We start from the raw sequence: 54417 nt of genomic DNA, 5'->3' as shown, positions 1-54417 counted from the left end.
GTATAGGCTTCTTCGGTTTCGTTGCGCGTCGCCGCATCCTGGACGATTGTCATCGAATTATCATAGGCTAGGACGTTATCCTTTAATTCTTCAAGCTGTTTCTTCTCTCTAGCATCGAATTGCCCTGTTTTTTCGACCTTCGTGACCGACGAACGAATCTGCGCCTGACGCGTATCGATCTCAGCTTGCAGTTCCGTGACCCGCGTATCGTCCTTCGTTAACATCATCTCGACTAAAAACGAATCGAGCGCGCGTGTATCGATCCGGATTTGAGCCACTTCCTGGATCGGTATTAAGTTTTTCTGATACATCGCTCGGGAAGCATTCGACATCTGATTTAAGAAATAAAGTCCTGCTCCCGCAATCAAAAGCATCGCAACGACGGCTGTTGCGATCAAAGCTTGTATCTTCCGTCTGACTGACATGTGTTTCATTCCATCCCCTCCCGTTTTTGTTATCGGTATAAGAATGAAAAAGTTGACTATTTTTTCAATATTCCCATACTTTAGATGTGCTTCAGTAAAGACTTGCCATACGACATTCTCCCTCGCGTTCGATATAATCAGCATACAGCAGTTGAAGAAAGGATGAATCGTATGCAACGTGTAGCCAATGAGATCACACAATTCCGCGGCAGTCATTATGAGTTCGGTCGCGAACAAGGGCGTTACGTCAAACGAAACCAGTTGCTCCATAACCGGGAGGACAACTGGAAGATCCGTGTTCCGCGCTTTCAAGTCGATCCGGTCGAGACGAAGGAGATGTTTCTCCTCTACGCCCCGCATATTTGGGACGAGTTACTCGGACTTCAGGACGAACTTGAACTATCATTGCCAGATACGTTACTGCATTTCGGGCATTACCGGGTCGAAGGACCGAAAAGCGGTTGTTCGATCATGACAGGTGATAATTTCCTCGTACGCAACTATGATTACCATCCGATGACATATGATGGTCGATTTTCCGTCTTTCAACCGAATGATGGCGGATCAGCAATCATCGGTCCGGCATCACGGGTAACAGGTCGGATGGACGGGATGAATGAACATGGGCTTGCAATGGGCTATAACTTCATCAATCGTCGTCGTCCGGGCGATGGGTTCGTCAGTTTCATGATCGGGCGGATCATCCTCGAGATGTGCACGTCGGTCGACGACGCGATCTCACTCGTCAAGGAGATTCCGCATCGCGGATCGTTCACGTATGTCGTCCACGATAAATCGGCGCGTTCGTTCGTCATCGAGGCGACGGCACGCGACGTCCAAGTGCGGGAATCGAACATGTGCACCAATCACTTCGATTTGCTACAGCACGAAAACCGCTATCACCTCGATGACTCGAAACGTCGAATGATGGAGTTAAAGACGCATCAACACATGATTCAAGATGCGGAGTCCGCTTTTCGACTACTCAACGATACCGATAAAGGTGTCTTCGCTGATTTATATGCGCAGTGGGCGGGAACGATCCATACGTCTGCCTACTTCCCGGAAGAGTTGAAGGTCTGGTTCGCGCTTGGTGGTGATCAGGAACCGGTCACGTTCGACTTTGCCGACTGGCTCGCTGGCAATGACTTCACAGCAAGCGAGATCACAGGTGAACTGGAGACAAACATTCAGTTCGCGAATACCTTACAAACATGGCGTTAAACAAAAAGGATTCCTCCTGCTTGCGCAAGAGGAATCTTTTTTAATGGCTGTCATCGAGACGTTTCGACATATAATAATCCGTTTTTTCATACCCAAGCGAGTCATACACATGAATCGCCCGTTCGTTATGCGCGAAGACATGTAAGGAGATTTTCTTGACGTTCATCCGTTTTAATATCACTTCTAGTGATCGGAGCGCTTTCTTGCCGTAGCCTTGGTTCTGCTTGTCGGACGTAATCTTGACGTCGAAGATGAAGGCGGAACGTCCGCGTGATTCTTCCGTCACATGGACCCAAACCATCCCGATGTCGCTATCTGTCTCATCACGAAACGTAAACAAATAATGATCCTTCGTTTTCAGACCTTCTGGCAACAGCGCCGCGAACTCTTCAGTCGCCTTCTCAAGCGACTCGTTCTCTGACCACGTACCAGCGCGACACTTATCTGCCGCATACTCCTCAATTGCGACCGGTAAGTAAGCGTCATACGTCGCTTGATTCATTGGCTCGATGCGCATGCTGCCACCTCCTGTGTTTTCGTCCAGTCCCGTCGTAACATCGCATAGACCTGGATGTCGTGGTAAGTCCCGTACAATTTCTCAGCGTCCCGTAAGACGCCTTCTTCCGTGAAACCGAGTCGTTCCGGGATTCGTCTGCTTCGGACGTTTCCGGTCGCACACTCGATGACGACACGGTTCAAGCCGAGCGTCTCGAAACAATAGTTCGTGATGAACCGGACGACGTCCGTCATGACGCCTTTTCGAAGGTCCTTTTCCCCTAAGTAATAGCCAATCGACGTTTGCCCGAGATGCCGATTAATCTCATGTAAACTAATCGTTCCGACGAGCTCGTCATGAAGATAAATGCCACATGTAAAGCCGTTGCCATCGGCGAATTGTTGCAGCCATGCTGGAATGACGATCTCCTGATATGTACTTGTCTCTGTTGCACCATCGACCCAACCGAGCCATTCGCGGAGATGTGCGCGATTGGCATCGACGAGGGCGAATAATCCTTCCGCATGGTGCCGTTCAAACAATTGAAGCGATACGTGATCGGATACTTGTAATCTGAACATGACCTCTCTCCTTTCTAGTACCTGTTGTTTGACATCACGTCGACGTTTCCCTGCTTGACGTCACGTTCCATTCCATTCGTCTCGAGCGGACAGCCATTCCAAGTGCCTCGTAAAAGGCGATCGCTTCTTGATTGGCGTCATCGACGCCGAGTTCGATTTTGTCACAGCCGATCGTTTCCGCATGTGCGTAAGCGGCTTGCATCAATCGTTTCCCGACGCCTTGTTTTTGATGCGTATCCGCAACGACGAGGCTGATGATGCGTAAGTAATGCTTATCGAAGACGAAGCCGCTCCCTTCGACGATGTCTTCCTTTAGGACGATCACACCGGCAAGCCCGTCTTGTTCCGCAACGAGTAATGCAAAATCCGGATTCTCGAGTTGCGACAGAAATAAGTCTTCCGGAACCGGCATCTCGTGCGGACGGTAATGATCGGGTCGTAAGGCGACGTGTTGATCGTGGATTTGCTGGAACAATGGAATCAATGCCTGAAAATCGTCAGGTCGAGCAGTGCGGATAGTCATCAGAAGTTCGCTCCCTTTCCGTTTTGTAGTATATTAACATATTATTCCAAAGTATAGGGGTACTTTTTATACAAAAAGGCACTCCGTTTACCGGAATGCCGTCTCTCACTTAAATTGCTTTTGTAAAGTCTCGCGCTGTCTCCGTTAACGTCGATGCCGCACTTTGAACGTCATGGAAGCGATCGACCGTTTCTGCGACGACCGTGACGCTTGCTTGTGCATCCGACGTTGCTTGCGTCATCGCACGGGCAATCCGCTGCAGTTCATCATTCATTCGCTGCGTCGTTTGCCGGACATCGACGACGGCTTGTTCGACGAGCTTTGAGAGATTTCGGACTTCCGTCGCGACGACATTGAATCCTTTGCCGTGTTCTCCGGCTCGCGCTGCCTCGATCGATGCATTCAGTGACAATAGATTCGTCTGTGACGCAATTGTTTTGATCGTCTCAGTCACTTGAGCGATGTCCTGTGCCTGGTGTTGCAGCCGTTCAATCGTCTGATGGTTATCACGGGTCGTCTCGGCCATCTGTTCGATCGTTCGCCGTAACGCTTCGCTTTCCTGCTCGCCATGCGTCGATCGTGTATTCAAATCACTAGCAATCGTGTCAAACGAAGTCGCGAACTTTTGAATCGTCTGCTGACGATCCGTAATATCGGAAGCAATCTTCAAGACACCGGTCACTTCCGTTCCATCGTAAATCGGCATATAGGTTGCTTCTAGCCAAATCGACTGACCATGCGCATCGATGCGTTCAATTTTATCTGCCGTACTGAAGCCACTAAACAGCTTCTGCCAAAATGCTTGGTAACTGTCACTCATTGCAAACTCCGTCGTGCAGAAGAGATGATGCTGCATCCCGATCATCTCTTCTCGTTTATATTTCATCGTCTTTGCGAATAAACCATTGACGTCGACGACACGACGTTGCCGGTCGAATCGAATCATCGCGACATTATCTCGCAGGGAGGCTAAAATATCTTGGGATCCTAGGTCGGTTGATAGTTGGGTAGTCATGATTATAAGCTCCTCTCGTCATCTACCTCCTGTTACAGGCTATCCAAGATATTACAAATCGGAATAGTATGAATTAAAGATATATGACTAAAATTTTTTATCTTCTTTTTATATATCCAGACAACGATAGGATGAAACGTTATTTCTCTAAATATTCTTATCCTACACCTCTTTTTTAAACTTGTCTTTTTCTTCCGACCTGCTATACTCAAATCAAAACTTATTAAACTATTTTAATAAGCGATTTAGATTGGAGGTCTTTGTTTGACTGAACTCATTTCACTTACACGTCATGCTTTTTTAGTCGACCACCTGGATACGATCCCTGCGATTCGTCACGTTTTGGATGTCAGTTTTCCGACTGCGAGCAAACAGATCGATCAGATGATCGCTGCACAGGAAATTGAAGAGACACCACTTGAATTGGTTCGCGGAGGGCGTCCGGCAAAACGGTATCGCTACCGCGCGGATCGCTTCCACGGACTCGCTCTATATCTCGAACGCACGTATCTGCAGTATCGCATACACGACGTCGGTGGACATCTGATCGCAACGGATCGCCTGAACTTCGATTCGTCGGATCATGGATCTGTTTTATCGAAAACACTGACAACATTACTCGACGATCATCCATCTATTCAAACGCTTGCGATTGGTGTCGCTGGTGCCGTTGATACAACCGGCACGATCCTATTCGCCCCAGATTATCCGGCGCTTGACGGTCGCCCCTTGCAACAAGAACTGACGGAACGGTTCGGGCGACCCGTCATCGTCGAAAATGACATGAATGCGGCGGTCCGGGCGCAAGCTTCTGATAACAATACGACCGTCTATATCTATCTCGGAACGAACGGACCGGGAGCCGGTCTCGCCGTTTCAGGTCGTGTCGTCCGAGGAGCGCATCACTTTGCTGGAGAGATCTCGTTCATTCCGTTTGACGAGAAACGAAATGTCGGTCAAGTTCTTGCGACAAGCTCGCCTCACTCTGATGACTGGTATGAGGCGTTAAGTCGGATCATCCTCTCGTTTAGCGTCACCTTGAACCCAGATGTCATCTTGTTTACAGCGTCAGATGTCTCGGATGACGGATTAGCACGGTTGACGGATCGATGCGCCAAGCGCTTTCCGCTCGACAAATTACCTCGGTTGCGGCAAGGCGACTGGGAAACCGATTATTTGGATGGTTTGATGCAACTGAGCATCCAATCATTCATTGAACAAATTCCGTTAGGAGGACTCACCCGATGACCCGTCTACTATTACCTTTAATTTATCTCGCTTTCATCAGTCTTGGTCTTCCGGACGCGTTACTCGGTACAGCGTGGCCCGTGATGCGGCTCGATCTCGACGCACCGCTCGACATGGCGGGATGGCTCTTCATGACGATTGCTGCCGGAACGATCGTCTCGAGTCTGTTTAGCGGTCGTTTGATCGAACGTTATTCAACAGGTCCAATCACGGCAGTTTCTGCCGGTTTGACGGCACTGGCGTTGATTGGTTTTTACGTTGCTCCGTCCTTGATTTGGCTCTTCGTTCTTGCGATCCCGCTCGGACTGGGTGCTGGAGTCGTTGACGCGGCGCTTAATCATTTCGTCGCCACCCATTATCAAGCGCATCACATGAACTGGCTCCATTGCTTCTGGGGCATCGGTGCGACGGCTGGTCCGCTCATCATGGCTGGCGTATTGCTCGATTCCGGCTGGCGTTTTGGTTACCTCGTCGTCGGTGCATTGCAACTCGTTTTGATGATCATCTTGATCGTCAGCTTACCGCTCTGGAAACGGGCTCCGAAACACGTGTCTGAACAGGTTCAGACCGTAAATACGTCGTCCGGAAAACCACGCGGATTGATTGCCGCACTCGCAGCGTTCTGTTTTTATTGTGGAGCCGAGGCGGTCGTCGGGCTGTGGGGCAGTAGTTATCTTGTCCAAGTCCGTTCCTTTTCCGTGACGTCAGCAGCGACGTGGATTTCCGTCTACTACGGAAGCATCACCGCGGGGCGTTTCATAAGTGGTTTTCTGTCGCTGCGCTGGTCGAATCGTCGTTTGATTCGTGTCGGTCAATGGACGGCATTCGTCGGAGCTACCTGTTTCATCCTCGCACCCGCTGCCTGGATGCCGCTTGGTTTCGTACTTGTCGGGCTTGGTCTCGCACCGATTTATCCGGCAATGCTCCATGAGACGCCGGTTCGCTTCGGGGAGGCTGCGGCGCAACGGCTGATGGGGGTACAAATGGCATTCGCCTATACCGGTAGTACCTTCATGCCGCCATTGTTCGGCTGGCTGGCGACGTCCTATTCCTTATCGTTGTTCCATTGGTTTACGATCAGTCTCATCTTCTTGATGCTGGTCGCTACGGAAGGGTTGAACCGGATGTTGTTCAGACAGCGATTGGCAAAAGCGTCTTGAAAAAAGGAGGAATGGAGATGAAGATTGAACATATCGCCCTCTGGGTGGCAGACCTTGACGGGATGCGTCAATTCTACGAAACACATTTTGATGCTACGGCAGGCGATCGGTATCATAATCCGACGAAAGGGTTCACATCGTATTTCCTGACGTTCTCGAGTGGTGCGCGCCTTGAGTTGATGCAACGGACGGATATCACGGAACGGACGATGAATGCGCTCGGGTATGTCCACTTCGCCTTTTCGCTCGGCAGCAAACAAGCGGTCGACGACTGGACGGCTCGGTTACAGGACGCAGGTGTACAACATCTTGACGGTCCCCGGACGACGGGTGACGGGTATTATGAAAGTACGATCACGGACCCGGAAGGTAATGTGATCGAGTTGACGATCTAATGATGAAACGAAACAATCCCTCATTCTGATTAGAGTGAGGGATTGTTTGTTGCTCGATGACTGCTCAATGGTTTCCTGCTTGTTGGTATGTTTCGTGACGAGCTGGTGTATGACACGCGTTCATTCAGGATATCTTTAGACTTATTTAAAAAACTCTTTCACTGTAAACATTTGTAATGATACGCTTAAAAAAACCAAATTATGACTATGTGTATTCATTTTACGAGGAGGTAGTTTATGCGAAGGCATTTGGGATGGATCTCAATCGGCATCGTGGTTTTCACTTTCCTTACTGTTAAGCTCTTACCGTTCAATGGTTTTTGGGGTACGAACTATATGTTAGCTGGACTATTGCTTGCGATAGTGTGCGCCATCATAAGTCTAAGAAATACGGGGAAAATCCTCGCGTTAACATTGCTCACTTCTCTATTAGTTCTTTTTATTTTTTCAGTGATCGGCTTCTTAGCACTAGCTTGAGCGTTTCGCAAACCGATGAAAACACGCTTGACGATTAACTAATATCATTATGATATTTCTTCTTAAACACGTCATACGTTACTGAATCACCGAACAGAAGAAAACAACCGCGATCATCGTAGATATTCATGACGATATTTCGATCCACGTTCACGAAAAAGACTTCCGGATAGTATGTATACGTTTGACGAAATCTTGGTTGTAGCGGCGGGAAATCCTGATTGCAGATTGCTTTGATTACACGCTTATAATCTAACGCGGTTTTGTTCGGTAAAAACACGGCATATTCGGATACCTGCTCTTCTTCATCAATCACTCTCTCTACGAACTTTATGTTGTATTGATCTTCTCTACGTCTTAAATGATGAAACACTTTCGTCGCTGACTTTTGATACTTATCGCGCTCACTTCTCACATGCACGACGAAATAAAGAGGCTCCGCTTCTCGGAATAGATCCTCAAACAATTCGTTTGATTTTTGGTATGCCTGTTTGAAGTATTCCTCGTTGATTTCATCTGAATCTTTCTTTAACTGATACAGGTCCTTTACTAAGTCTACGTGAATTACGAAATCCTTCTCGACAAAGGAACGATCAAATAAGTTTACATTTCCATAACGTTGATGCAAGTATTGTTCGAAGTTCATTCTAAAGCTCCTTTATTCCGATGAGGACAGATGTACTGTTTTAAATAACTACAATCGTATGTTGCAGGACGAATCGATTTAATGATCGATACAATAAGTGTAGAAAGGAGGATAAGAAGATGATCATTGATACATTATCGAATCATCCTGAACAATTAGAAGTGGTTTCCACAATGATTCATACCGAATTCGTTCAAAAGAAAAAAGGGACGGCACCTTATGAAAAAGTAAAAGCATTTTTAGACAAAAAACCAAGTGAACCTTACCCTGTGACGTTCGTTGCCTTAGATGATGTCACTTGTATCGGAACCGTTTCCCTCTTTGAAAATGACTTGAATGAACGACCAGCCTATACGCCTTGGCTCGCTTCTTTATTCGTCGAAAAAGTCTATCGGAATCAAGGAATCGCGCAACAACTCATCAATCAATTAATCGTCTACGCCAAATCACGACAGATCACAACAATCTATTTAAAAACAGAAAACGCTTCAGCATATTATAAAAAATTAGGATGGACATTGGTCGAAACGATCGAGACGACGGAGTTACCTATACACATTTTTTCATACACGATTGATGAGGGTTGATATCTTCATATGAACGACGAAGGTCATTTCGATGTTAATCGCCTTAAAGGATTTCTCATTATGGTTTAAATGATGGAGGTCTTGCTGACGTGAACAAAATTATCTCTTTTTCTTGAATCGGTCACTCGTGTTCGAATAGACGACTGCGAATACAATAAGAAAGAATAGTAGCATGACGCCCAAAGTAAACAAAGAGTGATATCCAAACAGCTCGCTCCCAGCGATCAACAGGATGCTAAAACAAATGCCGTACATGATCTTACCCATGAATTGACATAGGGCGACTTCGTCATAATCTTGTTTCTTACTTTCAGACAACGTATTATATCCTGCAAGCAATGATGCACCTTTTCCTTTCGATAGAACGATAGCAAACACCAGCAGAGGGATAAGAATTACAAAATAAACAATGGATTCGCTCACGACCATCCGCTCCTTTCTCTCGTTTTAATGTATGACGTGTGTCAATTCATTAACGCTTTTACATTCCTTCAAGTTTCATAATCTTTTTGAATTACCCACTGGATAATATGTTTGTCTCTTTTGCTATCATTCTTAAGTTGAATGATCAACCTATTTTTCTGATTTTTCTGTTTTTTTTGTAGCTCACTTTCTTAATCTTCAATTATAATTAGGTAATGATTGGATTTTTAACTTACATATGGAATAAAAAAACGTTCTTTCAAAGGAGGATTCATCCATGACTGAATCGGTACACATCCATAGCTACACGTCACCTCAATTAATGGTTAATGCAAGGTCCATCATAAGACAGTACATCTTACTCCAGGAGGGGTTTGCCGATGCTTAAGTTCATCTGGAATTCCTGGTGGCGTAATAAAGAGCGATTCATCCTGCTACTTGTCGGCGTTCTGATCGTCAGTACTGGACTGAGCTATTTGATCGGAACGACGCAAGCCAATAACGGAACCGTCGTCGATGAACTGCAAAAACGCTGGGGCTCCTCTTACGACATCGTCGTCCGACCAGAAGGTAGCCGGAGCGTGACCGAAGACTTAAAGTTACTCGAGCCAAACTACATGAGTGGTCTCGATGGTGGCATCACGCGTAAACAATACGAGACAATCAAAAAAATGACTGACGTCGAGGTTGCTGCTCCAATCGCGATGATTGGGTATAACCAAACACTTTCGAGTATCGGTACGCATACGATTGATCAAGAAGGGATTTATAAACTGACGATCAAAGACACGCAAGACACTGGGTTACAAAACGAATCATCGAGTGGCGTCACCTTCTTAGCAGCGGGATGGGAACCTACAGGGGATGCAGTAAAATCAGGCGTGTCCCCCCTTCCACTTGGAAAGCAGCCTCTTTTTGAGTATGGGAGTCAAGTCATGATTGCAGGGGTTGATCCTGAGGCGGAAGCCGCACTCGTCGGCTTAGATAAAGCGACGACCAAAGGAACCTATAGTAACTATTTTTCAAAAGATGATCAAGTCACCTCGTTTGGTGAAGATGGTGTCCAAATTCCGATCCTGTTGAACAATCGTGAATACGTGGACGCGTCGCGCATCTACACGTACGAAAAAGTAGAGCTTCCGTCGAAAGAGACATCCATTAATGATCTGGTACAACAAGTCGAACAAAAAGGCGGAAAAAAATACTTAGACTCTTTACCGACAAGTGGTGCGAAACGTTATACGATCACGACACAAGATGTCCAGAAAAAGCTCGTCAATGATATTTTAAAACATACGTTACCGACTGCTGAAGAGACGAACAGTAATTCCTTTACTTGGATTGCCTTAAAACCGTCTCCGATCGACTACCGCTCGATCAAAAGTCCGTACGCATCACGTTGGCCGTTCACCTATCAAGTCCAACCGAAACAAGTCGAGCAAGATTCCTTACTCGCTAAACGCAGCATGTACCGGGAAGCGCGGATGTTCGGAAAAGAAAGCACGGACTGGCCAAAGGTCAACTTGAACTATATCGGGGTCTTCGATCCGAAAAAATTGAATATCTCGAAAGATCCGCTAACGGAACTGCCGATGGAGACGTACTTCCCGTCAAAAGCCCAGTGGGTGATGGATAAGAATGAACGTCCGGTCAATCCGGTTCAAGACGTTAAACCAACAAATGATCCATATGATTTCCTGACGAAACCACCGTCGATGCTGACGACGCTCGATGCTGCGTTTAAAATTCGTGGTGCCAAAGCGATCTCTGCCATCCGCGTCAACGTCAAAGGTGTCGAGACGATGAATGCTGCTAGTGAGAAAAAGCTCCAACAGGTGGCAAGAGAAATCGAACAGAAGACAGGTCTAATCACGGACGTGACACTCGGCTCGTCACCGCAGCTCGCCTTAACTTATTTACCGGGACTAAAAGACGAATCAGCACTCGGGTGGGTTCAACAACCATGGATTAAACTCGGCTCGTCGATTGCGATCTTTCAGGAAGCAAAAGTCGGGATGAGTGGCATCATCGCAAGTGTCATCGCTGTCGCCCTCGTCTATGTCTTCAGCTCGAACATCATTTTGATGTATGCACGAAAGAAAGAATTCGCGATTTTACTATCACTCGGTTGGCGCCCGCGTCAGCTGTCAAAACTATTGTTCCTCGAAGCCACGCTGCTCGGAACACTCGTCGTCTTGATTGCCTGGACGATTCTTGGTTCGTTCTGGGTCACGACGGACAACCCGATTGCGATCGGTCGAATTTTATTGATTGGTCTTGCTGGTTTACTTATTTACTGGGGTGGAACGCTCGTGCCGATGACGCTCATCCGTCGGATCAAACCGTACGAAAGCATGCGTTCCGGTGAAGTCTCAAAAGGTCGCCGTTTCGTTCGTGCGCGTAGCGCTCTCGGGATGAGCATCAATCAGCTCGTCACATACTGGCAACGGACATTACTTTCGGTCGTCGCGATCGCCTTACCGACGAGTCTGTTCATCTTCTTCCTCTTCATCACGTTCCGACTGAAAGGCGTCTTGTACGCAACATGGCTCGGCGAATATGTCGCGCTTGAAGTCGGGACGATGCATTACGTCGCGATGGGTGTCGCTTTACTGATTGCCATCCTGACGACGACGGAGATCATGTGGCAAAACGTCAATGAACGCAAGAGTCACCTTGCTGTCCTTAAAGCAACGGGGTGGCAAGACGGTCAAGTTCGTTTACTCGTACTAAGTGAAGGCATGATGACAGGACTCTGCGCTGGTGTGATCGGTCTTCTGACAGCACTTGGAATGATTGGCTTCGTTTACGGACAATTTCCGGTCCAAGAGCTTGGTTTCCTCAGCATCATGCTCTTGATTCCTATGATCACGGGTCTGTTAGGCGCCTTGCTCCCTGCCGAGCGTGCCGTCCGGATTACACCGAATGCTGCACTCGGCAGTATCGTCGAAAATACGCAAGCGACAGAACGGCGTTTCAAATGGGCACTTGGATCCATCGCCGCTTCCTTGTGTATCGGAGTGGCAAGCCTATTCTTGTTCGCCTCAACGGAATCCTCGACGACTACAACACAGAGTGCTCCTCAACAACAGACGAGCGGACATAAATTAAAGGATTTGGCTTCTGATGCAAAATCATCTGATGACAAGAAAACAGGTGATCAAGAGGCGGCAATTAAAAAACTAATGAAAAAAGGAGTTATTCAAACCTATCCGGGTGATCCGAAAGCAAAATATGAGCTATTTTATGCTAAATCACTCGTTCCAACACCAAAAGAACTGAATTTAAAGGAAAAGCTTGGTTATCGGTATGTCACAATTCCTGTCTTTATGTACAACTCGGATATACAAAGTAAAGGTGCATATTCAACTTACAGACCAGGAACATTTACGCTGACCTCGCTAGAAGGTAAAGAATATTCTACCGTCGATTATGTCAATCATAATGAAAAAGCATTTAAGAACGGCTATCAGTACTTCGCTCCATATAAGTCACTTGTCGACTTAGTCTATCAAGTTCCTGACGATCAAAAGGTATTTGTTCTTTATGCATCAGATGAGGCTTTTCCAAAGGATACGACAGTGAAGATTGAACTCGATTAAAATGACGTAATATGAATCTAGCCCGGATCACATAAATGAGAGTCGCCTCGGTTTCATCATCGAAACCGAGGCGACTCTCATTTTTCTCTAAAAAACGCTATGTATGGTTGTAACTCACAATGTATCGTGGACGCGCATCCGTTCTAGTTCTTTTTCTTGATTCTCTTTAAGCTTCTTTCGACCACGCGACCATTGTTCCCACAGTGAAATCATGCCGACTCCTAAAATCAATACATAGGCTAAAAAACTATTGTATCTACCATCAAAGTAACGCCATGTCAGAAAAATCACTAAAACGATTGGCATGATGATACCGAGATACGGATTGTGACGGCTTGATAAGAAATACTGTATTCCTAAACAGATGCTGATAATTAGAGCAGAAATGAAAAAGTTCATTGATTGTTACCCCTCTCAAGTCGATATTTTTCGATGATTTTTTTGGCATCTTCAATCGTGATCCGGTCTTCGATAGCCATTTGTTTAATATATGCAATGAACGGTTCATTCTCGATTTTCTCATTCACTTCGATTTTCTGAATGATTCGATCGACGCGAATCCGGACTGTGGGATAGGAGACATCATAATGTTTCGCCAGTTCTTTCAAAGAACCCGAGCTTATGATGAATTTTTTAACGAATTCCATCTCTTCCAATTCTAGAGATAAAACCCAATCTGGAACATCATCTTTTTTCATTTACCATTTCCCTCCCATGCCACCATAATAGCATCCAATTAAATAAAGTTAAAGTATTTTTGATATTAATTAAACATTTAACCAATAAATAATTAAAATATATTCATTATTTCGCTTGTCATAGTGATTCGAGTCATGGTAGTTTAGGATTGTCAAATCGGAAAAATAAGGAAAAGGAGTGTTTTACTTGAAAAGAACAACGGAATACATATTTGCTGTCATCGGTATCGTCTTGTTTGGATCATTATGTTTAGGTGGGTTTCTATTGTCTGGATCGATTGCGGATCACGCTGGCATGAAGGATTTGGTCGATCAATTCATCCAGGATGAGAACATTACGGATGTCACGTCTACCCAAATCCTCACATCCTTCCAACAATTCTTCTCGTACCTTGGTGCCGTCTCCCTCTTATGTACGATTGGCGGAATCGTCTCGATCGTCCGGATTCACAAAAACGGTTCAGCAGGAAAGATGTTGATCATTACTGCAATTCTCGGTGGGATCTTCACATTACTCGCCGGTGTCTTTGGTTCAATCGCTTATTTGATTGCCGGTATCACTAACTTCACGAAGAATAAAAAGATAGCACGGCAATACTAAACTCAAACAGAAAGGTGTGTCGATATGTTCGCGATTACACTTCGAGAATTTAAATCGCTTTTTCAAAGTATTCGAGCCATCCTGATCATCGTCGTCTTGTTCGGTGTGACGATTGGTTCTGCTAAACTCGTCAGCCAGTTCAAAGGACAACTCAGTGATCTCGGTCTAGGTGACAACGCCTATATCATCGGTTTGATGCTGCTTCTGTTCTTAGCATCTCCTTTATTCGTGACGAGTATTTCTCATAGTAGCGTCAATAAAGAGATTGAATCGAAGACGATCCGTTTTCTTGCGACGAAAACATCTCGTGAGAACATCATTTTCGGAAAGTTTTTAGGCAACGTCTCGTTCTGGGTCCTCTGTCTGACAGTTGCCCTCTTGTTGATCGTTCCGTTTTCAAAATCGTTCCCGATCGTCGATTTGATCCAAAGCATCATCTTCGTCTCTTACTTCATCGGTCTGTCGCTGTTTCTTTCGACAGTCGTCAGTAACTCCGCAATGACGATGTTCGTCGGTATCTTCATCTCGATCGCGCTTCCGGTCATTGGGATGTGGAGTCTTATTTCGAAGAATGTCATCGTTGATACGTTGTCTTACTTGACGCCCTATTATTACTACACGCAAGAAAACACTGCATACACGTACCTTGTCTTGATCCATATCGCCGTCTTCGTCATCGCGAGCTTGATGATCTTTAAAAGGAGAGATTTATGATGCTAGCCCTTCGCGCAACCAATCTAACGAAACAGTACGGCAATAAGACCGTCGTCAACCAGTTGAATCTCGAAATCAAACAAGGGGCCATCTTCGGCTTCCTTGGTCAAAACGGCGCCGGTAAATCAACATTCATCAACATGATCACAGGTCTTGTCCGTCCGACATCCGGAACGTTCGAGTTACTCGGAGCGCCGAACGATTCTTTGAAGGACGTCCGGACCCGAATCGGCGTTCTGCCGGATTACTCGACCTTTTACGAAAACTTCACGGCGCTCGATCACTTGAAGTATTTCAGCAAAGTCCTCGGTCTGAAGACGACGACTGACGAGTTAAAGCAACTCCTCCGTGATGTACAACTCGAAGACGCCATCGATGTAAAAACGAAGAACTACTCGTTCGGGATGAAAAAAAAGCTCGGGATCGCCCAAGCCCTGATTAATCGACCGGAAATCCTGTTTTTAGATGAACCGACGTCTGGCGTTGATGCCAACTCGATTCTCGGAATTCATACGTTGATCCGTAAGATTGCAGCAGACGGAACGACGATTTTCTTAACGTCTCATAACTTGGACGAGGTCGAAAAACTGTGTACGGAGATTGCGATCATGCAGGACGGAACGATTCAGACGCAAGGCACGATGGAGGAGTTACGGGAACAACATGAGAAGAACATCACCGTTCACGTAAAACATGCGTTGCTCGACAATGATACACAACAACATCTACAGACCAAGTTGTCGACACTTGCGAAAGACGTCAACGTCTCCTCTACTCACTCGACGTTCATCGTCCAAAGTGAACACGATATTGCTACAATCAATTGCTACCTTGTCTCACAACACGTTAACGTGTATCGACTTGCAGTAGAGGAAGCGTCGTTAGAAGAGATCTTCTTGAATCTAGGTTCGGAAATCCGCTCAGCATAAAGTGAAAAACATGCCTCATGATGAGTTAAACAAAAACAATCCCCTCATTTCATAATTGGAATGAGGGGATTGTTTTTTTCTGCTATCCGTTCATGAAGCCCGCTCTCTTCGTAAGAGATACAGGAAGTACGGCACACCGATGATCGCCGTGATCAATCCAGCTGGTACTTCAAGCGGCGGATGAATCCCACGACCGAGCGCATCAGCGACGACGAGTAACCCACCGCCGAGTAACAGCGCCATCGGTAAGACGGCGAGGTGTTTATGTCCGACGAGACGGCGTGCCATATGTGGAGCAATCAAACCGATGAAGCCGATTGCACCGACCGTCGCGACGGCAACACCGGCTAGGACGACAGCGAGCGCCAAGAAGACGTGCCGCGTTCGCTGAATTGGTAAGCCGAGACCGATGCTGACTTCCTCACTAAGTGATAAGACATCGAGTTGACGATGGCGATAGAAGAGGATCGCACCGATCACGACGAGCACCGGCGCTAAGATCAACGCTTCCTGCCACCCTTTCCCGAACAGACTTCCAGCAAGCCAGACGAGTGAATCGTTCGTCTGAAGTGGAAATTTAATCAACAGGTATTCTGTTCCCGAGGCACAGATCGCACTAACGGCGATACCAAGTAACGCAAACGAACTGCGGGAGACGTTTCCTCCCCGTTCAAGCATCATCAACGCCAGCATGACAAGTGCTGCTCCGATAAAGGCGGCGATCGGTGTCAACAAGAGCGGACCGTCCGGCACGAGGGCGATCGTCAAAACAGCGAACAGAGACGCTCCGTTCGTCACTCCGATCACGTCCGGTGAGATCAATGGATTACGGATGACGCTTTGTAAGATGACTCCAGCAAGAGCGAAACTCGCTCCTGCTAAAAAGGCAAGGACCGTTCGCGGCAGCCGGTAATTTTGGACGATGAAGGCATCCTTTCCACTAAAGAACGACTGCCAGAGTTCCGTTAACGATAACTGAATTGAACCGACCGACAGTAAGGCGAAGCTTGTGACAAGGACGATTACTGCGACAAGTAGAATCTGACGCATCTCTCTCATCGTAATCCCCCTTTCATTTGGCGGCGTGCCAAGATAAGGAAGAAGGGTGCCCCGAGCAATGAAGTCACGATGCCGACTGGTGATTCATACGGATAGGCGATGAAGCGCGCCAGGACATCGGCGTACGTCAACAACAGACCACCGATGACGGCAGAGACGGGTAAGACGATTCGGTAGTCCTCGCCAACGAGTCGACGTGTGATATGCGGCACCATCAGACCGATGAAGCCAATTGCTCCGGCAACGGCAACCGTTACCCCTGCAAGTAACACGACACTGATGCCGGCAAGCAGACGGATCCGCGTCACTTTTTGTCCGAGTCCGACCGCGACGTCTTGCCCGAGTTGGAAAACGGCGAGCGACTTCGCGAGACTTGCCGCAAGAATCAAACCTGCGAGCGACCATGGGAGAACGATCCGGAGTTCGAGCCAGCTTGCGTCACTGAGCGAACCGGACAACCAGTACAAGACGTTCGTGATCCGGTCGTTGAATAAAATCAAGCCTTTCGTTAGCGACGTCAACAAGAGATGAATCGCCATCCCGACGAGGGCGAGTTTTAACGCCGTCATCCCGCGAATCGAAGCGAACGAAAAGACGAGCACGCCACCGAGCAAGGCACCGGCAAAGGCGAAGTAAAGCAAGTTCGCCGTCCCGAGTGACGGAAAGATGAGCAGGCTTAAGACGACGAGAAACGACGCACCGGCGTTGACACCAAAGACTTGTGGTGAAGCGAGCGGGTTCCGCGTCACAGCTTGCATGATCGCTCCAGCGACGGCAAGGTTTGCTCCGAGCAACAATCCGAGTAAGAGACGCGGCAAGCGCAGATTCGTCAGGACGAGTCCCGCTTTAGAGGTCGTGCCACTGATCCACTCCTGCACTAAGTGGACCGGATTCATCTGTGTGATGCCAAAGAACAAGCTACTATAAACGGCCAAGCAACTGAGTAAGATAAGTACGAAAATCAGACGTTTCCGCTGCACCGGATCTTTCCCCTTTCATCAAGACGAAAAGCCAGATTGCTCCGGCTTTTTGTCGTTCGTTATTTCTGTTTGAGCAATTGAATTGCTTCGTCAACGATTTGTTCAGCAGCGTCCAGACCACGGTAACGTGTCCAGAGGTCACGATTGACTTCATAGACTTCTCCGTTTTTAACCGCTGTGATCTGATTCCAGAGCGGATTATCCTTCCACTCTTTCAGTAACTTCGGATCGGCTTCCGCCATGAAGATGACGTCCGGATCCCACTTGACCATCTGCTCTAACGTGATTGTCACAGTCGGTTCCGATGTTTTCGTAACGGCATTCTCGATACCGATCTTCTCGAGCAACTCACCGTCAAACGACGTCTCACCGTGTGCTGTCAGTGAATCGGCGCGGAAGACACCAACCATGACTTTCCGGTCATCGTTTGGATCAACCTTCTTCTTCGCTGCCTGCAAGCGCTCTTCATGAAGCGCAAGGCGATCGTTCATCTGTTTTGTTTTGCCGACCGCTTCCGCAATCGTCTTGAACGAATCGATGTTCTCTTCATACGTCGCATTGCGACTCTTCAAGATGATCGTCGGTGCGATTTTTTGTAGTTGTTTATAGATTCCTTTATGACGGTTGAAGTCGCCGATGATCAAATCCGGTTGCAAGGAACTGATCACTTCAAGATTCGGTTGTTGGCGTGTACCGACTTCCGTGAACTCGATGTCTTTTCCGAGTAATCCAGAGACATCGGTCTTGTTTTCTTGTGCAATCCCGACCGGTGTGATGCCGAGTTCGTCTAACGCATCAACGAACGAGAATTCGAGCGCGACGACCTTCTTCGGTTGTTCCGGTACTTTCGTTTTTCCTGCTTCGTGCGTGATCGTCCGCGTCTTTTCGTTCTTTTGCTCTGCTTGACCTGAACAAGCTGCAAGCATCAAACTGCTCAACACGAGGAGCGTCAACGCTGTCATCCAAGTTTTCCGTCTCATGGTGAGACCTCCTTTAATTCGTGATTCGACACTGAGAATCATTCTTAATTAATCCTGTCTCAGCATATCAAAGATTTACATTGAACAAAAGGGAAATCCTTATTTTCAGATAATATAGACTAAAATTCACATTTTCTGAAGCAATATGGGATAATCAGGTAGTGAACAAAGGAGGGACTAAAGATGGATTGGATGAAAGACTTAGAACAGCGAATTGCGTTTCCGCTCGATGCCATCACGTTTGATCAATTACCTGACTTACTCGAAGCCTTCGCCTATCAGTTACCGTTCGAGAATACGACTGTCCTTGAGAAACGAATCCGTCCGTTTAGCGACGAGCGCTTCATCGAGACATTTCTGACAGAGCGACGCGGTGGTGTCTGTTATGACTTAAACGGACTGTTGCACCGGGTCCTGCAGGAACGAAATTGTCCCGTACGACTCGTGCAAGCGACTGTTTACGATACGAAGTCGGACGCCTGGTCAGCGACCGGACCGACCCATGTCGCGATCATTTGGAATGAAACACACCTGCTTGATACCGGCTTCGGCGTTAATTTACCGCTCGTTCCTGTTCCGTTGAGTGGGGAAACCGTTCATTCCGCTAGCGGCAGTTACCGGATCATCAATAATGACACACTTGAGATGAAGCGAACAGGACAAGCAGAGTTTGTGACAGGCTACCGGTTCGACCGCGAGACATCCATTACAACAGATGACTTATCGAAGATGGAACAGATCATCCAGCAGAGCGACGCTTCGCCGTTCAATAAAGGTCGCCTCGTCGCGATGCGGACGCCAACTGGACAAAAGACGTTGACTGAGCGGACGTTACGGATTGAAGAAACGACGACGACCGAGTTACCGGTCGCAGGTCCCGCCCAATTCGAGATGCTGTACAACACACACTTTTTAGGACGGGAGTCGTAAACCATGGATCGTTATACGCTTTGTTTAATCCGCCACGCAGACCACTTTTTACTCGTCAATCGACAAAAACGTCCAGCGATGGGCATGTGGAACGGTGTCGGTGGTAAGATCGAACCGGGCGAAACACCGGAAGCCGCCGTCATCCGCGAGACATTCGAAGAGACAGGCATCACGCTCACCTCAGTGACACCAAAAGGAATCGTCCGCTTGCACGGGAAAGAGACATCTGGCATGTACCTCTACCTGGCTGATTTAGAAGATCGTCCATTTCCAACACCGGTCATGACAGTTGAAGGAATCCTCGATTGGAAAGCACTCGACTGGATTCTAGACGACGATAACATGGGCATCATCAGCAACCTCCGGCACTACTTACCGGTCGTGCTTTCGACCGAGCATCCATTACTGCATGACTTCCATTACGATGGACATACAATCACTGCATACGAGACACATGAATTGATCGAGTCATAACACAACATCCCCGCTCGTCCTTTCGGACAGGCGGGGATGTCTCGTTAGAATAGATGTAAGCCCGTCACGATGACAGCGACGATGACGATGCCCGGTAACAAGTTCGCGACGCGGATCTTCGTGATTCCGGCTAGATTGAGACCAATCGCTGCAATCATCACTCCACCAGTCGCCGTCATCTCCAAGATGAATTCTTGCAACGCGGCGTCGGGAATGAACTTCGTGATCGCAACGGCACTCAGTGCAATCGCCCCTTGATAGAGGAAGACGGGAATCGCTGAGAACATGACGCCAATCCCGAGCGTTGAACTGAGGACGAGCGCCGTGAAGCCGTCAATCAACCCCTTCGTATAGAGGACGTCGTGATCCTGACGCAGTCCACCGTCGAGCGCACCGAGGACACCCATCGCTCCGATGACGAAAATCAACGTCGCGGTGACGAAGCCTTCGGCGATATTTGATGGACGACCGCGACTGATCTTACGCTCGAGCCATGCCCCCATCCGGTCGAGCTTCTCATCGAGACGGAACCATTCCCCGATCGCACCTCCGAGAACAAGACTACCGATGACGATCAAAAAGTTCGTGCTTTTCATTCCCATCTGGATCCCGAGGACGACGACGGCTAGACCAATCGCTTGCAAGACCGTCTCCTTCATCCGTTCCGGAATCCGGTGGAACATCAATCCGAGCAACGTCCCGACGATGATCAGGACGGTATTGACGAGTGTACCTGTTAAAACCATCTGACAGCCTACTTTCTCAATTGATTTTTCGTTTCGCAGGACGGACGACCGTCCGCTCCGCCTGATTCAAGCTATGCAACGTCATCCCGAGCATGACGAGGATGATCCCGAGTGTCGCGAGTCCCGTCGGCAGTCCCGCATGGAGAAACAAAATCTCGCCGAGAACGGTAAAGACGATCTCAAACGACTGCGTCGCTTCGATCGCAGCTAACCGGACCGGTTCCGTCCGGACGAGTGACGTCGCGTAGAAGAAGAGCGATGTCGCGATGACGCCTGAGAATAATGCGACGAAGCCGGACTGGGTCACTTGACTGACACTCGGTAAGCCGACTTGTATGTAAGCAATCATGGAGAGCACGATCCAAAACGGTAGACTCGCGATCGTCATTCCAAGGATCCGTTCAAAGACATCGAGCTCATCCCCATACCGTTCCATCATCTTCCGGTTACCGAGCGGATAGGCAATCGCAGCGACGAGCACCGGCAAGGCACCGAGCAGTAAGGATTGTAGCGATAGACTTCCAGCGACGGATAACTGCATGACGACGACACCGAGGACGATCAAGACGGAATACTTGAGAGCCGACCACGGAATCCGTTGCTTGAACAAGGGTGCAAGCAGTGGTCCGGCTAAAATCGTCAATTGCCACGTTCCGGCAATCAGCCAGCCCGGTGCATGATCGGCAGCGAGACAGATGCTACCGTAAAACAGTCCGAAACCGATCGTTCCGTACAGTAACCAAAAACCGAAGTCTGCTCGCAGTGCCTGTAAGACGCGACCAATTCCCCGACGCATCAAGACGATGACGACGAAGAACGGCAACATCAAGAAGAAGCGAAGCGACGCACTGTAGATCCAGTGCCCCCCTGCTCCTTGCATCGATTGATTCAAGATGAAGGTGACGGCAAAGAACATCGCCGCCAAGATCCCATAAATGATTGGTCGCATCAGCGCTCCTCCTTTAGTGTCGAGACGAGTAAACGTCCGAGCCCGTTCCAGTTATGTTCCGTCGCCTGGACGAGCTGCTCGACATCCCGTTGTTGACATGCAATCAAAATCGCCGCATGATCGGCAATCGATTGACGACCGAGTCGATCGAACTGGGCGTATTCGAGCCGGCGGATCAGCGGCGTCAATCGGCGAATCGTTTCCCGTAGCTGAGCGTTCTGACTGCGCAACACAAAAACATCGTGAAAGGCATCGTCAAGCGTCAGCGCTGTCTCCGTCTCCTGTTGATCGATTGCCGTCGTGAACTGTTGGTGAATCGTTTGAAGTTCCATCAAGTCGTCTTCCGTCAAGAGTGGTCCCGCTAGACGCGCTGATAGCCCGTGCAACGTCGCGATAATCGGATAGGTTTGCTGTGCCTGTTCAGCGTCAAGCTCTGTCACGATCGTCCGCGAGCCCCGTTTCGCAAAAATCAATCCTTCCTCCTCGAGTCGTTTCAAGGCTTCGCGGACCGGTGTTCGGCTGACTCCGAACATTTCCGCGAGCGCTTGATCGTTCACCTTCTCGCCTGGGGCGAGGCGTAAGGTGATGATGTGATGTTGCAAACGTCGATACACTTCCTCACTAAGAGGAAGTCGTGCAATGGCTAAATCATCTGTAGGTTTCATATAAGTAATATATTACATATTAATCATTGATACTACCTTTATCCCATATAAAAACTCCCCGTCAAAAAACGGAGAGTCAACTATTCAAACGTTACGTGGATTCATCGGTCCATTCAGGTGACTGAGATCATGTCGTTTCAACAAGATCAATTGAATGACGATCGCGACGAGTAGATAAGCTTGTGTCAAAAGAGGAGTGATGCCTAAATTGACGTTCACGACATCCGCAGCGATGCTCGCGAAATCCCACAACGCATGGAAAATGATTAATGGCCAGAGGTTATTCAGCTTCAGTGCGATGATCGCTAAGAACACACCAAAGACGAATGTGTTCGTAAGTTGGAACAACATCGCTGCCGGCGGAATCAAGGCGATCAAATTAAGCAAGTGGAAAGATGAGAACAGAAGCGCACTGATGAGGACGGCACGATACGGATGTTCGTTCGGTCGAAGATAACGTAAGATGATGCCGCGAAACAAGACTTCCTCATTGAAACCGACGAATAAGGTCGTCAGGAAGACGATTCCGACAAGTTGGAGTGACGATGATGATATCGAGGACGTGAACAACGCATTGACGATCAATCCGACTTGAACGAGAACGATCAGCAGTAACGGAATGTACCAGATTAGACCCCGCGACTGCAATTTCGAAAACCCGACGGCAGCAAACGTGGCATGACGACGAATGTACCAGACGAGAAAAATCGCTGTTGCGACTTCACCGAAGATCGCGATACGTAACAACTCCGGTTCACCATAACGAATGCCGAAACCAAACGCAGAGACAGCCATGACGATACCCATGATGATGAAGACGACGGTTGCCGAGACGACAGTATTCCGCTTATCCACGATCAATACCTCCCTTTTCTAAACAAGCGACGTATCTACTTTATGATTTATTTACCTTTTTTTCAGGGAAATAAATCTTTTTCCTCCAGCTACCTTGCAATACAAAATAGCTTGGTATATCATTACCTTGTAATACCAAGTAGCGAAAGGATGATGCGGATGTCATCGACGCAAATGTTAAAGGGGATTCTCGACGGTTGTTTACTTGCACTGATCGCGGAAGAAGAGATTTATGGTTACGAACTGGCGACGAAACTTAAAGCATACGGTTTCGCTGACATCAGCGAAGGAACGATCTATCCCTTATTGATCCGGATGCAAAAACTGGGCTGGATCGAAGCGACTTCACGCGTCTCTCCGTCCGGTCCAAAACGGAAGTATTATTCGATCACGACGAGCGGTGCAGAAGAACTCGCCGCATTCAAGGAAAGATGGCAACACCTTTCGACAAGTGTTGAAAGTATTTTAAAGGAGGATGATTGAGATGACCCTATCAACGGAATCAACCCGATTTTTGGAAGACTTGAAAGTCTACCTGCTTGCTTCGGGAAAAAATGAACAAGCGACGAACGAGATCGTCCTTGAACTCGAAGACCATCTGATTGAAGCGGAAGCGGATGGCAAATCGGTTCGCGCGATCACAGGTGACAGTCCGGCCGACTACATCCAGTCGATTTCTAAAGAGATGGCGTTCGATCCGATAGAAGCATTTTGGATCGTCATGCAAGTCTTTCTCGGTGCATCGAGTTTTCTCTATCTCCAAAATCTGCTGAATGGAACAACGACATTCAGTATCTTGCTAGTTGGTGGCTTCCTGCTGATTAGCGCTGTTTATTTGACGACCCTGGCGTTTTTATTCCGTCAAGACGCATTACGTGATGGCGCTCGCCCTCGCATCATGCGTTATGGTATTCATGGAAGTGTTCATGTTCTTCTAATCGTCGGACTGTTGATCGTCAACGGACTCATTGATTCGCCCAAAATCACTTTATCTCCAAGCGTCGGGTGGTTAATTGGCGCCCTTCTAATTGCCTGGATTCTAATCACGGCATGGAAGACGAAGACATGGATTTTGCCGATTGCATTGCTCGTCTATTTTGTTCCCCAAATCATTCTCCGTTCTGTATTTGATTGGTCGGAATTGACCTCTGTACTCGTCGGATATGTTGTTGCTGCCATTACAATGACAGTCGCTTTTATTCGCGAATCTAAACAAGATCAGTCAAACGTCTCAAAGCACTGAAGAAACGATTTGGTTCTGATTAAAGTATAAAACGACTATAAAAATAAAGACGTTTCCTAGCATACTTATGGCTGCAACCTGATTCATTTTTTCCCACTCTCCTTCTTATTTAGATATGGACTTTATTTGAATTGAACCGAATTTTAACTTACTTCCTTTTCCATACGTAACCTTTGATTTTACATTTTTATGATTCATAAGTAATTTTCATTTTTTTGGTGTTAGCTTCCCGACTTCAAAGTGGTAGCTGTCTTATCGCCGAATAAATTCTTAAATAAATAGGTCAAAATTACATATTGAATTAGATTTACAACCCAAACATATCTAATAAGATAAGGAAAACCACAAAAAGTATGCGCGATGCATACTTTTTTCTTTGGATTTTGATTCAATTCATTACGAAGTACTTTTTAATCTCTCCATAGAACGAATAAATCAATTATACTAAACGTAATTATTTGTATGGAATGACGGTTCAAACTATAGTCGTGCTTAATACAAAGGAGAATTTTTTGAAACTCGAACGATTACTGACTATCATATTTAAGTTACTGCATCGCTCTACGATCTCGGCTGCTCAATTAGCTAGTGAATTAAATGTCTCTCAGAGAACGATTTATCGAGATATTGAAACCATTAGTGCAGCTGGAATACCCGTTACTTCTTATCATGGAACTAATGGAGGTTTCGGTATTATTGAGAATTATAAATGGGATAAGACCTTTTTAAATGCGTCTTCTATGGTCGATGTTCTATCTTTAATGAAAAGTTTATCAGCGCAATTACATGATCAAGATTTAAAAAATACGCTAGAACGGCTTTCGATTCTTACGACAGAAGAACAAAATAACCATTTGCACATTGATTTAGCTGATCAATCCATTGAGCCTACTTTCTTAATTGATCTTCAAAAGAGTATCAAAGAATCAAAAAGAGTTCTGTTTCAATACATCAGTGCTCAAAAGGAACAGACCATTCGAGAAGTAGATCCCATTTTTCTACGATATAAATTTCGTACATGGTACCTTTATGCTTATTGTTATTTAAGAAATGATTACCGCGAATTCAAAGTGTCACATATGCTCAACCTTCAAAGACTTTCAACATCTATTCAGGATAACCATCCCATTCCTGGAGACAGAGCTGTCGTGAAACCCGCACGGGAAAGTATCACGTTAAGAATTCATCCTGAATCCATTCATGTAGTCTTAAACCATTTTAAGCATCAATCGATGGTTTTTGAAGAAGATGGTAGTGTTACGATGACTTTATTGTTACCTTCACCTTTACATGCGGAATGGTTAATCAACATTTTATTAAGCTTCAGATCAGGTGTAGTTGTTATTCATCCCTTGTACTTACAAGACATATTAAGAAATGAAGCCAAAAAAATAGTTAATCTATATGAGGATATATGACACTCAGATGTCATATATCCTTTTTTATAATGAACGTAGTTAGACAGTTCTTACTACAATTAAAGGAGCGATTTGGATGAATGCCGGAAAAACGATGTATGAATATCACAACTGGGCGATGCAGTTGATGTTAGATCATATGGATGCATTACCTGAAAATCTATTAAATAAAGAGGTGAAAAGCTCTTATCCGACAATCGCTAAAACACTTAGTCATATTCTTGCAGTTGATACTATGTGGATTCATGTTTTAGAAAAAGTAGAATTTCAACAAGCGCTACAAGATGCGATGAGTCAATTACCATTAACTGATGCATATACAATTGAAGAATTCAAAACAGCATTCAAAAATATAGCATCAAAGTATCAACTATTTTTAAATCAGAACTCAACTCTTACTATGACGATACATGTGGATAATCCTTGGTCTGGTCCACGGGAAACGACTTTTGAAGAAATTCTTTTACATGTAGCCAATCACGGTACGTATCACCTGGGGAACATTACTACCATGTTAAGGCAGCAAAATGAACCCTCATTGATGATGGATTATTCTCTTTTTTGGTATGAAGATATGAAAGTTAAGCCATAACAGAATGTATTCGTTTTTAATGTCTATTTAGACATCACTATATAAAATAAAAAGGCGTGCACCGGTGCACGCCTTTTTATTTTATATAGTGATCAATTCCCTTGTATTGCTTCATACCGCTCACGCGTCCAATTGTAGACATGGCTCGTCACGGTCCGACCGTCGATTCGTTCTAAGACGAATGGTCGGTCAAGAACAGGCGTAAACCCGAGTTTCTCAACGACACGGCGTGATTGGTCATTAAAATCAAAGTGACCACACCAAACGACATCGATCGGTAGTTCCCGGAAGATGAAATCAAGCATTGCTTCAACGATTTCCGGCATCCGCCCTTCTCCCCAGTAGTTAGGCGCGAGGACATAGCCGATCTCGACTTGACGGTCATGGGTGATCGAATCGTCCGGTCGACGATTGAAGTGAAATCCGAAGCTCCCGATGACTGCCCCCGTCTCCTTATCGGTCACGGCATACTCGCCAACTGACGCTTGGAAAATGCCAATCACTTCCCGGCTTTCGTCAAGTGACGCGTGCGGTGCCCAGCCTGCTTTTGGTCCAACATTCGGATCCTTGGCGTAAGCATACAATGCTTCTGCATCGTCTTCTTGCCAACGGCGTAACAGGTGCCGTGGCGTTTCGATAGTATCTGGTAAGTTCATCTGTATTCCCCCTTATTAAGATACGTTTCGCTCTCGTTCGACAGATTCCTTCACGAACAGACTCGTATAGACTAATCCAAAGCCCGTCAAGAGGATCAATCCGATGTATACACTCATCATCGATGGGATCAAGAAGGTCCCGACGAGAATCGTCGACCGAGAAAGTAAGTCCGCTCCAGCAAACGACGTTCCCGCGAACGCTGAGTACGCCCCACGTTGATCGGCTGGCATCATGTTTGCTTTTTGTGTGTTCAAGACCGGAGAGTAGAGCAACTCGCCAATCGTTGCGATGAAGATGAAGACCATCAGTGCCGTCATGCTATTGGCACTCGTCACGACAACATAACCGATCGTGTACAGCATGAGACCCGCAGCGAGCGTCCGGCGCGGCGACAAACGCTTCGCTAATCGCTGGACGATGAACGTCAACGTGACGACGAGCAACGTATTTTCGATGTTGATGATACTCATCATCCGGACCCCGTTGATCGACCACCCGGCAAATGATAGTGGTTCGAACGAATCGGCGAGTCGGACGGCGACATAACTGCCCATCGAAAACTCAGCCGCTAAGATACACATCGAACCGAAGACGACCTTAACGAACGGACGGTCCCGCCAAGCGAGTTGATAGCTCGTGAAGATATCCGTGAGGACACCACGTAGTTTTTGGCGCTGCCACGTCCTTGGTGTGTCGTCAAGAAACAGGTAGTACGCGATCGGTAAAACGGACGACGTGAAGCTTAAGATCCAGAACAACAGCAATTGGTTACTGACGTAGAGCCAGCCCCCGAGCGCTGTACCGATGGCGATCGAGAGATTGATCAACCAGTAGTCAAGCGCATAGACCGCTTGGCGATTTTCCTTCGTCGTCGCATCAATGATGATTGCCCCCATTGCCGGACGACCAAGATTACTTGTCACCGAGAAGACAGCGTAGATGACCATGAACAACAGCATCCAGTCGAGTGTCAATGAGATCGTCATCGTGATGAACGTCAACGCTGTGAGCGCAGAAGTCGTGACGAGCAGACGTTTGCGGGAAAAACGATCGGCAAGGTATCCGCCGAGCAGATTCGTGATGAAGCTGACGAAGACCATCGCGATCAAAAATGCACCAGCGATGACTTCGTTGAATGCCCGGACGAACAAGAGGGCCATGAACGGCATGATGGAGAACGAGACCGCCCGGTTGAAAAACGATGTGATGAGACGTACTTTAATTGGTTTCGGTATTTCTTTCCATTTCATATTGTCACCTTCCATTCTCTACCTGTATCATAAACAAGACAAGACACAGGAAAAATGGACGTCATTAAAAAAAGATGTCCCCTTTTAAGGAGGAGAAGGACGATGGATGCTTATCTTTTTATGTTATGGAAGACTTGCCGAAATGGACACTACTCGATTGCGACGCTTGCCAACGCCATCCATCTCAGTCCTAAACAAACGAAACGATATCTCAATAAATGGCAGGAAGACGGCTGGATTGGTTACACGAGCGGCCGCGGACGAGGCAACTTAAGTGAACTCGTCTGGTTGCGCCACGTCGAACGGGAGTATGCGAAACAGATGCTCGAGCGGATTGACCGTGACTCGATCGAATCAGTGACGGAGGAATTGACTTGGGACTGGTCGCCGGCGCAAGCAGGACGCTTCATGCGACAACTCGAACGAAAATTCGGCTATACACAGACGACGGCTGACGCGTTATTGATTCCGCGAAAACGAAATTTCCTGACGACACACCCGTTAGAAGCAGCCGATATCCATAGTGCCCATCTCGTCCAGAACGTCTTCAACCGTCTGTTTACGATCGACAGCGACGGCAACATTCAGGGTGAACTGGCGCATCACTATGTCTGGAACGGGGCGACGCTCAGTCTCTTCTTACGGAAAGACGTCCGCTTTCATGACGGTTCGCTCCTGACGAGTAAGGAAGTGACGAAGAGCTTGCGTGCTTTGATTAAATATCCGGCTTACGCTTATTCCTACCGGCACGTAAAACAGATCGTCTCGAACGGTCCGTACCGGGTCGACCTCACACTCGATCAACGTCGAAGTTCGATTTTGCCGCAACTTGCCTCGATACATACGAGCATTATCAAGGACGGTGTCGGGACGGGACCGTTCCAACTGACGCAACATGACGACAAGAAGACCGTTCTGACAGCGTTCCCGAATTACTTTGGCATCCGTGCCCTGCTCGACCGGATTGAGTTCATCCAGATGCCGGAGCAATATGACCCGGTCTACCGGACATCGGCTTCTGACTCCAGTCCGATTGATACGATCGCAACGCAATCCGGATTTGGTCTTGTCTTGCTCCATCCACGCACCGGTGGTTCGTTTGAATCCAAAGCCGCGCGACATTATATCCACCGGCTCGTCGCGGAAGTCCGTGGTGGCATTCATGACTTCCATGAACGGGCACAACCGAACGACTGTGGTTTTCTTGAGTCCTATAGTCAACCGTATACTGTCCCGGATGGTCCTGCCGTCTTGTTCACGCAACCGATCCGAATCAAGCTGACTGATTTTACGGACAAGGTGACACGCTGGCTCTGTCAGCGATTTGATCAAGACGGGATTCCGTATGAGTTCGTCGAGGTCGGATTTGAAGAGAGCATCACGGATTTTCATGTCTACGATACGATCGATCTCGCCATCCATGCCGAAGTGTTCGAGCGAAATATCCAGTACGCCTTTTATCAGTTCATGACGAACACGTTCTCACCACCAATCCGACTGTTTCAGCAGATGCCAGAGATGCTGACCTGGATCGAACAATACGATGCGACACCGTTCGAAGACTGGCTCCCGATCCACCAATCGATCGAGCGTTACTTGATCGACGAATCGTATTTCATCCCGTTCTATCACGATACGCGGCTGATTCCGTATCCGATCGAACTGCGAAACATCACGATCGACTCGTTCGGTTACTTTGATTTCTCGAAGCTCTGGATTTCCAATCAATCGTGACGAATCGTTGACGAAATCTTGACCTGCTTGTGACAAAACGCACGGTATTCTTTAATCTAGTATTTTAAATGTTGTATTAAAGGTGAGGCTGCGAAATACTAAGACTGTCTTTATTACTTAGTGAAAAGGAAGTGGTCTTATGTTATCAACCTCTACCATTCAAATCGTTCAATCGACTGTTCCCGTCCTTGCGTCGCACGGTGCCGCGATCACGAAAGTCTTTTATCAGCGCTTGTTTCAGGCTCATCCGGAACTGAAACATGTCTTCAATCAATCGAATCAACGAAGCGACCGTCAATCGCAAGCACTCGCGACCGCCGTGTATGCCGCTGCTGCTCACATCGATCGACTCGAGACGTTAAAGCCGGTCTTATTACCGGTGCTCCATAAACACCGTAGTCTACAAATCAAACCGGAGATGTATCCCATCGTCGGACACGAATTACTCGGAGCGATGCAAGATGTCTTAGGAGAAGCCGCAACGCCAGACATCTTGCGCGCGTGGGCAGAAGCCTATGGTGAGATTGCCAATCTGTTCATCACGCTTGAAGCCGAACTGTACGCACAGGATGAACAAGCAAAAGGTTTTTCCGGATATCAGACAGTTGAGATTTCGGATGTCGAGGAGCAAGCGGATGGGATTCGCGCCTTGACCTTCCGCAAGGACGGTCCACTCCCCGCTTATCGAGCCGGACAATACATTACGGTGCGGATTCAAGACAAAGATGGCTTATGGCACAATCGTCAATACAGTCTGACGACGGCATCGAACACGGAGACATATACGATTGGTGTCAAACGAGAAGGCATCGTCTCGGACTATTTACATGCAGAGCAAGTCGGTGACACGGTATTGATCAGTGCGCCAGCGGGTGCCTTCACTCTTGATGCATCAGGCGAACCCGTCGTGCTGATTGCCGGTGGTATCGGGATTACACCGATGCTTGCGATGGCTGACGAAGCGTTAGCTGCTGGTCGACAGATAACGTTACATCATGCCGTCCAAGACGAACGCAATCGTCCATTTAACGAGCAACTTGCCTTGCTTGAGCAGCGTGGTGCGCGCGTCGTTCGTTACGCGGAACATCAGGCGATAGATCAAGCAGGTCGCCTGCCGAAAGACGTTATCGCAAGCATCACGGATCTGACATACGTCTGTGGTCCGGAAGCGATGATTCAATATGTGATCGAACACTTCACGGCGTCACCAGACAAACTGTATTACGAAATTTTCGGACCGGCACTTGCCTTTGCGGCAGAAACTCCAGTTGCACAATAAAAAAAATCCCGCTCTCTTTGACACACGTCAAGGAGAGCGGGATGTTTGATTAAAGTGGCAATCGTTCTGACAATGGACGGACTAAGACGACGTCCGTCGCCATCCGGTTATCACGACGTGGTTCATCGATCGGTTCGATCGTCCAGTTTTTTGCGTGAAGCGTATTCAAGGCACGCGCTAAGTCGTACATCGAATAGCGATCGTTACCGTTCAACTGATAGAGACCTGCTTCGTGTTCAAGTAAAATCGTAACGAGCGCTTCAGCCGTATCTTCAAGCACCGAACTCGACGGATACCATTCGCGACTCGCTCGAATGACGCCGTGCTGTTTCATCTCGTTCGTAAAGAAATCGACCATGTTGTTCGAACCAGCTTCCGTCCCGATTTGCCAGCCGATCCGGACGATTTTCGCTTGTGGATCGAGTGCTTGAATCGCTTGTTCGCAGGCAATCTTATAGGCACCGTATTCGTCGGTCGCATCCGGTACTGCGTCCTTGTCAATCGGTGCCGGCACGTCGTCTGAGAAGACAGACACCGTACTCGTGAAGAAGAACGGAATTTTATACTCCTGGCACAAGCGGACGAGCGCTTCCGTCCAACTGACAGACCCCATCCCGATATGTAAGAAATAATCTGGTCGTTCCGTTTCTAAAAACGTGCGCATCGCGGATTCGTCAGTCGTCGAGACTTTCGTTCGGTCCCAGGCGACTGTCTCGATGTCGTGCTTTGCTAAGACGTCCGCAACGACGGGTGCTACCGTTCCGTTCATACCTGTAATGATTGCTTTCATGGTGATTCATCCCCCTTATGTTCAATCGAAACATCATAAAACTACTTACTACATCAGTTTACACGGGAAATGTTGATTTAACGAATCTGAGGTTATTCTCCTACGACCATTCATGCCTCAAATGAAAAAAGCGTCCGCTATCCGATCTAACATCGGCGAGCAGACGCACTATTTAGTTCATGATTACTCCGAAACGCCTTCCGTTTCCATTCGGCGCCACAGTACATTCAAGAAGACCGTCATCCCACTGATCGGAATCAAAAACAATAACGCCGTGATCCATAAACTCTCCATCGACTCCACTCCTCATCGTTCATTTCTATCTCTAGTGTACAAGAGTGCGAAACCGCTTACCTCCACCTCAAGGCGGATATTTCATCCGACCTTGTCCTGTCGTTCTTCAGCAAAGGAAACGGTACGATGAAAGAGCAACCAGATACTGGTCATTACAAGACCACTTAAGGCAAAGAACAGAAAGACGAACGAGATGCTGAAGAACGACGTCAAGTACGACGACAGACCGTAACAGAGCGCAGAACACGCCGTTGATGCAGCGACCATCGCCGTACGGACCCGGCCGAGCAAATGCGCAGGCGTCGAGCGCTGCAATAAGGTCGCAAACGGAATCCCGAATAACGTCAGCGCCATGCCGAGTAAGATGAACCCACCAACAGCCACTGGGACGAATGAGACATAGGCGACAATCGCAATCGCAAGACCTTGCAAGACGACGGCAAAACGAAACAGCTTATCCTGTCGTACGGAGGCGAACCATTTTCCGTAAAGGAGCGACATCGCGATTCCCCCGATCACCGTCGCCAGTTCGAGTGCAGAAAACGTCTGGGCATTTCCCGATAAGACATCCTTCGCATATGGCGCAAGTAAAGTATTCATTGGTGTGATCATCCAGTTTGCGAGGATCGCACAACCGAGGATCCATTTTAAGCGACCGTCACGCACGACGTGACCAATCCCTTCGAGCAACGCTTCGCGGTACGATCCTTGACGCGCCCCTTCTGCGACTTGTCCTGTCATATGTCGAACGAGTAACCAGGCGGCAAGATGTAGACCAAGATCGAGCCATAAGATACTCGCGATCGAGAAATGGGCGACCATCATCCCACCGAGTAAAAATCCGCTCAACGTACCGATCCGTTCGATCGTTGCAAGATACGCATTCGCTTGCGGCAATTGGTCATCTTCGACTAAATCAACGACCCATGTGAAGACGGCATTGCCGCCAATGATTTGTAAGATCGTCTGAAAGACGAGTAAGCCGAGTAACCACGGTAGGACGAAGTCCGTCAGACCGATTCCCGCTAACGCGATCCCAAGCGCAAGCAACCGAATGAGTAATGATGTTTGATACAACGATGCACTGACAAATCGGTCGATCCATGGTCCGACGAACGTTGAGACGAGAAAACGAATCAAAAAGACACCGGTCGCAAGCAAGGCGACACCGGAAGCACTAATCTGTTCCGCACTCAACCAGTAGATCGCGATATAGACGAAATTCGTCCCGACGGTCGATAACAAATCCGAGACATACATAAAACGAAATGCACGTGACATGATGCTTTATTCCTTTCTTTAACCGACTTCTTGTTCATCTTACAATTTTTCTCAATTGCTGCCCATTCTTTTTTCGTCATCACATCGTCATCGTCTGTTAAGGCATTCTTACCCGTCTGTAACAGAGCCGACATGTTCATTCGCTATACTAAAACGCATAGGGAGGTGAAGATCCATGAAAACGCAAACGCGTTATGACTATGAAACCGAACAGGAACAGGTCGACGTCCCATCCGAGGCACGTCTAGGCTACTACTTTCTTTTGATCGTCCTGCCGCTTGGTCTCGCGCATCTTGTCCAGTCGCTTGCTCCTTCGCCGGATCAACACCACTCGTCCGTATTGACGGGTTTGACGTTCTTATCCATCGTCTTATTCATGTACTTAGGTAACCGAGCTGCTGGAAATGCCAAAACGACCTTTTTCGGATACTCGATGTTCTTGAGTATCAGTCTATTCGCGACGCTGTTTCTACCAACGGTGCCGATCATTTGAGCATAAGCAAACGAGCACTCGTCCGACTTGGGCGCGTGCTCGTTTTTTAATGCGTATGCGATTCGTGTTTGCCGTTACAATACAACGTATTGCCATGTGCGTGCTGATCCGTCTCGACCTGGATCGTCGCGTGGTTAATACCGACGTGTTTCAAATCGTGATCAATCTGTTCGCGAATTGACTCTGACTCCCGGACGGTCATGTCCTCTTTGACGACGACGTGACACGATAATGCGTTATAGCCACTCGTGATCGACCAGATGTGCAGATCATGTAGTCCGAGGACGGCTTCGTTCGTCTGTATCGTCGAAACGACCTCATCGATGTCGACATCGCTCGGCGTTCCTTCCATCAAGACGTGAACGGATGCCTTCGTCACGTAATAGCCGCTCCGTAAGACGAGGATCGCCACGATGACACTCGCCAGTGGATCCGCCCATCCCCAACCGAAGAACATGATCAGAAGAGCAGCTGCAATCGCACCGACCGATCCAAGCATGTCGCTTAAGACATGCAGATAGGCACCGCGCATGTTGAGGTTGTGCTCATGTCCACCGCCACGTGTCATGATCCAAGCAACGAGAATGTTGACGAGCAAGCCAAGGACACTGATGATCAGCATCCCGGTCGTTGCGACAGCGGGTGGATCGATGAAGCGTTGAATGGCTTCAATGAAAATATAGAGAGCGATGACGATCAGTGTCACGCCATTTATGATTGCGGCTAAGATTTCAAAGCGTTTTGAACCGAACGTCTTATTCGCATCCGGTGCTTGACTCGAGAACTGGAAGGCTAACAAAGCGATCGCAAGTGAAATCGAATCACTGAGCATATGCCCTGCGTCCGATAACAACGCTAGACTATTCGTCCAAATCCCGCCGATGACCTCGACGATCATGAACGCAGTGATGATCAGGAACGACAGGCCCAGTACCTTTTTATTGTCGGTATGATGATGGTGGTGATGATGATCATGTGCCATGACGTTGCCTCCTTTATCAGTTCATTCAAACGTCTATTTGAATTATAACGTGGCTCCTCCCTTTGGTCAACGGGCACATCCTTTATATCCCACAAGTGCTACCGTATGAAACGACCGAATGATTGGACCGCGTATTAATGCGACATTTATAAAACCAGCTTGTTCAGCAAGTGGAATGAACTCCTGTTCGATTTGTTTTTGAAGATCTAACCACTCAATCCCTGCTTTTCCATCACAGTATGTTAAAACGAATCGCCCGCCTGGTCGTAAAGCGCAATACAGTTCTTGTAATGTCTGATCGACGGATTCCCAAAAATATACCGTATGAATGCTAAAGATCCCGTCGACCGTCTCATGGAGTAATTTTAAATGATTAATATCTGCTTGTTGAATCGTCGCTCGGTTTGCTTGAATCGCTTGCCGATTACGAAAAGTTGCTGACCGGACCATCGTCTTTGACAGATCGAGACCTGTAACGTGCTTCGTGTCTGTTTGCGAAAGCAAATAGGCAATGCCATGTCCCGCACCTGTACCGAGTTCTAGAAAAGTTTCTCCTGCCTGAACGTTAAGTATGTCGATCGTCCATTTCATTTCTTCATGATGTTGCCGGACCATGATCTCACCAATTGACGCTCCAATGATTCCCCGTGGTTTCGCATATTGTTGATCGATGAATCTATTCCAAAATTGCTTCATTTTTATCCTCCTGACTATCTACTCTCATGACTCCATTATCATTTCCTAGATAATTCAACACTATCAAAAAAGCAATGTGATTCCCTCACATTGCTGAAATATCGCATGTAATTGTTTTAAATGAACGACCGGAAATCCTCTGTTTGCTGCTCGAGTTGTCGTGCGACCTCTTCGATTGCGGTAAAGCGTTGCATCGTTTCTTTTACCGTCGCAAGGCTCGACGCGACTTCGAGATGGGACGCTTCAATCTTTTTCATCATCGCCATGATTTGACGATTCATCGTTTCCGTATTCGTGCGCACTTCGATAACTGCACTGCCGACTAGGTCCGATAAGTTTTTGACTTCACTTGCAACGACCGTAAAGCCTTTACCGTGTTCTCCAGCACGTGCCGCTTCGATTGCTGCGTTCAGTGACAACAGGTTCGTCCGGGCAGCAATCTCCTTGATCGTATCAGCAATCTTCGTGATCTCGATGGCTTGGTCATACAGCGTTTCGAACGTCTGTTGGTTTTCTGCCGTTTCACTCGCGATCGTAGTCATCGTCTCTTGAAGCTGGTTGCCCTCTTTCGATCCTTGAACCGATTGCAAATTCAGTCCTTCAGCAAGCGTCTGGAAGCTTTTCGCATATCCTTGCACGCGGTCGATCCGGTCCGTAATGTTACTCGCAATCTTGACGACACCGACGACCTCTTCTCCTTCAAAAATCGGCATGTAGGTTGCTTCAAGCCACAAGATGTCGCCCCGGGCATCGACTCGTTTGATTTTATCCGCTGTACTGAAGCCCGAAAACAGACGTGTCCAAAAGTCCTGATACTCACGGCTGTTCGCGAATTCTGGTGTGCAAAACGTATGGTGTTGTAAGCCAATCATCTCGTCTCGTTTATATTTCATCGTTTTCGCAAACAAGTCATTGACGTCGACGACGCGTCGTTGGCGATCAAAACAGATCATCGCGACGTTTGCTTCAAGGCTCGACAAAATCGCTGGTGAGCGTAGCGGTCTCGGTAAGGTTTCATTCATGGTGTCATTAACTCCTTCTATGTATCGTTCATGTACTAAGACAGTTTTTCAAAAGAACAATCTGTACCTATCTATCGTCATCGATTGACCTTTTTTATAGCTGAATCGGCGATTATTCAAGTTGTTTTTCACGAAAACGAAATCACTTCGATAAAAATATTGTGACAGTTACAATCGATACACCATGGCATTGTCAAAAAGCGTAGTAGATGCTACATTTATTTATGTAGTAAACACTACATCTTTAAGGAGGAAATACAAATGACACATGATAAGCCCCCTCTATTCTCGAAAGGACAAACTATCGTCTTGGTCGTACTTGGTGCAGCATTTTGGTTCGTCGGTGCCCTGTCAGTCAGATTCGGATCTGGAATCGGCATGTTCGAAAATGTTGGAAACGTGATTGCCTTCCTGATTGGTTTACCGGTTTCGTGGATTTCCGTCATCATCATAAAAAAAGTTGCATGCTTGAATGCTGAACAGATGGTGCCGGGTGTCAGTCTCGGACTGTTAGTGGCTACATTTTTAGACGGAATCGTTCTAACGTGGGGCACATCTCTGTATGGAACGGATCCCTTACTCGTTGGACGTGGGGCAGCATGGATCCTTTGGGGGGTCTTCGCCTTTCTTGCTGCTGCTTTCATCGAGGCGAGACGAATGGGATATAAAATGATCTAAGGCGATGAAATGTGTTCTACAGGACGACAAATAACACAAATAGACCATTGGACTCGTCACTCGTCCAACGGTCTATTTGTGTAAAAGCAGGTGAATTCCAGTGCGTCGGTGAAAAAGATAATAATCGGAATCGTATCGTGATTATCTCGACGATTTAGTTCGGTGGGGTCATATTTAAACAGAACGATTGACTTCAAATGAAATCAATCGTTCTTCGTCTCTGCTTCAGCCTTTTCGATTTGGGCTGATTTGAAGTTGAGATATATGGTATACCCTACTGTTACTATTAAAAAAATGATGCCATACCCGAGTTCCCAATCGAATCCAAAATATAAGATTGACGATGTGATGACGACAATGAGAACTAACCGAATGCTCGATAAATGATACTTACTCATGATTTCGCTCCTTTTCTACCGCCACCGAAGTAGATGTATGTCACGAAAAGAATCAACGTCCACGTAAAGACCGCGAATATGATTTTAAATAAACCGTCAGGCAGTATTTTTGAGATATATAACAGGGTCATTAGGATTGAAAACGTTAAATGGTTATTTCTCATTTGTGTCGAGAGCTTATCCCAATTGAGCAGTACAAGTAATACTGCTACCGGTGCGAGGAGTGCTGCGAGAATGAAAAACGGTACGTTTCTCATATAGTACGGTATCTCATCTTTGTTATTTTCCATTATCAATCGCTCCTCATCCACATACGTATAGAACACCATCTTCTCACTCAATTCATCGAAACGGATGTGATTGTATGAAAAAAGAAGTACGTCCACTCATCTATACACTTATCGTTCTCGTCATCTTGATAGCTGCCTATCCGACTTACCTCTTCGTTTTTAAAACGATGACCGAAATCAAGATTGAACGAATGTTAGTTGAATCAGGATACGACCAAGATATTTCAAAAAAGGAAACGGTCTTTGAGTCGAAGACCGGAAGATACGTGCTGGAAATCAAATACACGAATGAACCAGACTATACATACAACTATGAAATCGTCGAAGATCATGTACTGACGACTGTATACGACCAGCATCATGTTGAAGTGACTGGCTCCGTTCAACATGAATTAAAGTAGACATCGTACTTTAAATAACAATCGAGCCCATTCAGCGATCGCACGAATGGACTCGATTTATGTACCTCTTAACATTCTTCTTTCATGTTCAGTGATGCTGCCGAGCGAATCGTAATTTGTTTTGTAGCATCATCGATGGATATGACACAATCCCATGTCGGCTTTAACTGAAGGACATCATTTCGATCCAACCACAAGACCGCAGTCAGTTCCATGAAGTCCCCCATCACTACCATTTTTCTCGCCTTCTCATCAATGACAGCATACAGTTCATCATCTAAGTTGATTTTCCAGTCAAAAAATTCATTGACGCTCATTCTCTCTCTCCCAATTCTTTATACGTTCTTTAGATCATTCCGCCGTAGAGAACGTAATCTTCCATTTTTTCCGCGCAATCAATACTACGATCAGTGAAGCCAACAAAGATATTTTCAGCGTCGTATCACTGATGAGCTGTAGCCCGTAATGCAGTGAAAAGAGCGTCGTGAGTAAGAGAACGACGAGTCCTAAGAACATCATGTTTTTCATTCGATCACCTCTTTTCCAATGGTCATTTGACGTTACTTTCAATGTTTTGACATGTTTCGTACAACTTGATTCCCCTTGTTTTAAAATCCGCGATATGTTTAAACTAATACAAGAACACAAAAAAAGGAAGTCATTCATGATAAATAAATCCATAAAATACTTTTTATTGTCATTTATGTTGCTTGTTATCATCTTGAATCTCTTGAATGGTCGAGTGATTGAAAATGAGCGATTAACGTTAGCCGTGAACATCGCTATCGTGCTGATGGCGTTATTTTTTATCAGTTTGAGGTTTTCAAAGCGAAAACGTAAATAGAATACTTATCGCTCCAAAAAAAGTATGTAAAGGTGGTTAACTCGTGGGACAATTCATGATTTTTGGTGCCTTGATGAATCTTCTGATCATTGGCGCAGTCGTCTATGTCGTATGGAAATTAGCAAAAAAACTCTTTAAAAAATAAATGATGGATGTCCTTTTTTGATTCATTCTTGAAATTCGTATCGATCATGATTACATAAGCAAGGTCCCTTTCTCATTCGAAAAAGGGGACCTTGTTCTATTTTATCCTGCGTAGTTGAACAACGGACCACGCAATTCAAACTCATACGTCTCACCGTCGACGATGCCGACGATCGCGTCACTTTCGATCAACTGATGCAGGAAGCCTGCCATCTCAGCCGCCGTATGGTACTTTTTGACGTTCTTGCTGTAGTCGAACCCTGCTTCGCCGCGCGAACGATCCGCAAACTCTGTCTCAGTCGCAGCTGGTGCCAGTACTTTCGCCCGGAGTTTTGCCCCACCTTTTTGCAGTTCTTGCGCTAGCCCTTCCGTATAGGCACTGACATAGAACTTCGTCGCGCAATACGTGACCGCGTTCGGAACGATCCGGTAGCCACCTGCTGACGAGATATTGACGAGTGTCGTTCCTTCAACGTCATGATGATCGCGGACGAACAGACTCGATAGAATCGTCAGCGCCTCGATGTTCAAGCGAAGCATTTTCTCGATTTTCCCGAGCTCAATGTCCTGGACGAGATCAAAATCGCCGAATCCAGCATTGTTGATCCACGTCTCGATGTCGAGTTCCTTTAGTCCCTCATATAAATCATGGACATTTTGGTTATCTGCGAGATCGACCGACTTGAGGATGACATCACTATCTGGTGAGATTTGTTTGACTTCATCCCGAAGTTTTTCGAGCTCAGACGTCCGTCGCGCGACGAGAACGAGTGATTTCCCTTTTCCTGCGAGTAGTTTTGCCGTCTCATATCCAATTCCCGAACTTGCTCCTGTTATGACCGTGTACTTCATGTAGCATATCCCCTTTTTGATTTGGTATAGTGAGAGTCTAATCCTTAGAGTGAACTCTAAGTCAAGCAGAAAGGTGAGATGTATGTATACGATTTCTGAAATCAGTCGATTGACCGATACGAGTGCCCATACGATTCGCTATTACGAGAAAGAAGGGCTACTGTTTCCGAAGCGCCAGAACGGTCAACGTCGATACGATGACCAAGATGTGACGTGGCTTCGGTTCGTCCTTCGCTTGCGCGAAACGCATATGCCGATCGAGCAAATCCGTTCTTACGTGACGCTGTTTCTTGCTCACGGCGAGCAGGATACGACGCAAGAACGGCTCGCATTGCTTGAAGCCCACCATGCGAACGTCTTAGCACAACTAGCAGCATTACAAGAAACGGAGCGAATGATCGCAGAAAAAGTCGACACCTATCGTCGCCTTCATCCTACGATTCCCGCTCCTGATGTTGTTCAATCCTCTGAGAACGCCTCCGTCAATTGACGATAGACTGTTTCACGCTCGTCAGGCGTCAACGTAAGAAAACTGTCGCCGATGTTGATTTCCGTCGCACAGCCGCTATCTTTCTCAACTAGATAACCAGCGATACCAACTTTTCCGTTCGACTGGATTTCAATCAATTTTTCTTCGACGACTGCTTTTTCTGCCTTGAAGTAGAGATGAAACATGTTCGAGACTGGCTCTAGGGGACGAGTCGAGATGCCCGAAATCGCATTCAAACTGCTCGCAAGCTCCTTTGCGGCTGCATGGTACTCTGCCATGTCGTCTTTTCGTTGTTCATAATAATGATCGGCAGACAGAATATACGGATATAGACTAATTAAGTCACCGCCGTAGCGACGTTTCCAGATCCGTGCCTCTTGGCAAAACGTTTCTGGTCCAGCTAAGATTGCTCCTGCGACGCCGCCGAGTCCCTTATAAAAAGAGATGTAGACACTGTCAAACAGTTGCGCGATGTCCTTTGCTTCTGCCTCATAATACGGTAAGACCTCAAGTAAACGGGCACCGTCCAAGTGAAGACGGATTCCTCGTTCACGGGCATACGCACAGATTACTTCGAGTTCTTCACGCGACGGAAGCAATCCGCCGAGTTCGCGTTGCGGTAGTTCGAGTAACAGACAACTGACGTCCGGCAAAGCTTTGACGTCGTCTATCGTCATCAACCGATCCGCTTCTCCGATTAGTACTGGTTCGATCCCGTGCAATTTCTTTAAGCCGTCCTGTTCATGGATTTCGAGATGACAGAGCGGGTGATACGCGACCTTACGATTGTTCTGTTCATCCGACCAGATACGTAGCGCAATCTGTTGCGCCATCGTGCCACTCGGGAAAAAGACCGCATCGTCGTGCCCGAGTAAGTCTATCATCTTGCGCTCGAACGTCTTGATTAATTCGCCATTGCCATAGATGTCACTTGGTTGATCAGCCGAGACAGTTTGTAGCGCTTCTTGTAACACGCCGACCGTCCGACTACCATGTCCATCTAAACGTTTCGTCGTTTCTTGGTAACTCGATCGTAAATCCATCTCTTTCATTCCTTTCTAAATCAATGACTATTTTTTGAAAAAATCAAAATATTCCCTCTCTACTTTTGCTATACTGTGTAGCGAAAGTCTGGTAAACGTACTCGTCAAAGGAGGTGTCCCTATCGTGCAAACGCTTCGCACTCGCCTATTGCTTCTTATTCCACTTGTCTGCCTACTACTACTTACCATGCAACAATTTGTCCCGTCGCTCTATACGTCACTGCTTGGAAGAATTGATCCAGCAACGAATACATATTGCGTCGACCGTTGCGGTCCAAAGGAATCGATCTTCGATACGATCGAAGAAGGAACGTCTTATGGTGAAAGCACGGTCACGATGAGCGAAGTCGATCCACCAGCTCCATGGTTCCGGACAGGGTTCGATTCTTCGGTGACGACACCTCCTTATCTTCTCATACTATGTCTCATTCTCCTGTTTTGTAGCTGGTTTTTCTGGCATTATCTCCAGTGGTTGCGTCGACCTCGTATCGATCCATCAGGGTATGTGCTTCCGCCACGATTTCCAATCTTCATTTATGAGACAAAAGACCTGCCTGCTGACTCGATTCGAAAACAACTCGCTCACTTTAATGCACAATTGCCACTGTCCTTACAACGCCGGACCCACGAGACGGTAACGGAATGGTTTGATCGGATTGCGTTCCCATCTCCTGTTGATCCGCTCTACTTTGAAGTGCGGTATGGGAAGGTACCGGTCATCTCGACGCATCAATTGACCTTCTTCGCCCAAGCGATGGAGCAGTATCTTCGGACATGCCAAGTTCAATCATCGATCTCTTGAATCCTGCCGCCCTGCTCATTGAAGCTCGGCGGTTTTTCTTTTGCTGTCGAGTAGGATGACATCTTAAAAAAACGTTTCAAGTGTTTTTAAAGTTTGGATTGACTATTTTTCAAAATCAGACGATTAGTTGCCAGAAAACTGGGTAATATAGACTATAGTAGAGAAAAAGTCGTTCAACCAGGAGAGTGAGGTGAGAGAAGATGATCAGTGCACAAGAAGCCTATTACATCAAGAAGGAATTGAATGAAAAATTCGAGGATCCGCGGATTTCCTGTGATTTTTCAATCTTTTCACTTGAACCGTTCCAACTTCTCTTGCACGTCCAAGAAGATGTCGATGAGCTCAGTACTGAAACACGCTATGGCTTAAGCCGCAAGATTCGGTCCCAGCTCAAACAACTCGATGCACGTGTCGGTGGTGTTCCCGTCAAAGCGGTCTATGTCATATCGGCGCCTCTCATTTCCGATCGATCGTATTGCGTCATTTTACAATGAAAAATCCCTCACGTGAGCATCTCATATCACGTGAGGGATTTTTGTCGAATTCATATTTTCAGCCTGCCATGTCACCGATTTGGTTCCGACCATTCTCTTTCGCCCGATACAACGCTTGATCGGCTTGGTCGATCACCTCTTTTTCCGTCGTCTCTGCTCCGGGTACAAGCGACGTCAAGCCAAGACTGACACTGACCCGGCAAAGTGGTTCATAGCGTTCATGTACGATATTCAAGTCGAGAATGTCCTGTCGGATTCGTTCTGCAATGCGCCGGGTTTCTTCTGCTCCGCGCGGCAACAAGACTGTGAATTCCTCCCCACCGTACCGTGCGACTTGTCCATGCCGTGCTTGACGCTTCAGGACGCGGGCGACTTCTTTTAAACATTCATCCCCTTTTAAATGACCATACGTATCATTGTACGACTTAAAGGCATCGACATCGATCAAAATCAGGGAGAGTGGTGTCTGGTGCTGTTTGGCTTCTTCGAGGAGTTGCTCCAATCGTTCATCGAACGCTCGTCGATTCGGAATGCCGGTCAAGGCGTCGTGAAGCGAACGATGAATCAAGGCTTGTTTGCTGCGTTCCATCCGAAACGTCTGGATGAAGGCAATCAAGACGATGACAGCGATGCTTGCAACGACGACGATGACCCATTTCGCAGCACTCGATGCTTGTTCGGAACGATTCGTTGCTTCGGCAATGATTCGGTTGACGTCCGCCCGTAGACGGGCATCGATCGGACGAAATGTCTCGATATATTGCATCCCTTGATAGCGTTTTGCCTCAGCGACTGCTTGATCCCCGCTTCGAACGAGTGCCAGTTGGGCATCATAAAACCGGGTTGCCGTCTCAATTCGTGGGATCGCTTCCGTCCGGACGAGCTTTCGCATGATCGGATGATTCTCATCGAGTTGATTGAGTCGCTTGACCGTTTGATCAAGCCGATCAATCGTCCGATCATACTGGGCTAGATCCGCCTCGTTCGGTGAGAGGATGTAACTGCGAACGACCAGTTCAAGATTTAGTAACGCCGGAAACAACTCTGCTGCTTCCGTCGAGATCGGAATCGCCTCGTTTAAGATGCGTGCATTCTCTCGTTCGATTTTTAGGAAAGCTTGATAGCTCCAGACGCTTGTAAATAAAAGCGCACAGAGTGCCAAAAACAAATAGCGCTGCAACGTTGACCATTTCACAAAAAGACCGACCTTTCTTTCTCTATCTACTTGACTAAAGTCTATCCCTTATATCGGTGTCTTGAAATCAAACTGTTAGTCGTTTGTATGAAATAATGCCCGTTGCTAGAACATTCCAAACGCTTCCAGCCTTCTTAATCGGTCAGGGATGTGTTTTCCAGCTGTTCCTGTGACTGCCTTCGTCTCAGTGCTCGTTCTGTCACATCATTGTTCTTCCACCAAGCGACGAGTAGACCGACCAGTCCGATCAGACCCGTCACGAACCGTTCGACGTCACTTGACGATACTGGCAATGCTGTAAAACCGAGCGTCGGTAAGAGTAACTCAAGAAAGACATAGAGCGGAATCAAGAGACGGATCCACGCCTGAAGACGAATCATGGTGACACCGGAAAGAGACGACGCCATGTTTGCGGACCAACGATCCCGTCAGCGACTAGACGACACGTCTGTTGGAACGTTCGAACGGCGTGCGTCAATCGGGCATCAAAGACTCCCGTCACCACAAGTCCCAAGCGTTTTTCAAGGGCTCGGACGAGTTCCGGTGCTTGGATTTTTTCCCGTAGATAGTGTCCCGGTTTTGGCACATGATGGCGGGCAAGACTGACATGATCGTACAGTTCAAAATGTGGGTAGTCGGGAAAACGAGACCAATCCCCTCCCCAGTCCATTCCGCGTCGTTTCATCGCTGCAACGATTCGCCGGAGTCGCGCGTCTGGCGGAGAAAGGAACAATGCCCCATCCTGATAGAGAAAGACGTCGATTGCGACTCCGAAATTATGGTTTGATTGTCCACCGCGGGCTTGCGTCACGATGGGTCCTGGTGTCGTCCGTCCTTTTGCGTACAATACGTTCTGTTCCGCGATGCTCCGAAAGCTTTGCGCTATACCGAGCTTGATTCCTTGCGGATACAGCTCTTGAATCACGTCACGCGCGATCCGGATGACAGACGAATGCATGCTAGGAGCGGATAGTTTTTGATTGGCACGTCGGAGTAATTCTTCTAGTTGCATCAAGCTCCCTCCCTTGTCAGTGCTTGTAATAATTCTGCAATTTCGGCGTCGTCAGGTATGGTCTGTTTCTCTTTATGGTGTGCTTCATATGCTCGTTGCGCTGCTTTTTCTCGTTCCATCCAATTCGGTAATTGAAATAATGAAGTTTCTCTTCTTGAACGTTTGGTTATTCGTTTCCGCCGTTCAGCTGGTAATCCGGTCGCGAGACGCTTGACGACTTGTTCGATGTAACCGAAATGACGACTGTTCGCCCGCGCTGCCTCTTCGATCGCATACTGGATTCGCTCAATCGGATGCTCTGATGCAAGCTGTAGCAATTCCTGCTCGATTCGTGGTGTCGCTTTACCTAGATTCGTTTCGTACTGCTGCACCAGTTCCTTTTTTAAAGTCGTTTTCTTCAAGACTTCTTCTTCGGAGTCAGCAGAAACCTCGGGGGCAGTCGTCTCGTGACTCGCCGGGGACGGTGTGTCGACACGGGGCAGGACACGGTAAGCATTCGAGGTCTGTCCCCCGTGTTTCGTGAACCGTTCGACTTTCTCGATCCGACCGCTTGCAATCAAGGACTGGATACACGACTTGACCGTCGATTTACCGCACGGAACAGCGTCGGCGATCGTCTGATAGGACGGGAACGCTTGACCATCCTGACCGCTGAAGCTCTCAAGAATCAGGTAGATCATCTTTTCATGGACGGACGCAAATGCCGTCCCGCTCCGTAAGAGCGTATGGGGAACCGGAAGATATGGGACTTGCATGGTGATTCCTCCTTTCTAGGAAATATGACAGGAAGAAGTCGAGGATTGTTCGAAAAGAATAGGGAGATATTTTTTGAGAGGAGTGACAGGATGGACGAACTATTCACCTATTATCTAAAGGAGCTTGATCACTATCAGCCGGATTCCTTGATCTATCATCTCGATCATGACACATGGTCGATCAGCCAGATGTACGACCATCTGATCGTCGTCAGTCATGAGTATTTAAATGAGGTCGAGTCGTGCCAGTTCGCACCCGTGACCACGTCCGGAAAGTCACCGTTTGGCGAAAGGCTGTTTGCTGCCGGTGCGTTTCCGGCGACACCGATTCGGTTACCGGATGCGATGAACGCACCACCGGACGAGACGGCTCGCGTCGACCGATTACGGACGCGTTGGCTTGAGTTGACCGATCGTCACACTGCACTTGCTTCCATCGCAGAGTCGGCACCCGCTGACCAAAAGACGCACCACGGTGGGATGGGCTGGTTGAATGCCGCTGAGTGGTATGCTCTCGTCACGTATCATCTCGCGCACCATCGCCACCAAAAACGACGGCTTGATGCTGCGTTAGCGAATCGGTTATAAGAAAAAGCGCTCTCCGTTAACGAAGAGCGCTCCTGTTCATTTCAAGACGTCCCAACTCGAAAAGTGTCGTGCCTCAAGATCGAGTTGCTGTTCCTCGATCCAGCGAAACGCTTCGAGTACGAGCGGTGACGCGTTATCAATTGAGACGTCACTCGCCTTGACCCAGCGAGCACCGAGCGAGTCTTGTCCGACAAATTGTTCAGGGATACAAAGCGTTCCACCCGTCTGTCGGACGAGATAAAAGACGGCGATGTGATGGACTTCTTCGAACTCGCGCCAATCCCACGGAAGCTTGAAGTCCGCGACGCCGATCTGCCGTTCGAGTGCCACCTCGAGCCCTGTCTCTTCCGTAAATTCCCGGCGCATCGCCGTAGCGAGCGTCTCCCCTTCTTCAAGGCTCCCCCCTGGTAAGTCATAGCGATTGATATACGGTCCACCATTCTTGTCGATGACGAGTAAGGCATCATCCTTCATCAATAATCCATAGACACCGAATGCCCGGTGACAACGAATCGTCTTCATGTGTCATTCCCCCTTCTCTTCATCTGCAGGACGGTCGGGATGAACGGATCCAAAAAGCCGTCAAACGGAAACTGCTGCTGCGCGATTCGCTGTTGTAGGTTCAGTAACGATGCACGAGCTCGTTTAATCACATCAGTCGGATAGTCGTACAATTGTTGGTTCTCTAAAAATTCGTCCTCGTCGACGACCGTCCACACTCCCTCTCGATGGACGAGATCGAGATCCAGATCAATGAACGATAAGGTATTTCCTTGAAGTACCGGCGGTAAGCAAATGTTACAGTAGTACGTCACTTCTCCCGTCCGCTCTATATCGAGACCGACCGTAAAATCAGCATCAAGCGGATAGAATTCCAGACTATAATTGTCATATGTATAAACGGCTTCGCGACGATAATGTAAAAGTGTCCGTCCTGGCGTATTCGCGACGAGCAGATACGCTTCCGTCTGAACAAGAACGTCTCCGTCCCACGAGTAGTGCGGACGTCCGTCAAACTTCCGCGCTTCAATCGTTAGATGTTTTGGTTCCAACCTCATCACTCCCTTTCCCTAAAGCTCTCTTATTTTACCAAATGATCATATCGAAGCAAGTCTTTACCTGATTTACTAAAATTTTGAGTGTCTCTCGTTGACATCCTTTATCAAACTGCTATCGTGAAGGTATCATACTCAAGGATGTGGAACCGATGTTCATTGCCGAGTTGTTATTGAATGCTTGCATCGCCTTCACCGGCTTTTATTTGATTGCCAAAATCATCTATAGTCAGCGTCTTGCGTCAAGTAGCTTGAAAACCCTCATCGTCGGTCTCGCGACCGGGCTGCTCGGGGTGCTGTTGATGTTTAAGGGGATCGCCGTCAACGAGTCGTTACGGATGGATTTGCGGCATTTGCCACTCGTTCTGCTCGCTTTTTATGGCGTCCGTTCGCCACTGATCATCGCGACGCTAATCATCGGCTGCTCTCGGTTCTACTTCGGCTGGACACCCCAAGCAGTCGTCGCCTTTCTCGCAGTCCTTGGCATCAGCTCCGGGATGTACTTCATCCATAAACGGTTGCTCCACCGACCGTTACTGCAAAATCTCATCATGAACGTCTGGGCCTTGTTCATGATCTCGATTGCTGTCTCAATCAATCTCGGCTTTAGTGACGCCGCTCTTCGCTTGCTCGCTTCGACATGGACGATCGGACTCGCAGTCGGACTGTTATCGAGTCTATTGACGATTGATTTTCAGTTGCTCAACGAACAGGTGCAGCGCTACAAACAATCAGCGGAACTTGATCATTTGACAGGACTGTACAATCGCCGTGTTTGGGACGAACGGACGGCGTTGCTCGAAGAAGAAGGACGTGTCTACAATGTGCTCGCACTCGACATCGACCACTTCAAGCATGTCAACGATACATACGGGCATGCGAACGGTGATCTCGTCTTACAACAATTCGCACGGATCTTACAGGAAGAAACGCGTCCGCACGATATCACGGCGCGCATCGGTGGAGAGGAATTCATGGTCCTCGTCTATGATTTGACGCCTTCGAAAGTCGCGAAGGTCGCTAACCGAATCCGGGAGCGAATCGCGAACACGCGCTTTCAGCTCGACGGTTTTCCCGCCATCTCGATCACAGCATCCGTCGGCATCGCCCATGGGAAACACGTTGCTGCCCAGCGGATGAATATCCTTGCCGACGAAGCGTTATATGCCGCCAAGGAACAAGGGCGGAACCGTGTCATTCTGTACGAGGTCGATGCTGAGGCAGCCATGACGACACAAGACCGCGAACCGGTCCGTTCTTAATCTTTATCATACGCATTCGATTATTGAGTAGATTGCGCTGGATGATGCAAAAACAGATCATCCATCCATAAGGAGTGAAGCAATGAAATCCGATTTTGAGTTCATGACGACATCAGAAGCGATTCTATTCGTCAGTTCCTTGTTCATGTGGCTGTACATTGGGCGTCATTTCGTCATGATCACGACGTTTGATGACTTATTTTTAACACAATCGTGGTGGTTACTACTTCCGCTCATCACCTTCATCTTATTCTTACGCTCGTTCGTCGTACGACGCTTGATCCTCCATCATAGTCAAGCAGACGAGGACGACATGTCACGCAATGCTTAATCCATGCAAAAGAGGACTTACCATGAAACCGGTAAGTCCTCTTTCTTTATGCTTGATCGATTCGCCGAAACTGTAAGCCGCGTGCTTTCCACTCCGGCAAGAGTTCTTTCAGCGCCGCAATCGTCTGCACGGGTGCTTGTGGATCTGCACCGAACGTATCCCCATTATCATGGAGCAAGATGATGTCTCCTTCTGACACATTTGATAGCAGCCGTTTGATTTTTGCCTTTCCGCCCTCTAGCTTCCAGTCCTCTGCCATCTTCGACCAGAGAATCATGTTGTAAGAAGGAGGACAAAGGACATCTCCAGCATTAAGCGCACCCCACGGTGGACGATAGACCGTCGGACGTTCGCCCGTGATCCGTTCAATGATTGTAGCCGTCCGCTCGATGCCTGTCCGGACGGTCGACGGTCGCATCGACCAGTTCGGACGATGGATATAATTGTGGATACCGACTTGATGCCCTTCTTCGTGCATCCGGCGAATGAGGTCCGGATGTTCTTCTGCTTTATGACCCACGACGAAAAACGTCGCATGAATGCCTTCTTGTTGTAAGAGATCAAGAAGTTCTGCCGTATAGACAGGATCTGGACCATCATCGAACGTCAAGGCGACGGATCGTGAGTCCAGTGATTTCGTCACGCGCCATCCAAAGACGCGTGACGCCATATACGGAACGACCGTATAGGCGAGTGTCGCGAGAACTCCCGCTGTGACAAGACGTGAACGCATGTAAACTAACTCCCTTATTATCCATTTACTTTTTGACGACGATCTTGCAGGCAACCCGCAATCCGTTCAGCGAAAAATCGCTGATCGGCCATGACGCGATCATTTTGATACTGTGTGACCGCTTGTTGCCAAGCGTGCATGACGTCCGGATTCTCAAGCGTCCGACGGATGACGTCCGCGAGTGTATCCGTTTGATTAAAGGAGAACGCAAGCCCTTTCTCCATCAAATACGTGCGATTGATTTCTTCTTGCCCCGGTAGGACGTGTTGAATGAACAGCGGTATACGTTTTTCGAACGCTTCGCTAACCGTCACGCCACCCGGCTTCGTGACGATCGCATCCATCCGTTCATACAGTTGATTCATCTCATCCCTTGAATCGATATAGGCGAGTGGATGGATATGTGGATGACGTCGCGTGGCTAGTCGTTTATAGAGCGTCTGATTGTTCCCGCACAAGACATGAAAATCTGCTTCCGCACACTGTTCGATTTGCGTCAGCAACGTCTCGAGTTGACCGAGTCCACCGTTTCCGCCAGCAACAAGAATTTGTTTGCGGGACTGCGTCGAACGAATGATGGAACCACCAGAAATTGCTGGATGGACAGGGATTCCTGTTACGAACAACCGCTCTTTTGGTACAGCATGGTGCGCGTGCAATTCCCGCCTCGCCTCACGATTCGGCAACAGATGATACTCGATATGCTTCTTTCCCCAGACGCGACTGACGAATAGATCGGTATAGGCATTGATGACGGGTACATCACAAAGGTTTCGTTCCTTCAATTGATTCAAGAGATAGGACGGAAATGCATGCGTACAGATGATGACATCCGGTTGTTCCGTTCGGATGATTCGTAACATTTGCTGTTGGAAATAATGCGACGTCCATCCCCTTGAGCGCGCGTTACTTGAACGCCCGGCAATATGCCGATGGTAAAAACGACTATAACCGTTTGAGAAATGTCGGATCCAGTTCAGATAAAACTTCGATGTCACCCATTCCGCGAACGGGCTGATCGTACTGAGTAACTCTACTTCCTTGACTTCAACATCTGGTCCCTGCAATCGTTCGGCGATGGCTTCCGCGACGAGATGATGACCGGATCGCATCCTTAAAAAAGGAAAGATCACTATTTTTTGCATCGTATGTCCACTCCTTCAAACTATCCGCAAAAATCCTTTAAAAAGAAGTATCGCTTAGTCTTCTTTTCCCGCTTGGTTTTTCCCTGAAACGACTCGTTTTTCAAGCCGTTTACGCTTGAGCCATTTGACGAGTACACCGAGCAGGAACAATACGAGTAAGGCAAGTCCGAAATACGGTACGACTTCCGGCTTGATATGGAACGTCTTCCCGGCAAAGTGACCGAGTAAGACGAAAGGAACGACCCATAGCGCGGAACCAAGTGCCGACACCCAGAAATAACGACCGAACGGAATCTGCTTCATCCCCGCAAAATACGGATTGATTTGCCGCACGCCCGGAATATAAAGACCGGCGATGATCGTCCGATTGATGCGTCCCATGTAGCCGTTTGACACCCGCTCCCAGCGCTCCCTCGTCAATCCGATGAACCGACCGTATCGTAAGACGGTCGGTCCAAAGAAGCGCCCCGCGCCATATGCCGTCAACATGCCGACGTACGTTCCGGCGAATGCCGTCAAGATTGAATAAATCAAACGTTCTTCGTTCTGACCACTTAAGATACCAATCAGGACGAGTAGTGATTCTTCCGGTGCCGGGATCCCGACGATGCCAAAAAATAAAAAAATGAAAATAACGCCATATCCATAGGCATCGAGATACTGGTTGACCGTATCCATGTTCATGTTGTCACGTCCTCTACTGCTGTCTCTCTGTACTGTTTCATCGTCTTCTGACTATGTATTCGTTCCTGTTCATGCAATTCCTTTTTTAGAAAAATTAAAACCCGTTTTCAGCTAAAAATTGACCTGTTCTCGTACCTCTCCTCGTGACAGTTCTCAGCATTTAGGAGATGATGAAGAGAGTGAACTATATCTTTAAAGATAGAAGGAGGATGACGATGAAAGAGACTGAACAATTGAAAATTCGCCCTCTCTCGATCGAGAGTATTCCACTCGTCAATGATGCCAACGATCCGTTTCCAATCATCGGACACATCGTTCCGCAGTTTTCCGGTACCACCTGGTCCTACACGGAAGAACTTTATGAAACAGTTACCGAGACCCATTTCCCGGACGACCGTCTCGATTGGTCTACTTATATTGATCATAAAGATCGTATCGTCCTACTCGCCTTCTCCGGCACTTCTTGTATCGGTCAGATTCGTCTCGTACGTGACTGGAACCGTTTCGCCTACATCGAGAACATCGCCGTCAAACAATCGTTTCGTAAACTAGGCGTCGGACACCAACTGCTCGCCGCTGCGACGAAGTGGGCACAGCAACGTGAGTTGATCGGTCTGTCCCTTGAAGCACAGGACGATAATCTGATAGCTTGCCGGTTTTACGCGCGAGAAGGCTTCGTGCTCGGTGGTGTCGATAGCCTAAAACAATCCGCCAATCCAGACATCGATCTGACGCTGTATTGGTACAAACTATTTTGAGCAACAAACGGAAAGGACTTATTTCTATGGCATCAATCGTAAAGAACAGTTTCATTTCCGCGATATTGTTCGCTTTCTTGTACGCACTGATTGCTGGGCATGAGATGGGGGATCCAGCAATCTACGGCACGTCCTTCACCGACTTCTTCCTGATTGGTCTACTGTTTGCCGGTCCAGTCATCCTAATCGGCGCACTCTTGACAGGAGGGCTGCCGCGCCTGTTATTCCGTTCGACTATCTCATTCGCACAACGGATCATCCTCAATCAGGTCGTCGCGTTGTTCGCAAGTATCGTCCTCTATCTACTTGTGCAACCCAATCCATTTTCGTTCTATTTTGTCTTGTTCTGTTCTGGAGTAGCATTAGTGTATCTTCTTGTCTCCGAGTCGGCACGGAAGTATCCGTCATTTCTCCCCTATCTGTTCGGGTGGCTTGGTCGGACCGTCCTCAGCTTCTTTTTGTTTCTTAACTTGTTTGGTTCGATGACGATGATGGTGCCGTTTTTGTCCTACACGGAGCAGTTGGTCAATGAACAGTTGGATGCTGTCATGCTACTGTTCTTCAGCAGCATCGCGATGGCTGACTTACTGTTAGCTGTCCGTTTCACGAAGCGTACGCTTCCGTGGACGACGCATCTCCTCGTTCATCAAGGCACGGTCTTCGTGTTTGCTGGCGCGTTCATTTTATTCACTTCACTTCCTGCGGTATTTTTCACCGGAAACGTAGTCGCTGCCTTTTTATATGTGATGGTCACTCGCTTATTCAGCGTCATGAAAACCGGGAAGGAGGAACACCATGATCCGTCTATCATTTCGACTACTGATGAGTAATTGGATTTTTTTAATGCTGTATCAACATCTCCCGTCGTCGCCGCGGCTTATGCCCGAGACGGACGCTGGGTATTATTCAGGTGTTTTTGAGACATTGCTGTCGTTTATGATTGTCATCACGGTCGGCGGCATCCTGACTGACGCGATTCGTTACTTCGGCTTCCGAACGCGTCCACTTTCCTTTACATCACATCTCTTCCTGAATCAAGGCATCGCCTTCCTTATGGGTGGCATCTTATTAATCGTCTTCAATGGTCTGTTTCAACCGCTCTATTTTCAGGCGATCGCGAGTAGCGCCGCCTTCCTCTATTTTTTAATGACACGTTTGACATTACTATACAAAAAAGATTCAGTTGTTTGAAATCAGCCACATTCTTACATTTTTGTTAGGTAAGAATGACAGACTAGGTACTATACTGAATGTATCGTTCATTGACACTCCCACGGCTAAAGCCGCAAGCCCACACCGTTGGTGAGGGTGGGATTCTCAAGTGCTTGGCGGACTCAATCCATTTCTGCT

Annotated in this window: 67 protein-coding genes (1 of these 67 only partly in view); 29 read left to right on the top strand and 38 right to left on the bottom strand. The window is 47.6% G+C overall.

Going from position 1 to position 54417, the window contains the following annotated elements; translation table 11 throughout:
- Positions 1-434 carry the 5' portion of a methyl-accepting chemotaxis protein gene (locus AYO36_RS15505; RefSeq protein WP_064300947.1) on the bottom strand. The gene continues 1273 nt to the left of window position 1, outside the view, so 434 of the gene's 1707 nt are visible here — the first part of the coding sequence; the start codon lies at positions 432-434; its stop codon lies beyond the left edge, outside the window.
- 162 nt (positions 435-596) lie between these two features.
- Between AYO36_RS15505 and AYO36_RS15500 the strand changes: the two genes are divergently transcribed.
- Positions 597-1649: a C45 family autoproteolytic acyltransferase/hydrolase gene (locus AYO36_RS15500; protein WP_064300946.1), complete on the top strand. Its 1053-nt coding sequence runs from the start codon at positions 597-599 to the stop codon at positions 1647-1649.
- A 40-nt stretch (positions 1650-1689) separates the two neighbouring features.
- Here the strand turns inward: AYO36_RS15500 and AYO36_RS15495 are convergent, their stop codons facing one another.
- The 4 genes from AYO36_RS15495 to AYO36_RS17155 all read right to left on the bottom strand — a co-directional run bounded on the left by AYO36_RS15495 (position 1690) and on the right by AYO36_RS17155 (position 4264).
- Positions 1690-2166: a GNAT family N-acetyltransferase gene (locus tag AYO36_RS15495; protein WP_064300945.1), complete on the bottom strand. Its 477-nt coding sequence runs from the start codon at positions 2164-2166 to the stop codon at positions 1690-1692.
- Positions 2148-2726, bottom strand: a complete 579-nt coding sequence (locus tag AYO36_RS15490) for a GNAT family N-acetyltransferase (RefSeq protein WP_064300944.1) — start codon at positions 2724-2726, stop codon at positions 2148-2150. The genes AYO36_RS15495 and AYO36_RS15490 overlap by 19 nt, the downstream gene beginning before the upstream one ends.
- Before the next feature lie 34 nt (positions 2727-2760).
- A complete protein-coding gene (locus tag AYO36_RS15485) occupies positions 2761-3249 on the bottom strand; it encodes a GNAT family N-acetyltransferase (RefSeq protein WP_064300943.1) in 489 nt (162 codons plus the stop codon).
- 109 nt (positions 3250-3358) lie between these two features.
- On the bottom strand, positions 3359-4264 hold the full coding sequence (locus tag AYO36_RS17155) for a methyl-accepting chemotaxis protein (RefSeq protein ID WP_064300942.1): 906 nt from the start codon (positions 4262-4264) through the stop codon (positions 3359-3361).
- Positions 4265-4528: 264 nt separating this feature from the next.
- Here AYO36_RS17155 and AYO36_RS15475 point away from each other — a divergent pair, with 264 nt between their 5' ends.
- The 3 genes from AYO36_RS15475 to AYO36_RS15465 are packed head-to-tail and all read left to right on the top strand — an operon-like array spanning position 4529 to position 7067.
- The gene (locus AYO36_RS15475) at positions 4529-5512 is read left to right on the top strand and encodes an ROK family protein (RefSeq protein WP_082874267.1); all 984 of its coding nucleotides are present in this window, start codon (positions 4529-4531) and stop codon (positions 5510-5512) included.
- Positions 5509-6672 carry an MFS transporter gene (locus AYO36_RS15470; protein WP_064300940.1) on the top strand — a complete coding sequence of 388 codons (1164 nt, stop codon included), beginning with the start codon at positions 5509-5511 and terminating at the stop codon, positions 6670-6672. Before AYO36_RS15475 ends, AYO36_RS15470 begins: the two co-directional genes overlap by 4 nt.
- 17 nt (positions 6673-6689) lie before the next feature.
- The gene (locus AYO36_RS15465; protein ID WP_064300939.1) at positions 6690-7067 is read left to right on the top strand and encodes a VOC family protein; all 378 of its coding nucleotides are present in this window, start codon (positions 6690-6692) and stop codon (positions 7065-7067) included.
- Between the two features lie 511 nt (positions 7068-7578).
- On the opposite strand, the gene AYO36_RS15455 is transcribed toward AYO36_RS15465, so the two are convergent.
- The gene (locus tag AYO36_RS15455; RefSeq protein WP_064300937.1) at positions 7579-8190 is read right to left on the bottom strand and encodes a DUF3885 domain-containing protein; all 612 of its coding nucleotides are present in this window, start codon (positions 8188-8190) and stop codon (positions 7579-7581) included.
- 119 nt (positions 8191-8309) lie between these two features.
- Here AYO36_RS15455 and AYO36_RS15450 point away from each other — a divergent pair, with 119 nt between their 5' ends.
- Positions 8310-8777, top strand: a complete 468-nt coding sequence (locus AYO36_RS15450) for a GNAT family N-acetyltransferase (RefSeq protein ID WP_064300936.1) — start codon at positions 8310-8312, stop codon at positions 8775-8777.
- 99 nt (positions 8778-8876) lie between these two features.
- Here AYO36_RS15450 and AYO36_RS15445 read toward each other — a convergent pair whose 3' ends face one another.
- A complete protein-coding gene (locus AYO36_RS15445; protein ID WP_064300935.1) occupies positions 8877-9206 on the bottom strand; it encodes a DUF3784 domain-containing protein in 330 nt (109 codons plus the stop codon).
- Positions 9207-9580: 374 nt separating this feature from the next.
- On the opposite strand from AYO36_RS15445, the gene AYO36_RS15440 reads away from it, so the two are divergent.
- Positions 9581-12802, top strand: coding sequence for an ABC transporter permease (locus AYO36_RS15440; RefSeq protein WP_064300934.1), 3222 nt, complete (start codon positions 9581-9583; stop codon positions 12800-12802).
- Between the two features lie 114 nt (positions 12803-12916).
- Here the strand turns inward: AYO36_RS15440 and AYO36_RS15435 are convergent, their stop codons facing one another.
- Positions 12917-13201, bottom strand: a complete 285-nt coding sequence (locus tag AYO36_RS15435; protein ID WP_050677872.1) for a hypothetical protein — start codon at positions 13199-13201, stop codon at positions 12917-12919.
- Entirely contained in the window at positions 13198-13500 is a 303-nt protein-coding gene (locus AYO36_RS15430) for a DUF2089 family protein (protein ID WP_064300933.1), read from the bottom strand. The genes AYO36_RS15435 and AYO36_RS15430 overlap by 4 nt, the downstream gene beginning before the upstream one ends.
- Before the next feature lie 187 nt (positions 13501-13687).
- Here AYO36_RS15430 and AYO36_RS15425 point away from each other — a divergent pair, with 187 nt between their 5' ends.
- The 3 genes from AYO36_RS15425 to AYO36_RS15415 are packed head-to-tail and all read left to right on the top strand — an operon-like array spanning position 13688 to position 15744.
- Positions 13688-14101: a DUF4064 domain-containing protein gene (locus AYO36_RS15425; RefSeq protein WP_064300932.1), complete on the top strand. Its 414-nt coding sequence runs from the start codon at positions 13688-13690 to the stop codon at positions 14099-14101.
- A 24-nt stretch (positions 14102-14125) separates the two neighbouring features.
- Positions 14126-14815, top strand: a complete 690-nt coding sequence (locus tag AYO36_RS15420; protein ID WP_064300931.1) for an ABC transporter permease — start codon at positions 14126-14128, stop codon at positions 14813-14815.
- Positions 14815-15744 (top strand): ABC transporter ATP-binding protein, encoded by a 930-nt coding sequence (locus AYO36_RS15415; protein ID WP_082874265.1) that lies wholly within the window; start codon positions 14815-14817, stop codon positions 15742-15744. The genes AYO36_RS15420 and AYO36_RS15415 overlap by 1 nt, the downstream gene beginning before the upstream one ends.
- A 90-nt stretch (positions 15745-15834) precedes the next feature.
- Here the strand turns inward: AYO36_RS15415 and AYO36_RS15410 are convergent, their stop codons facing one another.
- From AYO36_RS15410 to AYO36_RS15400, 3 genes are read right to left on the bottom strand one after another with little or no spacing between them, the layout of a single operon-like run.
- Positions 15835-16803, bottom strand: a complete 969-nt coding sequence (locus AYO36_RS15410) for a FecCD family ABC transporter permease (protein WP_064300929.1) — start codon at positions 16801-16803, stop codon at positions 15835-15837.
- Complete coding sequence (locus AYO36_RS15405) at positions 16800-17783, bottom strand: FecCD family ABC transporter permease (protein ID WP_064300928.1); 984 nt, start codon at positions 17781-17783, stop codon at positions 16800-16802. Before AYO36_RS15405 ends, AYO36_RS15410 begins: the two co-directional genes overlap by 4 nt.
- A 59-nt stretch (positions 17784-17842) precedes the next feature.
- Positions 17843-18763 carry an ABC transporter substrate-binding protein gene (locus AYO36_RS15400; RefSeq protein ID WP_064300927.1) on the bottom strand — a complete coding sequence of 307 codons (921 nt, stop codon included), beginning with the start codon at positions 18761-18763 and terminating at the stop codon, positions 17843-17845.
- Positions 18764-18946: 183 nt separating this feature from the next.
- Between AYO36_RS15400 and AYO36_RS15395 the strand changes: the two genes are divergently transcribed.
- Both AYO36_RS15395 and AYO36_RS15390 read left to right on the top strand, forming a co-directional pair.
- Positions 18947-19693: an arylamine N-acetyltransferase family protein gene (locus AYO36_RS15395; protein WP_082874264.1), complete on the top strand. Its 747-nt coding sequence runs from the start codon at positions 18947-18949 to the stop codon at positions 19691-19693.
- 3 nt (positions 19694-19696) lie between these two features.
- On the top strand, positions 19697-20167 hold the full coding sequence (locus AYO36_RS15390; RefSeq protein ID WP_064300926.1) for an NUDIX hydrolase: 471 nt from the start codon (positions 19697-19699) through the stop codon (positions 20165-20167).
- 44 nt (positions 20168-20211) lie between these two features.
- Here the strand turns inward: AYO36_RS15390 and AYO36_RS15385 are convergent, their stop codons facing one another.
- The 4 genes from AYO36_RS15385 to AYO36_RS15370 form a co-directional block, all read right to left on the bottom strand.
- Complete coding sequence (locus AYO36_RS15385; RefSeq protein ID WP_035397505.1) at positions 20212-20913, bottom strand: DUF554 domain-containing protein; 702 nt, start codon at positions 20911-20913, stop codon at positions 20212-20214.
- 16 nt (positions 20914-20929) lie between these two features.
- Positions 20930-21862: a DMT family transporter gene (locus AYO36_RS15380; protein WP_064300925.1), complete on the bottom strand. Its 933-nt coding sequence runs from the start codon at positions 21860-21862 to the stop codon at positions 20930-20932.
- Positions 21862-22527: a GntR family transcriptional regulator gene (locus tag AYO36_RS15375; RefSeq protein ID WP_064300924.1), complete on the bottom strand. Its 666-nt coding sequence runs from the start codon at positions 22525-22527 to the stop codon at positions 21862-21864. Before AYO36_RS15375 ends, AYO36_RS15380 begins: the two co-directional genes overlap by 1 nt.
- Before the next feature lie 84 nt (positions 22528-22611).
- Positions 22612-23382 (bottom strand): CPBP family intramembrane glutamic endopeptidase, encoded by a 771-nt coding sequence (locus AYO36_RS15370; RefSeq protein ID WP_064300923.1) that lies wholly within the window; start codon positions 23380-23382, stop codon positions 22612-22614.
- Between the two features lie 159 nt (positions 23383-23541).
- Between AYO36_RS15370 and AYO36_RS15365 the strand changes: the two genes are divergently transcribed.
- From AYO36_RS15365 to AYO36_RS15350, 4 genes are all read left to right on the top strand, one after another.
- On the top strand, positions 23542-23865 hold the full coding sequence (locus tag AYO36_RS15365) for a PadR family transcriptional regulator (RefSeq protein WP_064300922.1): 324 nt from the start codon (positions 23542-23544) through the stop codon (positions 23863-23865).
- A gap of 1 nt (position 23866) precedes the next feature.
- Positions 23867-24625 carry a hypothetical protein gene (locus AYO36_RS15360; RefSeq protein ID WP_064300921.1) on the top strand — a complete coding sequence of 253 codons (759 nt, stop codon included), beginning with the start codon at positions 23867-23869 and terminating at the stop codon, positions 24623-24625.
- Between the two features lie 512 nt (positions 24626-25137).
- Positions 25138-26043, top strand: coding sequence for a helix-turn-helix transcriptional regulator (locus tag AYO36_RS15355; protein WP_064300920.1), 906 nt, complete (start codon positions 25138-25140; stop codon positions 26041-26043).
- Positions 26044-26119: 76 nt separating this feature from the next.
- A complete protein-coding gene (locus tag AYO36_RS15350) occupies positions 26120-26635 on the top strand; it encodes a DinB family protein (RefSeq protein ID WP_064300919.1) in 516 nt (171 codons plus the stop codon).
- A 92-nt stretch (positions 26636-26727) separates the two neighbouring features.
- Here AYO36_RS15350 and AYO36_RS15345 read toward each other — a convergent pair whose 3' ends face one another.
- Together AYO36_RS15345 and AYO36_RS15340 are read right to left on the bottom strand one after the other, a co-directional pair.
- On the bottom strand, positions 26728-27291 hold the full coding sequence (locus AYO36_RS15345; RefSeq protein ID WP_064300918.1) for a GNAT family N-acetyltransferase: 564 nt from the start codon (positions 27289-27291) through the stop codon (positions 26728-26730).
- Between the two features lie 15 nt (positions 27292-27306).
- Positions 27307-28542 (bottom strand): MDR family MFS transporter, encoded by a 1236-nt coding sequence (locus AYO36_RS15340; RefSeq protein ID WP_064300917.1) that lies wholly within the window; start codon positions 28540-28542, stop codon positions 27307-27309.
- A gap of 102 nt (positions 28543-28644) precedes the next feature.
- On the opposite strand from AYO36_RS15340, the gene AYO36_RS15335 reads away from it, so the two are divergent.
- Complete coding sequence (locus tag AYO36_RS15335) at positions 28645-30276, top strand: ABC transporter substrate-binding protein (RefSeq protein ID WP_064300916.1); 1632 nt, start codon at positions 28645-28647, stop codon at positions 30274-30276.
- Positions 30277-30415: 139 nt separating this feature from the next.
- Entirely contained in the window at positions 30416-31555 is a 1140-nt protein-coding gene (locus AYO36_RS15330; protein ID WP_064300915.1) for a globin domain-containing protein, read from the top strand.
- Between the two features lie 49 nt (positions 31556-31604).
- Here AYO36_RS15330 and AYO36_RS15325 read toward each other — a convergent pair whose 3' ends face one another.
- Positions 31605-32345: a sugar nucleotide-binding protein gene (locus tag AYO36_RS15325; RefSeq protein WP_064300914.1), complete on the bottom strand. Its 741-nt coding sequence runs from the start codon at positions 32343-32345 to the stop codon at positions 31605-31607.
- A 375-nt stretch (positions 32346-32720) separates the two neighbouring features.
- Positions 32721-33920, bottom strand: coding sequence for an MFS transporter (locus tag AYO36_RS15320; protein ID WP_064300913.1), 1200 nt, complete (start codon positions 33918-33920; stop codon positions 32721-32723).
- 175 nt (positions 33921-34095) lie between these two features.
- Between AYO36_RS15320 and AYO36_RS15315 the strand changes: the two genes are divergently transcribed.
- Positions 34096-34413, top strand: coding sequence for a hypothetical protein (locus tag AYO36_RS15315; protein ID WP_064300912.1), 318 nt, complete (start codon positions 34096-34098; stop codon positions 34411-34413).
- 46 nt (positions 34414-34459) lie between these two features.
- On the opposite strand, the gene AYO36_RS15310 is transcribed toward AYO36_RS15315, so the two are convergent.
- The 3 genes from AYO36_RS15310 to AYO36_RS17150 form a co-directional block, all read right to left on the bottom strand.
- Positions 34460-35395, bottom strand: a complete 936-nt coding sequence (locus tag AYO36_RS15310; RefSeq protein ID WP_064300911.1) for a cation diffusion facilitator family transporter — start codon at positions 35393-35395, stop codon at positions 34460-34462.
- Positions 35396-35461: 66 nt separating this feature from the next.
- A complete protein-coding gene (locus tag AYO36_RS15305) occupies positions 35462-36091 on the bottom strand; it encodes a class I SAM-dependent methyltransferase (protein WP_064300910.1) in 630 nt (209 codons plus the stop codon).
- A gap of 116 nt (positions 36092-36207) precedes the next feature.
- Positions 36208-37113: a methyl-accepting chemotaxis protein gene (locus tag AYO36_RS17150; protein ID WP_064300909.1), complete on the bottom strand. Its 906-nt coding sequence runs from the start codon at positions 37111-37113 to the stop codon at positions 36208-36210.
- 261 nt (positions 37114-37374) lie between these two features.
- Here AYO36_RS17150 and AYO36_RS15295 point away from each other — a divergent pair, with 261 nt between their 5' ends.
- Complete coding sequence (locus tag AYO36_RS15295; protein ID WP_064300908.1) at positions 37375-37791, top strand: hypothetical protein; 417 nt, start codon at positions 37375-37377, stop codon at positions 37789-37791.
- A gap of 203 nt (positions 37792-37994) precedes the next feature.
- Here AYO36_RS15295 and AYO36_RS15290 read toward each other — a convergent pair whose 3' ends face one another.
- Positions 37995-38189 (bottom strand): hypothetical protein, encoded by a 195-nt coding sequence (locus AYO36_RS15290; protein ID WP_064300907.1) that lies wholly within the window; start codon positions 38187-38189, stop codon positions 37995-37997.
- The gene (locus AYO36_RS15285; protein ID WP_064300906.1) at positions 38186-38479 is read right to left on the bottom strand and encodes a hypothetical protein; all 294 of its coding nucleotides are present in this window, start codon (positions 38477-38479) and stop codon (positions 38186-38188) included. Before AYO36_RS15285 ends, AYO36_RS15290 begins: the two co-directional genes overlap by 4 nt.
- 74 nt (positions 38480-38553) lie before the next feature.
- Between AYO36_RS15285 and AYO36_RS15280 the strand changes: the two genes are divergently transcribed.
- Complete coding sequence (locus AYO36_RS15280) at positions 38554-38880, top strand: DUF3139 domain-containing protein (protein ID WP_064300905.1); 327 nt, start codon at positions 38554-38556, stop codon at positions 38878-38880.
- A 68-nt stretch (positions 38881-38948) separates the two neighbouring features.
- Here the strand turns inward: AYO36_RS15280 and AYO36_RS15275 are convergent, their stop codons facing one another.
- The 3 genes from AYO36_RS15275 to AYO36_RS15265 all read right to left on the bottom strand — a co-directional run bounded on the left by AYO36_RS15275 (position 38949) and on the right by AYO36_RS15265 (position 40720).
- Positions 38949-39197 (bottom strand): hypothetical protein, encoded by a 249-nt coding sequence (locus AYO36_RS15275; protein WP_064300904.1) that lies wholly within the window; start codon positions 39195-39197, stop codon positions 38949-38951.
- Between the two features lie 34 nt (positions 39198-39231).
- A complete protein-coding gene (locus tag AYO36_RS16845) occupies positions 39232-39408 on the bottom strand; it encodes a hypothetical protein (protein WP_156501870.1) in 177 nt (58 codons plus the stop codon).
- Between the two features lie 562 nt (positions 39409-39970).
- On the bottom strand, positions 39971-40720 hold the full coding sequence (locus AYO36_RS15265; RefSeq protein ID WP_064300902.1) for an SDR family NAD(P)-dependent oxidoreductase: 750 nt from the start codon (positions 40718-40720) through the stop codon (positions 39971-39973).
- Between the two features lie 82 nt (positions 40721-40802).
- Here AYO36_RS15265 and AYO36_RS15260 point away from each other — a divergent pair, with 82 nt between their 5' ends.
- Positions 40803-41210 carry a MerR family transcriptional regulator gene (locus tag AYO36_RS15260; protein ID WP_035397549.1) on the top strand — a complete coding sequence of 136 codons (408 nt, stop codon included), beginning with the start codon at positions 40803-40805 and terminating at the stop codon, positions 41208-41210.
- Here the strand turns inward: AYO36_RS15260 and AYO36_RS15255 are convergent.
- Entirely contained in the window at positions 41180-42253 is a 1074-nt protein-coding gene (locus tag AYO36_RS15255; RefSeq protein ID WP_064300901.1) for a threonine aldolase family protein, read from the bottom strand. The two genes, AYO36_RS15260 and AYO36_RS15255, sit on opposite strands and share 31 nt — an antisense overlap.
- Before the next feature lie 124 nt (positions 42254-42377).
- On the opposite strand from AYO36_RS15255, the gene AYO36_RS15250 reads away from it, so the two are divergent.
- Both AYO36_RS15250 and AYO36_RS15245 read left to right on the top strand, forming a co-directional pair.
- Positions 42378-43055 (top strand): hypothetical protein, encoded by a 678-nt coding sequence (locus AYO36_RS15250; protein ID WP_064300900.1) that lies wholly within the window; start codon positions 42378-42380, stop codon positions 43053-43055.
- A 200-nt stretch (positions 43056-43255) separates the two neighbouring features.
- Entirely contained in the window at positions 43256-43549 is a 294-nt protein-coding gene (locus AYO36_RS15245; RefSeq protein ID WP_029341604.1) for a hypothetical protein, read from the top strand.
- 58 nt (positions 43550-43607) lie between these two features.
- Here the strand turns inward: AYO36_RS15245 and AYO36_RS15240 are convergent, their stop codons facing one another.
- The 4 genes from AYO36_RS15240 to AYO36_RS15225 form a co-directional block, all read right to left on the bottom strand.
- Positions 43608-44744, bottom strand: coding sequence for a GGDEF domain-containing protein (locus AYO36_RS15240; protein ID WP_064300899.1), 1137 nt, complete (start codon positions 44742-44744; stop codon positions 43608-43610).
- 134 nt (positions 44745-44878) lie between these two features.
- Entirely contained in the window at positions 44879-45124 is a 246-nt protein-coding gene (locus AYO36_RS15235; protein ID WP_023468184.1) for a phage holin, read from the bottom strand.
- On the bottom strand, positions 45121-45756 hold the full coding sequence (locus tag AYO36_RS15230) for a M15 family metallopeptidase (protein ID WP_064300898.1): 636 nt from the start codon (positions 45754-45756) through the stop codon (positions 45121-45123). The genes AYO36_RS15235 and AYO36_RS15230 overlap by 4 nt, the downstream gene beginning before the upstream one ends.
- Positions 45756-46511, bottom strand: a complete 756-nt coding sequence (locus AYO36_RS15225; protein ID WP_064300897.1) for a helix-turn-helix domain-containing protein — start codon at positions 46509-46511, stop codon at positions 45756-45758. The genes AYO36_RS15230 and AYO36_RS15225 overlap by 1 nt, the downstream gene beginning before the upstream one ends.
- Positions 46512-46601: 90 nt before the next feature.
- Between AYO36_RS15225 and AYO36_RS15220 the strand changes: the two genes are divergently transcribed.
- Entirely contained in the window at positions 46602-47099 is a 498-nt protein-coding gene (locus tag AYO36_RS15220; RefSeq protein WP_064300896.1) for a DinB family protein, read from the top strand.
- A gap of 36 nt (positions 47100-47135) precedes the next feature.
- Here AYO36_RS15220 and AYO36_RS15215 read toward each other — a convergent pair whose 3' ends face one another.
- Together AYO36_RS15215 and AYO36_RS15210 are read right to left on the bottom strand one after the other, a co-directional pair.
- Positions 47136-47621, bottom strand: coding sequence for an NUDIX hydrolase (locus tag AYO36_RS15215; protein WP_050677834.1), 486 nt, complete (start codon positions 47619-47621; stop codon positions 47136-47138).
- Positions 47618-48151 carry a DUF402 domain-containing protein gene (locus tag AYO36_RS15210; RefSeq protein WP_197484542.1) on the bottom strand — a complete coding sequence of 178 codons (534 nt, stop codon included), beginning with the start codon at positions 48149-48151 and terminating at the stop codon, positions 47618-47620. The genes AYO36_RS15215 and AYO36_RS15210 overlap by 4 nt, the downstream gene beginning before the upstream one ends.
- A 155-nt stretch (positions 48152-48306) precedes the next feature.
- Between AYO36_RS15210 and AYO36_RS15205 the strand changes: the two genes are divergently transcribed.
- Together AYO36_RS15205 and AYO36_RS15200 are read left to right on the top strand one after the other, a co-directional pair.
- The gene (locus AYO36_RS15205) at positions 48307-49416 is read left to right on the top strand and encodes a GGDEF domain-containing protein (protein WP_064300894.1); all 1110 of its coding nucleotides are present in this window, start codon (positions 48307-48309) and stop codon (positions 49414-49416) included.
- 82 nt (positions 49417-49498) lie between these two features.
- Complete coding sequence (locus AYO36_RS15200) at positions 49499-49747, top strand: hypothetical protein (protein WP_064300893.1); 249 nt, start codon at positions 49499-49501, stop codon at positions 49745-49747.
- A 46-nt stretch (positions 49748-49793) separates the two neighbouring features.
- Here AYO36_RS15200 and AYO36_RS15195 read toward each other — a convergent pair whose 3' ends face one another.
- Genes AYO36_RS15195 through AYO36_RS15185 form a run of 3 tightly spaced genes read right to left on the bottom strand, consistent with a single transcriptional unit; the run spans position 49794 to position 52309 of the window.
- A complete protein-coding gene (locus tag AYO36_RS15195; protein ID WP_064300892.1) occupies positions 49794-50480 on the bottom strand; it encodes a polysaccharide deacetylase family protein in 687 nt (228 codons plus the stop codon).
- A gap of 17 nt (positions 50481-50497) precedes the next feature.
- Positions 50498-51625, bottom strand: coding sequence for an MGDG synthase family glycosyltransferase (locus AYO36_RS15190; protein ID WP_064300891.1), 1128 nt, complete (start codon positions 51623-51625; stop codon positions 50498-50500).
- Between the two features lie 54 nt (positions 51626-51679).
- On the bottom strand, positions 51680-52309 hold the full coding sequence (locus AYO36_RS15185; RefSeq protein WP_058704058.1) for a DedA family protein: 630 nt from the start codon (positions 52307-52309) through the stop codon (positions 51680-51682).
- A 215-nt stretch (positions 52310-52524) separates the two neighbouring features.
- Between AYO36_RS15185 and AYO36_RS15180 the strand changes: the two genes are divergently transcribed.
- The 3 genes from AYO36_RS15180 to AYO36_RS15170 are packed head-to-tail and all read left to right on the top strand — an operon-like array spanning position 52525 to position 54258.
- Complete coding sequence (locus AYO36_RS15180) at positions 52525-53067, top strand: GNAT family N-acetyltransferase (RefSeq protein ID WP_064300890.1); 543 nt, start codon at positions 52525-52527, stop codon at positions 53065-53067.
- A gap of 26 nt (positions 53068-53093) precedes the next feature.
- Positions 53094-53897, top strand: a complete 804-nt coding sequence (locus tag AYO36_RS15175; RefSeq protein WP_064300889.1) for a hypothetical protein — start codon at positions 53094-53096, stop codon at positions 53895-53897.
- Positions 53863-54258 (top strand): hypothetical protein, encoded by a 396-nt coding sequence (locus AYO36_RS15170; protein WP_064300888.1) that lies wholly within the window; start codon positions 53863-53865, stop codon positions 54256-54258. Before AYO36_RS15175 ends, AYO36_RS15170 begins: the two co-directional genes overlap by 35 nt.
- Positions 54259-54417: the final 159 nt, after the last annotated feature.

It is taken from the genome of Exiguobacterium sp. KKBO11, from assembly GCF_001644945.1.
GTDB classification, from domain to species: domain Bacteria; phylum Bacillota; class Bacilli; order Exiguobacteriales; family Exiguobacteriaceae; genus Exiguobacterium_A; species Exiguobacterium_A abrahamii.
Note: the sequence above shows the minus strand (reverse complement) of the source record. Positions and strands in the feature narration are given on the sequence as shown.

What these genes read in the sequence shown, in the direction of transcription:
- AYO36_RS15350 (WP_064300919.1), top strand. Translation starts at nt 26,120, where the DNA reads ATGAATGCCGGAAAAACGATGTATGAATATCACAACTGGGCGATGCAG.
- AYO36_RS15175 (WP_064300889.1), top strand. Translation starts at nt 53,094, where the DNA reads ATGGCATCAATCGTAAAGAACAGTTTCATTTCCGCGATATTGTTCGCT.
- AYO36_RS15195 (WP_064300892.1), bottom strand. Translation starts at nt 50,480, where the DNA reads ATGCGTTCACGTCTTGTCACAGCGGGAGTTCTCGCGACACTCGCCTAT.
- AYO36_RS15420 (WP_064300931.1), top strand. Translation starts at nt 14,126, where the DNA reads ATGTTCGCGATTACACTTCGAGAATTTAAATCGCTTTTTCAAAGTATT.
- AYO36_RS15500 (WP_064300946.1), top strand. Translation starts at nt 597, where the DNA reads ATGCAACGTGTAGCCAATGAGATCACACAATTCCGCGGCAGTCATTAT.
- AYO36_RS15385 (WP_035397505.1), bottom strand. Translation starts at nt 20,913, where the DNA reads ATGGTTTTAACAGGTACACTCGTCAATACCGTCCTGATCATCGTCGGG.
- AYO36_RS15330 (WP_064300915.1), top strand. Translation starts at nt 30,416, where the DNA reads ATGTTATCAACCTCTACCATTCAAATCGTTCAATCGACTGTTCCCGTC.
- AYO36_RS15200 (WP_064300893.1), top strand. Translation starts at nt 49,499, where the DNA reads ATGAAATCCGATTTTGAGTTCATGACGACATCAGAAGCGATTCTATTC.
- AYO36_RS15260 (WP_035397549.1), top strand. Translation starts at nt 40,803, where the DNA reads ATGTATACGATTTCTGAAATCAGTCGATTGACCGATACGAGTGCCCAT.
- AYO36_RS15220 (WP_064300896.1), top strand. Translation starts at nt 46,602, where the DNA reads ATGGACGAACTATTCACCTATTATCTAAAGGAGCTTGATCACTATCAG.
- AYO36_RS15285 (WP_064300906.1), bottom strand. Translation starts at nt 38,479, where the DNA reads ATGGAAAATAACAAAGATGAGATACCGTACTATATGAGAAACGTACCG.
- AYO36_RS15225 (WP_064300897.1), bottom strand. Translation starts at nt 46,511, where the DNA reads ATGCAAGTCCCATATCTTCCGGTTCCCCATACGCTCTTACGGAGCGGG.
- AYO36_RS15215 (WP_050677834.1), bottom strand. Translation starts at nt 47,621, where the DNA reads ATGAAGACGATTCGTTGTCACCGGGCATTCGGTGTCTATGGATTATTG.
- AYO36_RS15290 (WP_064300907.1), bottom strand. Translation starts at nt 38,189, where the DNA reads ATGAGTAAGTATCATTTATCGAGCATTCGGTTAGTTCTCATTGTCGTC.
- AYO36_RS15235 (WP_023468184.1), bottom strand. Translation starts at nt 45,124, where the DNA reads ATGATTCGTCTTCAGGCGTGGATCCGTCTCTTGATTCCGCTCTATGTC.
- AYO36_RS17150 (WP_064300909.1), bottom strand. Translation starts at nt 37,113, where the DNA reads ATGAATGAAACCTTACCGAGACCGCTACGCTCACCAGCGATTTTGTCG.
- AYO36_RS15345 (WP_064300918.1), bottom strand. Translation starts at nt 27,291, where the DNA reads ATGAACTTACCAGATACTATCGAAACGCCACGGCACCTGTTACGCCGT.
- AYO36_RS15375 (WP_064300924.1), bottom strand. Translation starts at nt 22,527, where the DNA reads ATGAAACCTACAGATGATTTAGCCATTGCACGACTTCCTCTTAGTGAG.
- AYO36_RS15190 (WP_064300891.1), bottom strand. Translation starts at nt 51,625, where the DNA reads ATGCAAAAAATAGTGATCTTTCCTTTTTTAAGGATGCGATCCGGTCAT.
- AYO36_RS15275 (WP_064300904.1), bottom strand. Translation starts at nt 39,197, where the DNA reads ATGAGCGTCAATGAATTTTTTGACTGGAAAATCAACTTAGATGATGAA.
- AYO36_RS17155 (WP_064300942.1), bottom strand. Translation starts at nt 4,264, where the DNA reads ATGACTACCCAACTATCAACCGACCTAGGATCCCAAGATATTTTAGCC.
- AYO36_RS15490 (WP_064300944.1), bottom strand. Translation starts at nt 2,726, where the DNA reads ATGTTCAGATTACAAGTATCCGATCACGTATCGCTTCAATTGTTTGAA.
- AYO36_RS15315 (WP_064300912.1), top strand. Translation starts at nt 34,096, where the DNA reads ATGAAAACGCAAACGCGTTATGACTATGAAACCGAACAGGAACAGGTC.
- AYO36_RS15265 (WP_064300902.1), bottom strand. Translation starts at nt 40,720, where the DNA reads ATGAAGTACACGGTCATAACAGGAGCAAGTTCGGGAATTGGATATGAG.
- AYO36_RS15430 (WP_064300933.1), bottom strand. Translation starts at nt 13,500, where the DNA reads ATGAAAAAAGATGATGTTCCAGATTGGGTTTTATCTCTAGAATTGGAA.
- AYO36_RS16845 (WP_156501870.1), bottom strand. Translation starts at nt 39,408, where the DNA reads ATGAAAAACATGATGTTCTTAGGACTCGTCGTTCTCTTACTCACGACG.
- AYO36_RS15400 (WP_064300927.1), bottom strand. Translation starts at nt 18,763, where the DNA reads ATGAGACGGAAAACTTGGATGACAGCGTTGACGCTCCTCGTGTTGAGC.
- AYO36_RS15450 (WP_064300936.1), top strand. Translation starts at nt 8,310, where the DNA reads ATGATCATTGATACATTATCGAATCATCCTGAACAATTAGAAGTGGTT.
- AYO36_RS15390 (WP_064300926.1), top strand. Translation starts at nt 19,697, where the DNA reads ATGGATCGTTATACGCTTTGTTTAATCCGCCACGCAGACCACTTTTTA.
- AYO36_RS15445 (WP_064300935.1), bottom strand. Translation starts at nt 9,206, where the DNA reads ATGGTCGTGAGCGAATCCATTGTTTATTTTGTAATTCTTATCCCTCTG.
- AYO36_RS15410 (WP_064300929.1), bottom strand. Translation starts at nt 16,803, where the DNA reads ATGAGAGAGATGCGTCAGATTCTACTTGTCGCAGTAATCGTCCTTGTC.
- AYO36_RS15245 (WP_029341604.1), top strand. Translation starts at nt 43,256, where the DNA reads ATGATCAGTGCACAAGAAGCCTATTACATCAAGAAGGAATTGAATGAA.
- AYO36_RS15365 (WP_064300922.1), top strand. Translation starts at nt 23,542, where the DNA reads ATGTCATCGACGCAAATGTTAAAGGGGATTCTCGACGGTTGTTTACTT.
- AYO36_RS15280 (WP_064300905.1), top strand. Translation starts at nt 38,554, where the DNA reads ATGAAAAAAGAAGTACGTCCACTCATCTATACACTTATCGTTCTCGTC.
- AYO36_RS15340 (WP_064300917.1), bottom strand. Translation starts at nt 28,542, where the DNA reads ATGAAATGGAAAGAAATACCGAAACCAATTAAAGTACGTCTCATCACA.
- AYO36_RS15305 (WP_064300910.1), bottom strand. Translation starts at nt 36,091, where the DNA reads ATGAAGCAATTTTGGAATAGATTCATCGATCAACAATATGCGAAACCA.
- AYO36_RS15440 (WP_064300934.1), top strand. Translation starts at nt 9,581, where the DNA reads ATGCTTAAGTTCATCTGGAATTCCTGGTGGCGTAATAAAGAGCGATTC.
- AYO36_RS15465 (WP_064300939.1), top strand. Translation starts at nt 6,690, where the DNA reads ATGAAGATTGAACATATCGCCCTCTGGGTGGCAGACCTTGACGGGATG.
- AYO36_RS15230 (WP_064300898.1), bottom strand. Translation starts at nt 45,756, where the DNA reads ATGCAACTAGAAGAATTACTCCGACGTGCCAATCAAAAACTATCCGCT.
- AYO36_RS15360 (WP_064300921.1), top strand. Translation starts at nt 23,867, where the DNA reads ATGACCCTATCAACGGAATCAACCCGATTTTTGGAAGACTTGAAAGTC.
- AYO36_RS15295 (WP_064300908.1), top strand. Translation starts at nt 37,375, where the DNA reads ATGACACATGATAAGCCCCCTCTATTCTCGAAAGGACAAACTATCGTC.
- AYO36_RS15180 (WP_064300890.1), top strand. Translation starts at nt 52,525, where the DNA reads ATGAAAGAGACTGAACAATTGAAAATTCGCCCTCTCTCGATCGAGAGT.
- AYO36_RS15395 (WP_082874264.1), top strand. Translation starts at nt 18,947, where the DNA reads ATGGATTGGATGAAAGACTTAGAACAGCGAATTGCGTTTCCGCTCGAT.
- AYO36_RS15205 (WP_064300894.1), top strand. Translation starts at nt 48,307, where the DNA reads ATGTTCATTGCCGAGTTGTTATTGAATGCTTGCATCGCCTTCACCGGC.
- AYO36_RS15310 (WP_064300911.1), bottom strand. Translation starts at nt 35,395, where the DNA reads ATGGCACATGATCATCATCACCACCATCATCATACCGACAATAAAAAG.
- AYO36_RS15170 (WP_064300888.1), top strand. Translation starts at nt 53,863, where the DNA reads ATGATCCGTCTATCATTTCGACTACTGATGAGTAATTGGATTTTTTTA.
- AYO36_RS15455 (WP_064300937.1), bottom strand. Translation starts at nt 8,190, where the DNA reads ATGAACTTCGAACAATACTTGCATCAACGTTATGGAAATGTAAACTTA.
- AYO36_RS15435 (WP_050677872.1), bottom strand. Translation starts at nt 13,201, where the DNA reads ATGAACTTTTTCATTTCTGCTCTAATTATCAGCATCTGTTTAGGAATA.
- AYO36_RS15380 (WP_064300925.1), bottom strand. Translation starts at nt 21,862, where the DNA reads ATGCGACCAATCATTTATGGGATCTTGGCGGCGATGTTCTTTGCCGTC.
- AYO36_RS15255 (WP_064300901.1), bottom strand. Translation starts at nt 42,253, where the DNA reads ATGGATTTACGATCGAGTTACCAAGAAACGACGAAACGTTTAGATGGA.
- AYO36_RS15470 (WP_064300940.1), top strand. Translation starts at nt 5,509, where the DNA reads ATGACCCGTCTACTATTACCTTTAATTTATCTCGCTTTCATCAGTCTT.
- AYO36_RS15325 (WP_064300914.1), bottom strand. Translation starts at nt 32,345, where the DNA reads ATGAAAGCAATCATTACAGGTATGAACGGAACGGTAGCACCCGTCGTT.
- AYO36_RS15320 (WP_064300913.1), bottom strand. Translation starts at nt 33,920, where the DNA reads ATGTCACGTGCATTTCGTTTTATGTATGTCTCGGATTTGTTATCGACC.
- AYO36_RS15415 (WP_082874265.1), top strand. Translation starts at nt 14,815, where the DNA reads ATGCTAGCCCTTCGCGCAACCAATCTAACGAAACAGTACGGCAATAAG.
- AYO36_RS15485 (WP_064300943.1), bottom strand. Translation starts at nt 3,249, where the DNA reads ATGACTATCCGCACTGCTCGACCTGACGATTTTCAGGCATTGATTCCA.
- AYO36_RS15335 (WP_064300916.1), top strand. Translation starts at nt 28,645, where the DNA reads ATGGATGCTTATCTTTTTATGTTATGGAAGACTTGCCGAAATGGACAC.
- AYO36_RS15185 (WP_058704058.1), bottom strand. Translation starts at nt 52,309, where the DNA reads ATGAACATGGATACGGTCAACCAGTATCTCGATGCCTATGGATATGGC.
- AYO36_RS15495 (WP_064300945.1), bottom strand. Translation starts at nt 2,166, where the DNA reads ATGCGCATCGAGCCAATGAATCAAGCGACGTATGACGCTTACTTACCG.